The sequence below is a fragment of the Jiella flava genome (assembly GCF_017349315.1).
Lineage (GTDB): Bacteria > Pseudomonadota > Alphaproteobacteria > Rhizobiales > Rhizobiaceae > Jiella > Jiella flava.
The window spans coordinates 341,198-397,887 of the sequence record NZ_JAFMPP010000002.1; the positions used below are offsets into that span (position 1 = coordinate 341,198).

Genomic DNA, 56,690 nt, shown 5'->3' on the forward strand with positions numbered 1-56,690 from the left:
CACGAAATGCAAATAGGTTATGCCGTTTGCCGTCACGACGACAAAGAAGAGCCATGCGGCGATGAGGGCAAGCACCACCGCCGCCAAAATGAATGCAAGTCTTCGCGCGGCCATCGACATGTCTATATCCCAGCCGAAAACGGTCGCCCGGGAAGACGACGGTTTCACAGTGATCTTTTCATCGGAAATAGGACCTCGTTTCGAGAGGTCGAGGACGCTGTTGCATCGGGGGCGTTCGGCGCCGTCTGGTGCGCGCCGAAGCCAAGCTTGATGGACGGCGAGAAAACTCAGCCGCGGTGCCATGATAAGCGCAGAGAGGCCAGTCCAAAGCCGCGGCGTCGGACATCGCGGGTCAGGCTTTGGATTGGCATCGCCAGCTTAACACTCGGCGCCGGCACGGGCGCGGAACGCAGCAGCGAAATCGCTTCTGCGTCGCCGGCCATCGCCGCTTCGAGCACACATTCGGCGTCGTCCACCGACCGGTTGCAGGATGCAAGCCGGGCTTTCAAAGCGTCGACAAGGGCGTCGTCGGAAAGATCGGCCCGGCCGATCATCGCGCCGCAGTTGGTTTCGTTTCGTACGGAGCGATCGCTTGGGAGGGTCGTCATATCGTACCTATTTATTTGTCCACTGATAGAGCCATGTCTCACTTACAATGCGTTGCAACATAGAAAGTTTCACACGAAGTTCGACGGGTTCAGAGTCTTCACGTTCGATTTCGATCGACAGTCGCCATCCACCGCCCGGAAGCCGCGACAGGCTGGAATTGATCAGCCGAGCATTCTTGGGAATGTCGATCTGGGGATCGATTTCGGCATCCGCCGGCAGGTTATGAATCGCTCCGCCTTCGAAATTGATCGCGAAACGCCGGCTCTTGGGACTTTCGCTGGCCTGAGCGGCGTTGCCTCCGACCCCGACATAGGTTCCGGAAACACGCGCCAACAGGGTCGGCTTCTCGGTTCTAAGGCCCCAGTCCATCCGATAACGATATTCCAGCTTGCCGCCGGCCTTCGGTTTGTCGGCCGGCACCCAGAACGCGGCGATGTTGTCGTTGGCTTCTGAATCCGTCGGAATTTCGACCAACTCGATGGTCCCGTTGCCCCAGTCGCCCTGGGGCTCGATCATCAGCGAGGGGCGCAGATCGTAGCGCGCTTCGGTGTCCTGATAGTGGGTGAAGTCGCGATCGCGCTGCAAAAGGCCGAAAGCTTTCGGGCTGGTCTCTTGGAAATAGGACAATGCCAGCGTCTTCGGGTTTTTCAACGGCCTCCACATCTCCTCGCCGGAGGCGCGGATGATGAACAGTCCGTCGCTGTCATGCACCTCTGGGCGAAAGTCGTCGTGATCGCTGTGGTCGTTCTCGCCGAAGGTGTACATCGACGTTAGGGGCGCGATGCCGAGACGGCTGATCTCGGCCCGCGGGAACAGCCGGCAGGTCACGTCGATCGTCGTCGTGTGGCCGGGGGTGATGATGAACTCGTAGGCGCCTGTCAGACTCTGGCTGTCGAGTTCCGCCATCAGTCGGATCGAGGTATCAGCCGGTGTCGGCTGATCGACATAGAAGGCGTTGAAGCGCGGAAACTCTTCCGCTTCCGACGTCGCGGTATTGATCGCCAAGCCGCGGGCCGACAGCCCGTAGCGGGAGCCTGAGCCGAGCGCGCGGAAATAGCTGGCGCCGAGGAAGGTGACGAGCTCGTCGAAATAGTCCGGCCGCTGCAGCGGCGCGTGAATGCGGAATCCCGCAACGCCCGGCAGCTTCAGCGACTGGAATTTGCTCGGATCGAGTGGCGGCCGATACTCAAAATCGGCGGCGTCGAAGACGTGCTGCTGGAATACGCCATCGGTGCCGATGAAGATCGTCGTCGTGTCCTTGAACACCCAGCCCGGATAGAAGGCCTGGAGATGAAACTCCACCGGCTCCGTGCGCCACAACGCCTTTTCCGGGCGATAGCGAATTGCGCGGTGCTGATCGTAGTTCAAATTGGCGACGACGTCCGGCAGGGATGACTCCGGCGCCTTATAGTCTTCCTTCGCCTTGGCCTGCATCCGAGCAGACAGGGCATCAAAGGTGAAGGGCTGCTGCTTGGTGCCAACAGTCTGCGCGGCAGCAGTGTTGGCGTCGGCATTTTGCGGCTGCGCCGGCTGCTTTTGCTGTGCCGCGGCGCGGCCGGTCGACAGGATCGAGGCGGAAAATGCCGCGCTCGCCGCAGCGGCAAGGCCGAGCTTCAGGGTCGTACGTCGGGACTCGTTACACGTTGTTTTCACGGGAGACATCTGATCGGGCGGTCGTGGTTGGAAGGAACGGTATCCACAAATGAGACGTATGGATAGCCGTGTTGCGATGCAGCGAAAAAGATTCCGCTCGCCCAATACCGTCCCATCCCGTTGCAATGCGATATCGCAGATTGCTCATGAATGGAGGATGAACCGATAGCGGGAAATGGTCCGGTAGATTTCTCCTGGTCGAAGAATTGCCGAGGGAAAACTCGGGTGGTTGGGGGAGTCGGGCCAGACTTGCGGCTCGAGGGCAAGGCCCGCATGGGCTTGGATCGGACGACCCGCCGCGTCGCTCTGGGAGCCATCGAGTTTGGCGCCGTCATAGACCTGCAGGCCGGGTTCAGTGGTCGCCAACTCCAGCGCCCAGCCGCTTGCCGATGCTTCGAGCCATGCTGCAGGATGCGGGGCCCCGTGCCGCGTCGAGGCCAGGCAGAAATTATGATCGAGAACCGCAGGGCGGTCCGCAAGGGGGCGAAGCCCGCGAAAATCGAATGGCGTCTGTGCAACCGGTGCAAGGGTGCCGGTGGGGATCAGGCTGTCGTCGACGGGCAGATAATCGTCGGCGGCAACGCTTAAGCGATGGCCGAGCGCATCGCCCGCTCCGTCGAGATTGAAATACAAATGGGCGGTCAGATTGGCGAGGGTCGGCGCGTCGGTTATCGCCTCGTAGACGATCTCGAACTCTTCGCCGGAAAGGATCTTGAATCGCGCCGTGGCGTCGAGCGCGCCCGGATAGCCTTCCTCGCCCGCCGGAGAGTGCAAGGTGAGGACGACGTCGCGATCGGTCCGGGATGACAGCGACCAGACCCGATGCGAAAAGCCGCGGGGACCGCCATGCAGGTGGTTCAGACCGTCGTTGACCGGCAGGCTGTAGGTCTCGCCGTCCACGGTGAATCGGCCGCGTGCGATGCGATTGGCGAAGCGCCCGACACTGGCGCCGATATAACCGGTGTTGGACAGGCCGTAATCGTTGGCGGCGAGGCCGAGGATCATGGAATGCGACGCGCCGCGGGGCGAGAGTGTTTTCACCGACGCGCCCATCGCGGCAATTTCGACGGTCATCCCGTCGTGATCGATCGCAAAAATCGTGTCGTCGCCCAAGATCCGTTCCCTGGCGGGTGCCTGCGTCGCCGCGTTGATCGCGCGTCGAGGCTGAATTTTAAGGCGAGGTCGATGAATTCCGAGTCTTTTCCGCCGATTCTCTGCAATTCTTTTGAAGGCTCAGCGAAATCGATCGGGGATGTCGGGCGCTCGCGTTACGGCAATCAGGTGGTCGGGCACAGGCGAAGCGTCACGCAAACTTATCGCAAGCGGCGCAGGCGCTGGATCAGGATATCCTCGGCGCGATCGAGGGAGGTGTCGAGCAGGGCGATTTCCTCGCTGCTCAGGGCCGCGGTCAGATCCGCCTCCAGCTTGCTCCAGACTTCGCGGATCTTTTGCTGGGTTTCAAGGCCCTGTGGCGTCAGATGCACCATCGTGCGGCGTGCGTCGCGGGCATTGGACGACCGGGAGACGAGGCCGCGCTCGATCAGCCGGTCGAGCATCTTCGACACGGTCGAGGGGCGCACGGCCAACAGATCGGCCAAGGCCGAAACATTGACCGGATTTTCGATCTCCAGCCTGTCGATCAGCTGATCCTGACCGGGATGAAGATCGATCTCGGCGAGGAGGATCGTCAGGAACGCCCGCGTCGACTTCGCGATGGAGAGCAGCGAGGGGACGATCACGGGAGGGGATTTGGAGAGCATTCTTTCATTGTCCACGACCATATGGGTGAAAGCGGAGTCTGGCTTATGGAGCGATCGAGCGGTTCTCATCATTTAAATGCTTTACTAAACGCGCCGGACAGACCGATTGTCGGCGTCTGATTCTTGGAAAAATTCCAATTTTCTCTGGCATTCATGCTGTCGAGGTGGGTGGCAATCCCCATTCGGACGGTGCGACGAATCGCCCAGCACTTCGATTGTCATCACAGTAATCCTTTTCGGTCTGCACCTAAAAATAGTTAATATTTATATATGCTCGTATAAAATGCAGGAGGCAAGAAATTGACGGATGTCAGAGTGATCTGCGCCATCGGCCGTAGCGGCCAACTCGGTCTTCAGGGCGGGATGCCCTGGGAGGGGCGCCAGGAACGGGCGTTCATCGAGGACGTCGAGCGATTTTTCGAGATCACCCGCGGCCATGTGCTGATCGCCGGACCGAAGACCGTCGCGTCGTTTCCCGACTTTGCCCATGACGAACGCACCATTGTCACCATTCGGTCGAAGGAGCGCCCTGAAGACGTGCTGTCGCGGTTTCCCGGCCGCGTCGTCTATATCGGCGGCGGCCCGGCGGTCTGGGATGTCTATGCCCGCTATGTCCGGCATTGGGACATCAATACGCTGCCTTATGACGGGGAGGCCGACACCTGGTTCAACCCGGCCTGGCTGCTCGCCGGCGGGGCCGTGACCCGGCGCTGAAGCGAAGGCGTCTCAGACAGCCGAAGCGTGCGCGGGAAGCGCCGCGCCGCGCCGCAGCCCGGCAGATGCACGCCGTCGAGGGCAACGGTGGACGCGACGAGGCGGAAGCTGGTGGTGACGAAAAGCGACCGTCCGGCGATTGTCTCCATGCGTCGATTGCGTGCTTTGCGATCTTGAGCCTGGGACGGCCCGCCTGATCGAGGATCGAGCGGCGGGTGATGTCGGCATGGACGCGATCTGTCCGGATCGCATCAGCCGCGGCGGTCATGAAAATCTTTCGCCAGGGCCAGAAAGTTGGCGATCATCCGGTCACCAGCCTCGGTCAGGATCGACTCGGGGTGGAACTGGACCCCGAAGGTCGGGTGATGGCGGTGGGAGAGCGCCATGATCTCCCCCTCCGGCGAGCGGGCATCGACCGACAGGGTGTCTCGCATCGTGGCGGTTTCCTCGACGATGAGCGAGTGATAGCGCCCGACCATCGTGTGGTTCGAAATGTCTTCGAACAACAGTTTGCCGGCGTGGTGGAGCGGCGAGGCGCGGCCATGCATCGGCCGGATCGCGCGGGTGACATGGCCGCCGAACACCGCGCCGATCACCTGATGGCCGAGGCAGACGCCGAGGATTGGAACTTGACCGGATAGGGCTTTGACGAGGGCGATCGAGATCCCCGCATCGATCGGAGCGCAGGGGCCCGGGGAGATGACGATCGCATCGGGCGGCTCCGCGGCGATGGTGGCGACCGTGACTGCGTCGTTTCGGATGACGGTTGTTTCGGCGCCGAGCCGGACGAAATAGCGGGCAACGTTGAAGACGAAGCTGTCATAGTTGTCGATGACGCAAACCTTCACGGGCGGTCTCTCCCGTCATCGGCGCCGAAGGCCGCGAAGACGCGCGTGGCCTTGGTGAAGGTCTCCTCGTATTCGGCGGTCGGATCGGACAGCACGGTGATGCCGCCACCGGCCGAAAGCCGCGCTTGGCCGTCCTCAAAGACGACGGTGCGGATCGCGATGTTGAGATCCATCGCGCCATCGAAGCCGACATAGCCGAGCGAGCCGCAATAGGGACCGCGCGCGGTGTTTTCGATTTCGGTGATGATGTCCATCGCCCGGATTTTGGGCGCGCCGGTGATCGAGCCGCCGGGAAAGGCGGCGGCAATCAAATCGGTCGCGTCGTGGCCGGCGGCGAGCTGGCCGGTGACGACCGAGGTGAGATGGTGGACCGCCGCATAGGATTCGAGACCGCACAGCACCGGCACGTCGACGCTCTCGGCCTCGCACACCCGGGCGATGTCGTTGCGCAGGAGGTCGACGATCATCACATTCTCGGCCCGATCCTTCTTTGAGGCGAGAAGCTCGGCGGCAAGCCGGGCGTCCTCGGCCGCGTCGGCTGATCGCTTGGCGGTGCCCTTGATCGGCCGGGCCTCGACGCGCCGATCGGCAAGGCGGAGAAAGCGCTCGGGCGAGGACGAGGCGATCTGCAGGTCGCCGAAGTCGAAAAATGCGCCGAAGGGGGCCGCATTGGTCTGCCGCAGACGCAGATAGAGCGCGAAAGGGTCGAAAGCCTTGGGGAGCGCCGAGCGAAACGTCTGGGCGATGTTGGCCTGAAAGATGTCGCCGTCGAGAATGTATTCGCGCACCCGTTCGATCCCAGCGCAATAGGCCGGCGCGAAAAAGTTCGAGTGCCAGTCGAACCGGCGGGCGAGCGGTTCGGCCGGCGCAGATGTGCCGGCTGGCGCCGCCAAGGCTGCGGCGAAGTCGCCGAGGCGCGCCTCGGCCCGTTTGCCGCGCGCCATCTCGCTCGTCTCTGGATGGCCGGTCGAAATCAGGATCGCGCGAGCCTCGGCCAGGTCGAAGGCAAGAATCGTGTCGTAGAGGCCAAGGCGGATCGTTGGCTTGGTCGGATCGAGATCGGCCGGTTTGGCGAGGACTTCGAGATGATGGGCAAAATCATAACTGATCATTCCCATCGCGCCGCCCTGAAACGGTGGTAGCTCAGGCGCGGTCGGCGTGCGATAGCGGGCAAGCAACGCCTTCAGTGCCGCCAGCGGCGGTTCGGAAAGGCGCTGACCGTCGAGCTTGGCGCTCTCGGCGTCGACGGTGAAGACGGCGAAGGGCGCCACGCCGATATAGGCGTAACGGCCAAGGGTCGGATGCGCCATGGCGCTATCCAGAAAGGCGAGTTGGCCGAGCGGTCGCAGCCGTTCGGCGGCGACTTCAGGAGGCAGGAATGGAATCTCGCGGGTCCGCATGGGGTTGAATTGCACAGGATTTTTCGCAGGCGTCAAACTTGGCCGCGGCGCGATCTTGTGTCGCCCCGCGATGGCAGGGGCAATGCCAGTTCGCGCCACCGGGCGTCCTGGCCGCAACACATCTGGCTGCAACACATCTGATTGATCGCATTTGGCTTTGGTCGGCACTGATGCAGATGGTTCACGCAGGGACTGTGCCTTGATCCGGGAGCGGCCGATGCGTTTGATGTTTCTTGCCCCTTGTATTCTCAGTCTGGCGGGGTTCGCCGCCTGTACCGGGCCGGCGCCCTATCCCAATGGCTCTCCATTTCAGGGTGGGACGATTTCGCCCAATCGCTATACGCCGGGTAGCCCGCGTTTTTGCCGGGAATATGCGCGACAGACAGCCGCCAATTCCTACGAGAACCGTGTCGATCGCGGCGAGGATGGCTTTGGGGCGCGGGTTTTGAAGCAGCAGTTTTCCGCGCGTGCCGGTGACCGGGCTTATCGCCGCTGCATGGCGGGGCGCCGCTGAGGCGGAACGTCGATCGCGAACGACCGCTGCGGCCATGCGCGAGGCGGGCGGTGTGCTCAACTGGCCCTGACCGGGGTTGGACAGAGGGCCATATCAGGCCGTATGAGGCTCGCCAGTGCAGTGCCGCGATGCCTGGCGGCAGCGGCCTCGACCCCTCGCGCCGACATGCTGCCGCCAAGCATCGTTATCTGCAAGTTGGCAGAGCTACGGAGCCTTAAGCGTGAACGCAGAGCAGTCGCATCGCCTGGTCGCGATCGGGGAATGCATGGTCGAACTCGCCAATGCCGGCGAGGGTCTTTATCGTCAGGGTTTTGCCGGCGACACCTTTAACACACTGTGGCACTTTGCTCGCCATGCGCCCGCCGGCTGGCAGGCCGCCTATCTGACGGGGCTCGGGACGGACCGGATCTCCGAAGAGATGATGGCGTTCTTCAAACAGGCGGGGATTGGCACCGATACGGTGCGCCGTATCCCGGGCGCGGCGCCGGGGCTTTATATGATCCACCTGAAAGACGGTGAGCGCTCCTTCTCCTATTGGCGGGACATGGCGGCCGCCAAGCAGCTCGCCGCCGACGAGGCGCACCTCGCCGAAACCTTCGCAATCGGCGATGCGTTCTATTTCTCCGGCATCACCTTGGCGATTCTTTCACCGGCCGATCGCGTCCGCCTGCTTTCTCATCTCGCAAGGGCCAGGGCCAAGGGGCAGATGGTCGCCTTCGATCCGAATGTCCGCCCGCGTCTGTGGCCGGATCTCGACACGGCCAAAGCCGCCGTCGAGGCGGCGGCGCAAGTCTCGACGCTCTGCCTGCCGAGCTTTGAAGACGAGCAGAACACCTTTGGCGACGAGAGCCGTGCGGCAACGGCCGAGCGCTATCGCCGCCTCGGCGTCGATGAGGTGGTGGTCAAGGACGGCGGTGGCGCGGCCCTCGTCGTCTCCGCCGATGGGGAAGACGACGTCCCGTCGATCGCCCCGCAAGCGTTGGTCGACACCACCGGCGCCGGCGACAGCTTCAACGCCGCCTATCTCGCCGCCCGCCTCGGCGGCGCCAGCCCGGCCGAAGCAACGCGCGCCGGCCATCGTCTGGCCTGCCACGTCGTCAGCGGTCATGGCGCGCTGGTGGCGTGAGGCTATCGCTCAGCAGCCGCCCACCGCAGCGCATCGATGAAATGCCGAAAGCTTTGCGAGCAGTTTCGGTGTTCATAAAGATGGGGTCCGATGGATTGTGCCGCGGCGATCTTGCCGCGGTGCCCGACCCATTTGTCGAATTCTTGCTTGGCGTTGGTCAAGCGATCGGGCTCGGCATATTTCCGTTTGGCGCTGTATCTCGAGGCCTGCGTCTCGTCGAGAAGCCCAGATTCTGAAAGCGCCATTGGGTCGCCGAGATACCAGGACTCCAACTCCTGCATGACAATCCGAATTTTTGTGCGGTCGTGAAGATCGGCGTCGATCCGATCGAAAAGTCTCCGCTTCAGGGCGTGGCAGTCGCCGCCGTCATTGTCGCGCGTGACCACGAACCGCGCATCGGCCGGATTGCGCCATGCCTTGATTTTGCGCGCGAAGCTCCGCTCCAGATCAGCTTTGCCCTCATAGGCCACGAAGATCAGGTGTTCGGACAATCCCAGTCGATGGGCGACCGCTACGGCAAGATAGAAGGCGGATTGTTCTTCGAGAAAAACAATTCCGCGTGTCATTTGCCGAACACCTGGCTCAGCAGGTTTTGTCGCCACAGCTCACCAGGCTTGTCTCCAGCGTCGACAAGAGACTTGAGATTCTCGTCGTCAAACGCCCGGTGCACCTGCGTGAAGCCTCCGGCTTTTTGAAGCACGTAGATGCTTTTCAAGTCGACGGCGTTGAGGAAGTCAGGCGAGTGGGTCGACACGAAAACCTGTCCGCCCCGTTTCGAATAGCCTTCGAACTCCTCGGACAGCTCCTGTAGCAGTTCCGGATAAAGCTGGTTTTCAGGCTCTTCGACGCAGAGTAGCGGATGCGGTGAGGGGTCGTACAGGAGCACGAGATAGGCAAACATCTTGATCGTGCCATCGGACACGAACCGGGCGACGAAGGGGTCGGTGAACGAGCCGTCCTGAAAGCGAAGAACCACGCGGCCGTCATCCATCTGCCGCGATTCGACCTGCTCGATGCCTGGAACGCGATCGCGCATGATGCCGAGAATGCGGTCAAGGATCGGCTTGTTCTGCTCAAACAGATATTGCGTCACCAGCGCCAGGTTGTCGCCTTCGGCCGAGAGGTGCTCCGCATAGCCGGCGTCGCGGGTTGCCCGCGCGGCTTGCACATGAAAGTCGGACACATGCCAATTTTCGATCAGGCTACGAAAGGTGCTTGCTGCCTCGAAGCGTTGAAACTGGCCGAGACCTTTGATGGCAAGGATGTCGGGTGAGTCGAGTTTCTGTTCCTCGCGTCGCTCGGCTTGCTCCGAACCGATTTCCACCTCGTTTGTGATAGCAGAGCCTGCGCCGTTCTCGAAGTGAATGAACTCGAACGGCTTGCCGCCACCATAACGGGTATATTTTAGAATTTCCTTTGCAACGACCGGGACGCCATTTTCCTCGCCGATGGCGACCGAGTAGGTGACGGTCCGATCGCCGATGCCCTCGAGCGGCATGCGCAGCGTCAATTCGATCAGAATTTCTTCGTTGCGACGGCCTCGGCTGACTACCTCGCGAAAGCCGCCCCGCTTTTGCAAAGCGGGGCGGACGTTCTCTTTGAGACAGTCACGTAAAAAGCCGAAGACATCGAACAATGTCGATTTTCCGACGCCGTTTTTGCCGACGAAGACCGCATAAGGCTCGACGTCCTTGAGGGTGACGTCTTGGAAAGCCTTGAAGTTTTTGAGCCTTATGCGGACGATACGCATCCCTACACCACGGCTTCGCGTTTGCCGAATTCGCGGATGTCGACAAAGCGGCCGGCGATGGCCGCGGCGGCCGCCATGGCGGGGGAGACGAGGTGGGTGCGGCCCTTGGAGCCCTGCCGGCCCTCGAAGTTGCGGTTCGAGGTCGAGGCGCAGCGCTCATAGGGGGCGAGCCGGTCTTCGTTCATGCCGAGGCACATCGAGCAGCCGGCCTCACGCCAGTCGAAACCGGCGGCCTTGAAGATTTGATCGAGACCTTCGGCCTCGGCCTGAAGCTTCACCAGGCCCGAACCTGGCACCACCATTGCCGACACGCCCTCAGCGACCTTTTGGCCCTCGATGATCTTGGCCGCGGCCCGCAGATCCTCGATCCGGCCGTTGGTGCAGGAGCCGAGGAAGACGCGGTCGATGCTGATGTCGGTCATCTTGGTGCCCGGCGTCAGACCCATATAATCCAACGCCCGCTGCTTCGACTTGCGGGTGTTCTCGTCAGCGATGTCGGTCGGATCGGGCACCACGCCGTCGATCGAGACGACATCCTCGGGCGAGGAGCCCCAGGTGACGATCGGCGGCAGGTTGCGGGCGTCGAGCTTGACCACCTTGTCGTAATGGGCGCCGGGATCGGAGGCGAGCGTTTTCCAATAGGCGACGGCGCGTTCGAACTCTTCGCCCTTCGGCGCGCGGGGCTTGTCCTCGATATAGGCGAAGGTGGTTTCGTCCGGGGCGATCAGGCCGGCGCGGGCGCCGCCCTCGATCGACATGTTGCAGATGGTCATGCGGCCTTCCATCGACAGCTGGCGGATGGCTTCGCCAGCATATTCGATGACATAGCCGGTGCCACCGGCCGTGCCGATCTCGCCGATGATGGCGAGGATGATGTCCTTGGCGGTCACGCCCTCGGGAATCGGCCCGTCCACCTCGACCAGCATGTTCTTGCCCTTCGACTGGATCAGCGTCTGGGTGGCGAGCACATGCTCGACCTCCGACGTGCCGATGCCGTGGGCAAGGGCGCCGAACGCCCCATGGGTGGAGGTGTGGCTGTCGCCGCAGACGATCGTCATGCCGGGCAGGGTAAAGCCCTGTTCCGGACCGATGATGTGCACAATGCCCTGGCGATTGTCGGCAGCGTCGAAATATTCGATGCCGAAATCGGCGGCGTTCTTGGCGAGCGCCTCGACCTGGATGCGGCTTTCCTCGTTTTTGATGCCGTTCACCCGGTCGGCCGAGGTCGGGACGTTGTGGTCGACGACGGCCAGCGTGCGCTTGGGCTGATGCACCCTGCGGCCGGCGATCCGCAGGCCTTCGAAAGCCTGCGGGCTGGTCACCTCATGGACGAGATGGCGGTCGATATAGATCAGCGACGAGCCGCCCTCCTGGGTCTCGATCAGATGGGCGTCCCAGATCTTGTCGTACAGGGTGCGTGGTGCTTGGCTTGCGTTGCTCATGAAGCCTTCTTTCGAAACGGCCGCTCGTTTGCGTGAACGAGTGCCTCTCGCAGACGATAATGGGAAGCGTAATATTCCGGCGTGGCGGACGCGCGGCCATTTTGCAGCGCGGGTCTATCGACCCCCGGCGACCGTGATGCGGTAGAAGAAGCGACCGGGCAGACGCGCGTGGTCGGAGAGCTTGGCAAAGCTCTCGCTGGTCGGCAGCCTGAGGCGCAAGCGGGCGCGCCGCCAAATTTTAAAAGACCCGGTCATCGCGGACGAAAATAGCAACTCGCCTCCGCCGTGACAATCGAAGCATTCCAGATGGCCCATGCGGTTCGATGCGGCGCCATCCTGCGGGCTGTCGGGCCCGAGAAAAGCCGGTCATTCGACGACGCGCGGTTCGATCGAACGTGTGTTTGCGATACAAATCGCGAGCGTGTGTCCTATATCGAGAGAAATCCAACCAACCCTCCAGTGAGCCCTGCCCGGACAGATGAAACGTGCCCCCGCGATCGATCCGAAGACCCATGCGCTGTTTCTCGACTTCGACGGCACGTTGGTCGAACTCGTCGACGATCCCAGCGCCGTGGCGTTGGCCGCCGACCGGATCGAGCGGCTGCGTGAGATCAAGGAACGGCTCTCCGGAGCCCTGGCAATTGTCAGCGGTCGCAGGATCGCCGACCTCGACCGGTTCCTGGCGCCGTTGGACTTTGCCGCGGCTGGCGTGCACGGCCTGGAGCGCCGTCGCCGCCCTGGCGGCGCGATCGAATCGCTCATGACGTCCGAGGCGCTCGACCCGGTGCGGAACGCCTTGGCACCGACCCTGGAAGAGAACCGGCGCCTGGCGCTGGAAGACAAGGGCACGGCCCTGGTGCTGCACTATCGCACCGCGCCGGACCTTTCCGAGGTTGCCAAACGCGTGATGTCTGATGCAGCCAAGGGGCGCGACGATCTCGTCGTCATGGCGGGCGACAACATTGTCGAGGTGCATCCGTCGGGCATGGATAAGGGCCGGGCGCTTGAAGATTTCATGGCCGAACCGCCCTTTGCGGGCCGCATTCCGGTCTATCTCGGCGACGACACCACCGACGAGTTCGCCTTGCGAAAGGTGAGCGAGAGCGGCGGCATCGCGATCAAAGTCGGCGTTAAGGAAAGCATTGCACCGTATCGGCTCGCCGACGTGGCAGATGTCCATCACTGGCTCGACGTCTGCGGGATATAACAAAAAGGGTCGGCTGGTCCGAGGCGGCCGACAGGACGGGCAGAAAGGGAGATTATGGCTGAGGGGCATCGCCGGCTGGTGGCCGTGTCGAATCGCGTCGGTCCGCTGAACGACGAAGGCAAGGCGGGCGGTTTGGCCGTCGGCTTGTCTGATGCGCTGAAACGGCGGGGCGGCTTGTGGTTCGGCTGGAGCGGCAACACCTCGTCCAAAGGCACGTTCAGTGAAGCGACGACGGAGGTTGAGGGCAACGTCGCCATGGCGACGATCGATATGAGCGAGGAGGAGCTACAGGGCTTCTACTACGGCTATGCCAACCGCTCGCTCTGGCCACTCTTGCACTACCGGCTCGATCTCGCCGAATTCGATCGTCAGTCGGACCGGATCTACCGCTCGGTCAATCAGCGGTTCGCGGCGCGGCTGGCGCCGATGCTGGATGACAGCGACCTCGTCTGGATGCACGACTACCACTTTTTCTACATGGGCTCGGAGCTGCGCCAATGCGGCTTCAAGGGCAAGATCGGCTTCTTCCTGCACATTCCGTTCTGCTCGCCGGAAATCTTCACCGCGCTGCCCTCAAGCCACGACATCGTGCGGGCGATGCTCGCTTACGACGTCATCGGCTTCCAGACCGATACCGACCGGCGCAACTTCGCCAATTTCTGCGTCCGCGAGCTGAATGGTCAGAAGCTGCCCGGTCATCGTCTGCAGGTCGGCGATCGCATCATCGTCGCCGACACCTTTCCGATCGGCATCGACGCGCCGGGTTACGCCCGCTTCGCCGTCTCGCCCGAGGCCGGCGAGCATGAGGAGATGGTGCGCGAGATCGCCGGCGATCGGCTGCAGATCATTGGCGTCGACCGCATGGATTATTCCAAAGGGTTGGTGGAGCGGTTTCGCGGCTTCGAGCGGTTACTCGAGGAATATCCGGAAAATCGTGGCACTGTGCAGTTTCTTCAGGTCGCGCCGCTGTCGCGGTCGGAACTCGGCGCCTATGTCGAGCTGAGGCGGGAGCTGGAGGAACTGGCCGGGCATATCAACGGCCGCTTCGCTACCCTCGACTGGACGCCGCTGCAGATCATGACCCGGGGTTTCACCCGCCGGGCTTTGGCGGGGATCTATCGCGCCGCACGGGCCTGCCTGGTGACACCGCTGCGCGACGGCATGAATCTCGTGGCTAAGGAATACATCGCGGCGCAGGATTCGGACGATCCGGGCGTGCTCATTCTTTCCCGCTTTGCCGGGGCCAAAGCCGAGCTGCCGGATGCGCTGATCGTCAATCCCTATTCGACCGACGATGTCGCGCGCGCCATCCAGCGGGCTCTGACCATGCCGCTCGATGAGCGCCGCCGGCGCTGGGAGACGATGCGCGACGCGGTCTTCCACGGCACGGCCGCCCATTGGTGCGACAGCTTCCTCGACCGGCTGGAGCGCTCGGGTCGCGACGAGGACGGGCCGGCTGGCGAGGCGCTGGCGGAAGCCCACCCCTCTTGAATTCGACCTGGCAACATCGCTCCAAGGGCGCCGTTCTCAAGCCATTTTCGCCGGCGTGCGATCGCGCTGTCTGATCGCCACGACGAGTGCCGTAAGGCCGAGGGCGAGAACGCCGGCCGAGGCGGCGAGCGGTCGCGTGTAGTCGGCTGCGGCGCCGACCATGTGGCCGGCCGCGATCGGCCCGAGCATCTGGCCGAGGCCGAAGCCTGCGGTCAGGACGGCAAAGCCCCGGCCGGCGAGGCCATGGCGCCCGAGCGGCATGGTCAGCATGGTGATGGCGATGAAGGTGCCGCCGAACAGGACGGCGCCGGCGAGCGCGGCGACTGGCGACGTGCTGACCACCGGCAGCATCACCCCGACGATCTGCGCGCCATAGGCGGTGGTGAGCGCGGCGGCAAAGCCGATCCGCTCGGCAGCTTTCGACCAGACGAGGCAGCTCGGCAGGATGGCAAGGCCAGTGACGATCCAGACCCAGTCGCCGAGCCCCTCGACGCCGGAGCGGGCCTTGATAAGCGCGACGATGAAGGTCGCAAAGACCGAATAGCCAAGTCCTTGGCAGGTGTAGCTGGCGAAGAGCGGCCAAAAGGCGAGGGGGCGCGGGATGCGCCGCCGCGGATCGGCGGGACGCCGCGACGTCGGCAACGGGCGCTCGCGCACGAAGACAAGGGCGAGCGGCATCAGGATCGCGGTGAGGATGCCGACCAGCACCCAGAGCGCGGAGGAATTCATCGTCCCGATCAGGGCGTGAACGATAAGGCCGGAAAAGGCGATTCCGGCGCCGACACCGCCGAACACCCAGGCAAGCCGGCTTTCCTCGCCGATTCGGGCGAGTTGCTCGGCGACGATGCCAGCCGCGGCGATCATCGCAAAGGCGCTGGCCATGCCGGAGAGAAGGCGCAGGATCAGCCAGAGCGTCAGATCCGAGGTCAGGCCCATGGCGATGGTGGTGACGACGCTGGCCAAAAGCCCGCCCCGGAAGGCCAGCCGCCGGGCAAGGCCTCGCGAAGTCAGCGCGGCGAGCATCGAGCCGGTGAAATAACCGGCGAAATTGGCGCCGGCGATCAGCCCGGCAATGTCCGGGGTAAAGCCGTACTGGTGCTGCATCAGCGGCAGGAGCGGCGTGTAGAGAAACCGGCCGACACCCATGACGATGGCGAGGGTCAGGCAGCCTCCGAAGAGAAGCTTGGCGATGGGGGGCATGAACCGGATGTGCTTTCGCGCAGTGGCGGTGATCGCGGGATGGCCGCGAATCGATCGTCTACTCTGTGTCGCATGTCGCGCTACGTCATGCCAGGATCAACAGCTCACGCAATGAATGAACGCAGCGGCACTGCCAAACGCAAAACGCGCTTGGTCTGGGCCTCAACACGATGAGGAACCATGCGACTCGACGACCTCGACATGACGGCTCGGATCGACGACCACGCCTATGACCGCGCCATGGCGAAGCTTTTGACGCGCTTCGAGGCGATCCATCAAGCCTATCTGCATCACGGTTCGCAAGGCGTCGTGGTATTCGAGGGCTGGGACGCGGCCGGCAAGGGCGGCGCCATCCGGCGGATGTCCTCGGTGATGGATCCGCGTGGCCTCAAAGTCTGGCCGATCGGCGCGCCAAGCGAGGCGGACAGATCGCGGCACTATCTCGCGCGGTTTTTCGAGCGGCTGCCGCAGGACAAGGAGATCGCAGTATTCGACCGCTCCTGGTATGGTCGGGTGCTGGTCGAGCGGGTCGAAGGGTTCACCGAGGAGAAGGACTGGCGCCGGGCCTATGGCGAGATCGACGCGTTCGAGAAGATGCTGGCCGATGCCGGCACCCGGATCGCCAAGGTGTTTCTCTATATCGATCCGGACGAGCAGCTGAAGCGCTTCGAGAAGCGGCTGGCCGATCCGCTGAAGCGCTGGAAGCTGACCTATGAGGATTTCCGCAACCGGGAAAAATGGGATCAGTATGTCGCGGCCGTGAACGACATGCTGGCGCGGACCGACACGGCACATGCGCCCTGGCACGTGGTGCCGGCCAATCAGAAGAAATACGCTCGGGTCAGCGCGCTCAGCCATGTCGCGGATCGGCTGTCGGAAGGGATCGACCTCACGCCGCCACCGCCGGAGCCGGGGCTCGAAGAGCGCTTCCGGGAGGAGATGGCAAAGGGCTGATCAGGCCGCGGCGAGCGGCAGGCGGATCACCTGCTCAAGCCCGCCCTCGGGGCGGTTGGTGATCGCGATCGTGCCGCCGGTCTGGGTGACGATTTCCTTGGCGATCGCCATGCCGAGCCCGGCGCCGGGCTTCAGCTTCCGCCGGCCGGGATCGACACGGAAAAACGGCTCGAAGGCCCGCTCGATCAGCGCTTCGGGAATGCCGGGTCCGTTGTCGGTGATGATCAGCTCGGCGCTGTCCATCACGCGGGCCAGCGTCACCCGGGCGCCGCCGCCATGGACGGCGGCGTTTTCGACGAGATTGCGCAGCGCCCGTTTCAATGCGAGGGGCCGGGCCAAGACGCTGACCGCCGGAAACGCGGCGGCGGACACCCCGACCGGATGGCCGATCTCACCCAGTTCCTCGACGATTTCCGTCATCAAGAGATCCAGCCGCGTGGCCTCCTGGCTGCTCGGCTCGACCTCTTCACGCACCAGGCGGATCGCGCTGTCGGCGATCCGATCCAGTTCGTCGAGATCCTTCAGCCAGGTCTCGCGCTCGTCGTCGGGCAGAAATTCGGCGCGAAGCCGCATGCGGGTCATCGGCGTGCGCAGGTCGTGGCCGGCAGCGGCGACGAGGCGCATCCGGCTTTCGATGGCGGTTCGCACGCGTGCGGTCAGCCGATTGAGCGCCGACGCCGTGACCCGAACCTCCGCGGGGCCGTCCTCGGGAATATGGGCGGGCAGCCCATCCGGGCCGACAGTCGAGACCGCCTCGTTGAGGATGACCAGCGGGCGGGTCATCTTGGTCGCAGCAAAGATCGACACGGCAGCGGCGCCGAGGGCGAGGACTGCAAGATACGTGACAAAGCCGGGGAGATTGCGCGGCGGAAATCCCGGATAGGGCAGATAGGCCCAGCGGCCGGGGCGGATCTCAAAAGCGAGCTGGCGGGTGCGGGAATTTGGATCGCCGACGATCCTGACATCCTGATCAATCCCTCGCGCAGCCAGCGCATCGCGGATCCCCCGGCTGTCGTGCACGAAGATTCCCGGCTCGCGCTCAGGTGTCCCGGCGATCTTGATGTTGTAACGCTCCGCCGCCGCCGGGTCGAACTTCAGAACGGCGGTGACGATCCGGACCTCCTCGGCGAAGGTCATGCGAAAGCTGTCACGATCGGGGGTGTCGAGAACGGTGATCGAGACCAGCGCCGCGACGGCGACCACCCCGAGCACCGAGACGAGGAGCAACAGCGCCAGGCGAAACCGGAGCGATCTCACGCGCTGGCCTCGCCCTGGCGTTCGACGCGGGCGGCGAACTGATAACCGCCATTGCGCACTGTCTTGAACAGCCGGAACACGCCATTGTCGTTGAGTTTGCGACGCAAGCGGCTCATCGTCACATCGATCGAGCGATCATAGGGATCGGCGGTTCGTCCGTGCAGAAGGTCCATCAGGACGTCGCGCGAGAGGACGCGGCCCGGACGCTCCAGAAAGATCATCAGCAGGTCGAACTCACCGCCGGTCAGCACCACCTCCTGCCCCGCGGGATCGGTCAGATTGCGCCGTTCCGGAACCGCGACGAAGCCTTCGAAGGCAAAGATCATCGCCTCGCTGTCGTCGCGGACCGGGCTGGCATTGCCTCGCCGTAGCACCGCGCGGATGCGCGCGGCGAGTTCGCGCGGATTGAACGGCTTGCCAAGATAATCGTCCGCACCGAGTTCGAGACCGATGATCCGATCGACGTCCTCCTTCAGAGCGGTCAGAAGGATCACCGCGACGTCGGGGCGCTCGTCCTTGATCTCACGGCAGATATCGAGGCCCGAGCCGTCCGGCAACATGACGTCGAGCACGACGAGATCGACGCGGAAGTCGGCGAGGCGTTGCTGGCACTGTCGCCGATTGGCGGCGAGCTGGCAGCGAAAGCCCTGGCCGTCGAGATATTTGCCGAGCAGCCGGCAGATTTCGGGATCGTCGTCGACGACAAGAATGTTCGGTGTGGTCATCGCAGCTCGTTCCAGATGCGTGTTCGATCTCGCATGACATGCAGTTCAAGGTTGGATTTGCGCCGTCTCGCCGGTTTGCGCGAGAGCGAAATTGTAACGGCGTATTGCCACTCCCTGTCTCGTTACAGGCCGTAACAAATCGGCGGCTTCTTGGCGACGTTCGGCAATCTTTGGCCGCATGTTGGCAACACGCGTCTCCTATCTCTCCACCATCACTCGAACGAGAGGAGATCGGTGATGAAACCGAACCGAGATTTCGACGGAAACGCCAAGAAGCAGGGCCGCTGTGGCCGCAACGCCAAGATGACGACCGGCGCGCTGCTGGCCGCCGCACTGCTCGGCACCAGCGCCTTCGCTCAGGCGCCTGCCCAGGCGCCGAAGGGCCCGCAGGCCGACAGCCATCGGGGCCCGATGCGCATGGCCGAACGTTTCGACCGCGACGGCCGGGACGGCTGGGGCGGTCCGCGCGATCATCGCGGCCCCCATCATCGCGGTCCTCGTCATGGTGGACCGCGCGGGATGATGTCGCCGGCCAAGCTCGCCGTCGCGTTGTCGGCGCTGGAGACCGGCATCGGCATCCAGCCGGACCAGATGGCACCCTGGCGCAAGTTCACCGGCTCGCTTTTGGCCTTCGCCGAAGCGATGCAGCCGCCGCGCGGCCCGCATGGCAAGGGGCCGGGGCCGAAAGGGCCTGGCGCTCAGGGTGAGCTGCCGGCCGCCGCTCCCGACCAGGGGGACCAGGCCGGGCCGGCGGGCCAGCCGGGCGCGGCGGATGAAAGCGCCGCTGAGGCAGGGCAGAAGGGGCTGTTTGCCTTCAAGATGCTCGACCACTTCGCCGACCGCGCAATCAACGCCGGGGAAAAGGCCAAGGCGCTGAAAGCCTCGCTCGCCGATCTCGAAACAACGCTGACGCCTGAGCAGATTCAGACCGCTCGCGGTCTCGTCCGCTCGATGATGGGCGACATGCGCCATGATGCGCGTCGGGATGATCGCGGCCCGCGCTGGGGCCATGGCCCGCATCGGCCGGGACCGCGTGGTGACATGCGCATGGGTCCGCGCGGAGATGGCCCGCAGCACCACGCGCCGGACGCCGACCCGATGGACGCGCCGCAGCAGGGCTGACCCGCCGCGTCGCCGTCACAAAAGTCGCGGCGGAGTCACTGCCCCTGACATCGCCGTGAAGCTCCGGGATCGACGACCGCCGTTGTTGGCCTCAGAGCTTGAGCCGCCGAGACACACCCGTCTCGGCGGCTTTTCAGGTTTTCAGGGATCTCTCAGGCATTTTCGAAGCGATGGACCGAGTGGACGCGGAAGGGGGCCCCTCGCTCGGCTTCGGTGAAGATCGCCAGCTGATCAATCATCAGCGGCTCACCATCGAACGGTTTGAACGTCGCTTTGAGATCCGGCCGCAAGCGCTTCGCTTCGCTGTCTGAAAGGCCGTTCGATAAGGTCATGTGAAAGCGGAACTCGTCGAAGACGTAAGGGTAGCCCCATTCCGTCAGATAATCGCCCTGACGCTGGCTGAGGGTCTCCGGCCGGCGCTTGGCGATCTCCTCGTCGTTGAGCGGCGCGCGGAAGGGATTGAACGCCCGAACGGCCGCGCCCGCCATCGTTTGCAGCGGGGCTGACGGCTCCGCCGGAACGAGGGCGACGAATTTGCCGAGCTGGGCGGGTACCGAGGCGATGATCGAAAACGGCGCCTGCGCCGCGCAGAACTCCGCCAGCCGGGCGTCGACCGTCTCGAGTTCGACGCCGCCCGCAAGTCGGAACGGCGCGACGATGGTCGCGTGGAAGCCATAGCGGGCCGGCGAGGTCACGAGCGGGTCGCGGGTCTTGTCCGGCGCGCGGGTCGGCTCGCCGTCAAACGGATTGCGGCCGAGCCAATGGGCGGCCGTCTTGGCCAGAACAGATCCGGCCGGCGGAGTGAAATAGATCGCCGCGCGCATGTCGTTCGTCCTTCAGGCTGTGGTGCCGGTTCATGGCCGGCACGGGCGGTTGTTAGCCGCCCGGTTGCTTGGAAATGCGTCGCGCTGTTGTCGGATCGCAGCACGGATCGTATTCATCGGACTTCGAGGCGGAACTTTGGGCCGGCCATAGTAACGCCCTCATGTCGGTCTGCAGGCATCACCGTCCAGAGGATTTCCGACTTTGGCCACTCGCCAAACCATTCGCCCATGACGATCATGTGACATCGCCGGCACAGGCGACGCGCGAAGTTTTCGGCGCCAGCAACGTCGTTTGACAGGCCCTTGCGCGGTTGCGCATAGCTCGATTCATGCAACCGATCGAAAACGCGACCTCCGTCATGCGGCACTGGTTTCGAGAGCTGCGGTTCGCCCGCCTGCCGCAGCTCGTCATGATGGCGATGGTGGCGCTCGCCCTCTCCGCCTGTCAGACGGCCGAGCTGTCGCCGAGCGGCCTCGGCCTCACCGCGTTGCCAAGCGACAGCACGGCCGAGATCCGCGGCCATTCGATGCTGGTGATGGACTATCAGAGCGGCCGCATTCTTGACGCGGAAAACCCGGACGCGCTGCGCTACCCCGCCTCGCTGACCAAGATGATGACGCTGTATCTGCTGTTTTCGGCGGTGGAGGCGGGCAAGCTGTCTCCGGACAGTGAGTTGACGGTCAGCGCCACGGCGGCGGCCGAGCCGCCGTCGAAACTCGGCTTTACCCCCGGCGAGACGATCTCGGTGCGCGACGCCGCCCAGGCGGTGGCGACGAAATCGGCCAATGACGTCGCGGTCGTGATCGCCGAAAATCTCGGTGGCACCGAGGAGAATTTCGCCGCGATCATGACGGCGACGGCCCGCAAGCTCGGCATGACCCGCACCCGCTTCGTCAACGCCACCGGCCTGCCGGATCCGCGTCAGATCTCCACCGCTCGCGATCTTGCGACGCTGGCCCGGGCGTTGATGCTGCGGTTTCCACGCAACATGCCGATTTTCCAGGTGCAGCAGTTCGCCTTCAAGGGAAAGATCTTCCACGCGACAAACAAGCTGCTCGGCAAGGTGCCGGGCGTCGACGGGCTGAAGACCGGCTATATCCGCGATTCCGGTTTCCACCTCGTCGCCACCGCGATGCGTGGCGGCCGGCGGATCATCGTCGTCGTCATGGGCGGGCGCACTGGCGCCGAGCGCAATGCCGAAGTCACGGCATTGATCGACAAATATCTCTGATATCTCGCACGGGGAGGGAGGTTCTGTGCCGCCCCGCTCGGATGGCGAGCGTGTGTGTCCGGGCGGTTTGGCTCGTCAGTCTCGTCCTTCTGCCGCCCAGTATCAGCCGAAAGACTTCGTATCAGCCGGGAGACTTCGCGGGACAAAATCGCGGCGACGGCGCCGTTCGCCCCAACGACCGGTCTTAAAACTCGCCCTCGTAGAACACGCCGACTTCGCCGCCGCCGGTCGAGGTGACCGCGCCCTTGGCCTTGACCCCGCCGCCGAGCTTCAGCTCCAGTGAAACCCGGCCGGTGGAATCGACGCCGACATAGGTGTTGTCGTTGATATATTTGCCGACGCCGACCGCCGTCTTGCCGTCCGACGTGGTGGTGATGTCGAGCGCATCGACGCCGAGCTGGGAGCGCAGATTGTCGAGGAGGCCGGTCGAGCCGCCGACGCCGGCGAGCGTTGCGGCCGCTTCGGCGAGCTGGGCGATCTGTAGCGGCGAAAGATTCGACGTGCCCTGGCCGAAGATCAGCCGCGCCAGCACCTCGTCCTGCGGCAGGACGGGGCTGGACGAGAAGTTGACCGACGGATTGCCGGCCGGACCGGTGATGGTGACGTAGACCGTGGTCTCGTCGACGGTCGATTTGGCTTCGAGATCGAGGGTCGGGATCAGGTCGCCGGTGAAGCTCAAGCGACCGCGTTCGAATTGCAGGGTCTTGGCGAGGATCTGGAACCGCCCGCGCACCAGGTCGAAGCCGCCGACAATCGACAGGTTTGACGCAGGACCGGTGATCCGCAGCGAGCCGCCGAGTTCAAGATCGAGGCCGCGGCCGCGCACGAACACCCGGTTCGGCGCATTGGCGGTGATGTCGAGGTTGATGCCGGAGCCGCTGGAACCGCGAGACGTCTTGGGGAACAGTTCGCGCTGCTGCTTGAGGACGGCCGCGTTGGCGTGGCGGTGGGTGATGTCGATCCGCGCGAGCGAGGTCGGCAGATTGTCCGGGACGATGATGTCGATTTCTTTGGCGTCGATCGTGCCGGCAAGCGTCGGCGTCGCGACGAGCGGACCGGTCAACGTCAGATCGGCCGATAGCCGGGCGGCGATCACCTCGCCGTCATTGTAGCGGGCGCGATCGGCGCGGATGGTCAGATTGGCCGGATATTGGCCGGTGAGGCCGACCGTGCCGCCGATGGTGACGGTTCCGCCCGAGGAAATCCGGCCGGTGAAGGTCTGGATCGTCGCGCTGTCGCCGTTGAGGACGATCGTCGTGGTGATGTCGTTCAGCGCGACGTTGAAGCCGGTGTCGACGAAGCGGGCACCGGCGACGCTGATCGTGCCGTTGACGTTGGGCTGGCTCGCCGGGCCGCTGATGCGGGCGTTGATCCGCGCCGTTCCCTGCGCTGAGCGGCCGCCCTCGGCGAGGATCGCATTGGCGAGCGACAGCGGCGCCGTGCCGTTGGCGGTAAGGTCGAGGCTCGGCGTTCCGGTCAGGCCGACGGCGCCGGTGACATTCAGCGCGATGCCGCTACCGGTCAGTCGGGTGTCGGTGGTGACGCGGTTGCCGCCATATCGCCCCTTGGTGGTGACAGCGAGGGCCCCGACGCCGGCGCTGCGGGTTTGCTGGATCGAGACGCCGTTGGCGTTGATGTCATAGGAGACCTGCGGATTGGTCGGCGCGCCGGTGGCCTTGACGGTGCCGTTGATCGTGCCCTGCGGGGCAAGGCCGCCCGCCGCGGCGCTGGCGATCGAGGCCGGCAGATTGCGGATCTCGGCGGTGAGGTTGAGGTTGTTTTGGCTGGCGCCGCCAGTGACGCGGATGGTGCCGCCGCCGACCCGCAGCAGCGCCTGCTTCAGATCGAGATTGCCGCCCTGATAGCTGCCGGTGAGGTCGGCGTTGATCGCCGGCGCGCCGGCCGCGCGGCTCTTGGCGACGGAGACGTTGGAGGCCTTGAGGTCGAAGCTCGCATTCGGACTGGAGGCGGAGCCGGAGGCCTTGGCCGTGCCCGTAATCATGCCCTGGGCGCCGAGGCCCTTGACGAATCCGTTGGCGATGCCGACCGGCAGCTGGTTGATGGCGACGGCGATGTCGAGAGTCTGGCCGACGCTGCCCTTGGCCTTCAGCGATCCCTTGCCGACAGTGAGGTCGGCCTTGGCGAGCTGCAGCGTGCCGCTGCGATAGGAGCCGGCGGCGTCGAGACTGAGGGGGGGCGTGCCGGAACTGGCGATCTCGTTGGTGGTGATCCCGCGGCCGGTCACGGTGAAGTCGGCCGAGGGATCTGACAGTGAGCCGGTGGCCTTGGCGGTGCCGGAGATCGTGCCCTTGGCGCCGAGGCCTTGAACAAAGCCGTTGGCAAGGCCCGCCGGAATGGCGTTGGCGGTGACGTCGATGTCGAGGGTCTTGCCAATGGTGCCGCTGGCGTTCAGCGAGCCGTTGCCGACGGTGAGATTGGCTTTGGCGATCGTCGCGGTGCCGTTGGCGTAGGAGCCGGCGGCATCGAGGCTCAGCGGCGCGACGCCGGACTTGGCGACGGCGTCGGTGGTGATGCCGGAGCCCGAGACCTGGAAGGTGGCGTTCGGATCGGACAGCGATCCCGTCGCTTTGCCGGTGCCGGAGATCGTGCCTTGGGCGCCGAGGCCTTTGACGAAGCCGTTGGCGAGACCGACGGGCAGGGCGTTGAGCGTCAGGTCGAGATCGAGGTTCTTGCCGACCGTGCCGGTCGCCGCCAGCGATCCATCGCCGACATCAAGGCGCGCCTTCGAAAGCGTCAGCGTCTCGTCGGCATAGCGGCCCGCGGCGTCGACGCTGAGGGCTGGCACGCCGCCCTTGGCGATCGCCGGCGTGGTCAAGCCGGAGCCCTTAAGGTCGAAGCTGGCATTGGGGTTCTGCAGCGTGCCGGTGGCCCTGGCGGTGCCGGAGATCGTGCCTTGGGCGCCGAGGCCATCGACAAAGCCGTTGACCAGGCCGACCGGCAACCGGTTGAGGGTCGCATCGACGTCGAGGGTCTTGCCGATCTTGCCGGCAACGGTCAGCGAGCCGTCGCCGACGTTGACGGTGCCGGTCTGAATGGTCGCCGTCTGATCAGCGTATCGGCCGGCGAGCCGCAGTTCGAGCGGCTTGACGCCGGACTTGGCGATTTCCTTGGTGGTGATCCCGCTGCCGCGAATGTCGAAGGTGGCATTGGGGTTTTCGAGCGTGCCGGCGGCCTTGGCCGTGCCGGAAACGACGCCGCTTGCCGCGAGATTCGGCACGAAGCCGTTGACGAGGCCGACGGGCAGGTTGTCGGCGCGCGCAGTCACATCGAGCGTGTCGCCGATGGTGCCTGAAGCGGTGAGTGAGCCGGACCCGACAGCGATGTCGGCCTTGGCGAGCGTCAAGGTGCCGTTGTCGTAGGCACCGTTGGCGTCGAGGGACAACGGGTCGATGCCGGCGGCGGCGATCGCCTTGGCGGTGATGTCGCGGCCGGTGACGCTGAAGGTCGCCGACGGTGCGCTGCGCGTGCCGGTAACGCTCGCCTGGCCGGACAAGGTGCCGGACGCGTCGAGGCCGGCGACGAAGGCGTTGGCGACGGCAACCGGGGCCTGCGACAGGTCGAGCTTGAGGTCGAGCTTTTCGCCCACCGAGCCGGTCGCCGTCAGCGAGCCGTCGCCGAGATTCAGGCGGGCGGTCCGCAGTTGCAGGGTGCCGTTGTCGTAGCTGCCCGACACGGTGCCGTCGACCGGCGGCGTCGGCTGGCTGGTGCCGCGGGTGGCGACGAGCGACTGGGTGCGGAAGTCGAAGCTGGCTTTCGGCGATTGCGACGGGCCGCTGACCTGCGCCGTGCCGTCGATGGTGCCGGCGAGGGCGAGATTCGGCACGAAGGGATTGGCGACCGCAGCCGGGACATTCTTGAGATTGGCCGACAGATCGAGCGTCTCGCCGGCCGTACCGGAGGCGGTGAGCGCCCCGTCGCCGATCGAAAGATTCAGGCCCGAGAGCGAGGTCAGCCCGTTGGCGATGCGCACCTCGGCCGGGCTTGTCAGCGTGACGGCCGCCTTGGGAATGTCGGCGGTCAGGGTTTGCAGCGCGATCAGCGTCTCGTTCGGCTTGAAGGTGCCGCTGCCGGTCAGGGCAACCGGCACGCCATTGGCGCGGGCCGAGACCTTCACCCCGGTGCTGTCGTCCTCACGCGAAAGAGCGATGGTCAGATTCTCGACATCGATGCCGCTGGCGCCGATCGACAAAGCGCGAATCTGGCCCTCGGGCTTCGGCAAGCCGAGATAGTCGTAGAGCGCCAGATCGATCCTGGCGCCGACCAGCGTGGTGCCGGAAACGCTGATGCTGTCGCCGGAAAGCTGCGGCTTGGCGACCGGCGTGCCGTCCGCGGTCACGTCGAAGCCGATGGTGCCGGCGACGTCGCCGCTCGCCGTCACGCCGCCGAGAGCGGCGAGGCCTGCGAGATCGTCGAGCTTCACGTCGAGCGTGCCGATCGGCAGGAAATTCTCGTTCAGCACCAGATCGCCGGTGATGCGGTTGCTGCCCTGGCGAATGACGAGGCCGGAGAGCCTGCGCTGGCCGCCGGCCTCGGTGGTCAACTGGCCCTTGCCCTCCAGCGGCTGGCCGTCGATGACGCCGGAGATGTCGACCATCGCCTTGGGCGAGCTCGGATCGAAGGTGCCCGTCGCCTTGACTTGCAGCTTGGCCAGTTCCCGGCCGTTGATCGATAGTCCGTTGCCATCAACCGTCAGATTGACGTCCGGCTTGGCGACCGGGCCGTCGGCGGTGAGCTGAAAGGTCGCCGCGCCCGACAGCGACTGGCTGACGCTGCCGGTATTGGCGATGCGGCCGGAGATGTCGGCCGAGACAGTCTCGTTACTGAGGCCCGCCGAGCCGCTGATCGACAGATTGTCGCCATCGACCTTGAGGTCCTTGGCGGCGAGTCCGCCATCCGCCGCCCTCGCGACATTGCCGGACACCGCGAGCTGCTCGCCGGCCAGCGGCACCAGCCCGGCGGAGAGAGCGACCGTCTTGAAGTTCGACTGCAGATTCAGATCGAAGGTCGCGAAATTGAGCGCGGCCGAGCCGTTGACCTTCAGATTGGCGGTGTCGGTGGTAAGCGTCGCCGGATCGAGTTTCAGACCGTTGGCATCGAGCGCGCCCTGGCCCTCGATCTTGACCGGCCCGTCGAGGAAGCGCTTGGCGACACCCTCCGGCGCCTTGGCCGAGGCGGCGCTCGCCGACAGGGTGAACGGGCCGGTGAGCTGGGTGAGATTGAAGCCCTGGCTCTTGACCTCGGCGCCGACATTGTCTGCCCCGTATTCGCCGTAAAGAACGCCGGGCAGATTGGCGTTGACCGCCAGATTGGCATTGGCCAGCGTGCCTTTCAGTGCCGCCTGCAGGCTGGAGACCGAAATGTCGATCGGCGTTTGTTTGGTCCCGAAGGAGAGTGCAATCGGCCCGCCGCCCGGTGCGGCCAGCTGCAGCTTGAGATCGTTGCCCGGGCCGGCCGGATCGACGGTGCCGGAAGCTGTGAGACGCAGCGCCTGCGACGACAGCTCGGCCTGCTCGATCTGGTAGATGCCGTCGTCGCGAATGGCGAGGGTGGCGTCGAGATTGGCGCCCCCCGCGACATAGCGCTGATAGGCGGCGGGGACGAAGCGCTCGGCGGCGACGTTCAGTGAGAGCGCGGTGCGATAGGCGGCATTCTGCCGGTCGACACGGGCGGTGAGCGTCGCGGCCTGCTGGTTGTCGACCGATAGCGCGCCATTGGCCATGAAGCCCGACAGCGGGCCGGAGCCGTTGACCGTCAGCTCGACCGGCGGGGCTCCGGGAATGCCGAGGAGGGTGGCAACGAGGCCGCCCTGGGGCTCGCTGGCATTGACCTTCACCGTCAGGCGGTTGTCGCCGGGGGCAAAGCCGAAATCGAAGGCGATGCGACCTGGACGGTCGAGCCGCTCGACGGTGGCCTGGGCGCTGAAATTCGTCGGATCAGCCTTGAGGGTCAGGCTGGCATCGGCCCGCAACCGGGCTCTGGTGCCGGCGATCGATTCGCCGAGGATGAATTCGTTGATCGCGAGTTTTTTGATCTCGGCGGTGATCGAAGGCAGCGCGAAGCCGCCGCCGCTGCTGCTTGTGCTGGCCGGCTGGCCTGTCGGCAGGCGTTCGAGGACGATTTTGCCGGCGGTCAGATTGTCGATCGAGACGTTGGAGCGCACCAGCGACAACGGTGACCAGTCCATGGCGAGGTCGTTTGCCGTCAGGAATACGCCCTTGGGATCGGAGACCGTGACCTTCTGGATTCGGACCGCACCGTTGAAGGCACCCGACAGCCCCTCGATCTTCACTTTCATCGTGTCGGTGGAGATCAGCTTCTCGATCTGATTGGCGACGAATTCCTGCGCATCGGCCGGCTGGCTGGTGGGCACCAGGGCGGCGATCGCGAGAAACAGCGTCAGAGCGAGGGCGGCAAGACGGTCGCGCATCATCAAAAAGCCTGTCCGATCCCAGCATAGATCTGGTAGCTCGCGTCCCTCGGACCGGGATCGAGCGGGATGCCGACGTCGATGCGGATCGGTCCGAAGCCGGTCAGATAGCGGGCGCCGACGCCGGCGCCGAGCTTGAAGGTGGAAAAATCCGGGACGAGCTTGTCGGAGACCGTGCCGAAGTCGAGGAACGGCACGATCTGGATCTTGTCGGTGATGCCGATGCGGGCCTCGATCGAGCCGTCGAACAGCGACAGACCGCCGGTGGGCGTGTCGGTGAAGTCGGAATTGAAGCCCGAGCCGGCCGGCACACTCGACGGGAAATACGGGCCGATCGACTGGAACTCGTAACCGCGCACCGAGCCGCCGCCGCCGGTATAGAAACGGCGGTCGTTGGGGATGTCGAGGAGATCGGCGCCGAAGATGGTGCCGTAGCCGAGCCGGCCGGCGAGAACCAGGCGGTTCGATTCGCTCAGCGACAGATAGGCCCGGCCGTCGAGCTGCGTCTTGACGAAGGGCGTAGAGGTGTTGAAGCCGTAGGACGGTTCGGCCAGCGCCTGGAAATAGAAGCCCTCGGTCGGGTTCAACTCGTTGTCACGATTGTCGAAGGTGTAGGTGATCGGCACCGAGCCGATCAGATATTTTCGCTCGCCGAGATAATCGGTGATTTTCTCGTATTCGCCGCGGATATCGGCTCGGACCGTCTGATATTTGTCGATATCGTATTCGACGCCGCTCGTTGCCGCATAGCTCTCGCGGTCATAGGCGAGAGGCTGTTCGCGCTTGATCTCGAGCGAGCCGATATAGACCGAATCCGGCCCCAGCACGCCCGGCTTCTTGAAGACCAGCGAACTCGAATAGTCGATGCCGCTGGTCGGCCGCGGGGTGTTCGACAGGGCGGTGGCGCCGATGCGCGAGATCGCCGCATCGAAGCGGATCGATTCGGCCCGGCCGAACAGGTTGCGATAGCCGACATAGCCGTTCACGCCGGCGCCGTCGGTGTTGGAATAGGTGGCGCCGGCGCCATAGAAGCCGAATTTGCGCTCGCTGACCTCGACCTGCACCGGCAGACTTCCGTCCGCCGCCTGGGCCTTGGCTTCCTTCACGGTGATCGACGAGAAGACGCCGAGCTTCAACAGGCGGTCGCGGGCGGCCTTGAGATCGTCGGGCGAGAAAACCTCGCCGGCCTTGATGCCGGTCATATAGGCGATGAAGCCCGGATCGACGTCCTTGGCGCCGTCGATCCAGACATCGCCGAAGGGCACGCGCGGGCCGGGATCGAGAGCGACATTGTAATCCAGCCGATCGACCTTGGCGTCGGCGATGATGTCGCGATGGGTCACGGCGACGAAGGGACGCCCGTCCGACCGCAGCGCGTTGAACATCTTGCCTTCGGCTTCGAGCACCGTGGCCGAGCCGGCTTCACCGCCGGGCTTCAGGCCGTATTCGGCCGGATCGACGGGCAGGCCGCCGGTGGCGACGGCGATCTGGCCGAGGGTGTATTTCGGCCCCGGGCGCACGCGGATGGTCACCGGGACCGGGCGGTTGGTGAAGGTCGCGTCCGGCTTCAGCGTGGTGATGTCGCGCCCCTCGATGAAAATCGAGACGAGGCCGTCGTAACGGGCCTGTTCGAACAAGGCCGCGACCAGGCGCTTGCGATCGGTCTTGGCCTTGGACAACAGGCCGAGCGAACCGGAGACCGGCTTGTTTTCATCGCTGATCAGGCTGGAGGCGTCTTTGAGCGTGCTTTCCAGCGACGTGTCGCCGTCGGGCGTCGGCTCGACGGTGATCTGCACCGAGTAGTTCAGTGGATCGATTACATCGACATTGGCGTCCGCACTTTCGAAGAACTTCATGCCGAAGATCTCGAAGGCGCTCGCATTTGACGGAAGTGAAATCGCCAGGGCAATCGACAACGAGATCGCAGACAGGCGGCCAAATTCGAGCAAGCTGAGTATCCCCTGAATCAGCGACCATGCCAAAAGGAGGAACCGCCGCCCATCATGGTGCGGCGGGCCGAGACGCCCTCAAGACACCGAAGTACCCCCCTTCAGGTGATCGTCAGGATGGCCGGAAATCGTGAAATAACAACTAGCTTGGCCCACCAAACGCCATCACAGGCGGGTCGAATCGATCGATTGGGCGGGCCCTGTGCCAATGGAACAACAGGCGGCTGGCGTGATTTGGGGCCTTGTGTCGCAGGTGGTCGGGGTTGAGCGATTTCGGCTGGACACGTGGCCGCTCTGCAATGCCGCGGCCGGATGTCTTCAGCGATATCCGCGCCGTCGCCAGCCGTGGCCGGTGAAGACGCCCGGCGGTGCGGGGATCGGCGGCACATTGACGAGCCGACTGGCGATGGCCACTTGGCCCCACAGCGCGCGCTTCCATAGAATGATTCTGAAAAGCGCTTGAAGCGGCGGCCGTGAAGGGGCAATCTCGCGGCGGATCTGCCCGAGCGGCCGCTTCGCAAAGCGGCGGGCTGTTGGAACGGCAGAACGATAACGGCAGAACGATGATGGCGGATAAGACCGGCCGATCGCGCCGGCGAGATTGGGAGGAGCGGATGACCGACGTTACGATGACGGTGAATGGACGGGAGGTGAAGGGGGCGGTCGAGGACCGGACGCTGCTCGTGCATTTTTTGCGCGAAAATCTCGGCCTGACCGGCACCCATGTCGGCTGCGACACGTCGCAATGCGGCGCCTGCGTCATCCATGTCGACGGCAAGGCGGTGAAGTCCTGCACGATGCTCGCGGTCCAGGCTTCCGGCTCGGCGGTCACGACGATCGAGGGAATTGCCGACGGCAGTGAACTGCATCCGGTGCAGGCGGCGTTCCGCGAGCATCACGGCCTGCAGTGTGGCTATTGCACACCCGGCATGATCATGACCGCCGTCGATATGATCGAGCGGCACGGCTCGGCGCTCAACGAGGCGACCGTCCGGGAGGAGCTGGACGGCAACATCTGCCGCTGCACGGGCTACCACAATATCGTCAAGGCGATCCTGGCGGCCGCCAACGCGGCGCCGGCGACGATCGCCGCCGAGTGATCTGACGCTTGGTCGTACGGATGAGGCCGCGCGACCGACAGCATCGGCCCGAAAATCGGAATCGATTTTCGGTCAGCACGATGCGTCAATTCAGAGAGTGAGAGCGTCCTGTCTGCGTTCGAAAGGACGCAGGGCGCTCTGAAAAGCCGCCGCATGTCTTTTCGATCGATCGCGCCGCATGCCCGCGGATGCCGGCGCCAAGCGACAAACTGGGAGGTTTGACTATGGGCGTTGAAGGTATTGGCGCAAAGGTTTTGCGCAAGGAGGATCGCCGCTTCATCACCGGGCGAGGCCGCTATGTCGACGACATGAGCGTGCCGGGCATGAAGTTCGCGGCGTTCGTGCGCTCGCCGCACGCGCATGCCAAGATCACCGGCATCGACACCGGCGCCGCAGACGCGATGCCGGGCGTGATCGCCATCCTCAACGGCAAGCAGCTGCAGGGCGACGGCATCGGCAATCTGATCTGCGGCTGGGCGGTCAGTTCCAAGGACGGCACACCGATGAAGATGGGCGCCTGGCCGGCGCTCGCCAGCGACATCGTGCGCCATGTCGGGCAGGCGGTCGCCGTTGTCGTCGCCGAGACCCGCGCCCAGGCGCGCGACGCTGCCGACGCGGTGATGGTCGACTACGAGGAGCTTGCCGTCGTGACCAAGGCTGTCGACGCGCTGAAGGATGGCGCGCCGCAGCTTCACCCCGAGGCGCCGGGCAATCTGATCTTCGACTGGGAGCTCGGCGACAAGGCCGCCACCGACGAGGCCTTTTCGAAGGCCGCCAAGGTGACCAAGCTGCACATTCACAACAACCGCCTGTCGCCGAACCCGATGGAGCCGCGCGCCGCGCTCGGCCATTACGATCCGGCTGAGGATCACTACACCTGCTGGACGACCTCTCAGAACCCGCATGTCGCGCGGCTGGTGATGAGCGCCTTCTACAATGTCGCACCGGAGCACAAGCTACGGGTGATCGCGCCGGATGTCGGCGGCGGCTTCGGCTCGAAGATCTACATCTATCCGGAAGAGATCGTTTGCCTGTGGGCCTCCAAGCGCGCCGGGGTTCCGGTCAAATGGACGTCCGATCGGACCGAGGCCTTCCTCACCGACGCCCATGGCCGTGACCATGAGACTGATGTCGAACTGGCGCTGGACGCCGATAACAAAATCCTCGGCCTGCGCGTCGACACGGTCGCCAATCTCGGCGCCTACATGTCGCTGTTCTCGTCGTCGGTGCCGACCTACCTCTACGCCACGCTGCTCTCCGGCCAGTACGACATCGCGGCGATCCATGCCAATGTGAAGGCGGTCTATACCAACACCGTGCCGGTCGACGCCTATCGTGGCGCCGGGCGGCCGGAGGCGACCTATGTCATCGAGCGGACGATGGAAACGGCGGCCCGCGAACTCGGCATTTCACCGGCCGAGTTCCGGCGCAAGAACTTCATTCGCTCGTTCCCGCACCAGACGCCGGTGATCATGGCCTATGACGCCGGCGACTTCGAAGCGACGCTGGAAGCCGGCACGAAGGCGGCCGATCTCGCCGGCTTCGAGGGCCGACGTGCGGAGGCGAAGGCACGGGGCAAACTGCGCGGCCTCGGGATGAGCTGCTACATCGAGGCCTGCGGCATCGCGCCGTCGAAGGCGGTCGGCTCGCTCGGTGCTGGTGTCGGTTTATGGGAATCGGCCGAGGTCCGGGTGAACCCGGTCGGCACGATCGAGATCCTCACCGGTTCGCATAGCCACGGCCAGGGGCATGAGACGACCTTCGCGCAGCTTGTCGCCGAGCGCTTCGGTCTGCCGGTCGACAATGTCCAGGTCGTCCACGGCGATACCGACAAGGTGCAGTTCGGCATGGGCACCTATGGCTCGCGTTCCGGCGCGGTCGGCATGTCGGCGATCGTCAAGGCGCTCGACAAGGTCGAGGCCAAGGCCAAGAAGATCGCCGCCCATGTGCTCGAGGCCGATGAGGGCGACATCGTCATCGAGAATGGCGAGGTCAAGGTTGCCGGCACCGACAAGAAGCTTGGCTGGCACGAAGTCTGCCTGGGCGCCTACACCGCTCACAATCTGCCGGACGGCATGGAGCCGGGCCTGAAGGAGGGGGCCTTCTACGACCCCACCAACTTCACCTTCCCGGCCGGCTGCTACATCTGCGAGGTCGAGGTCGATCCGGACACCGGCGTCACCGAGATCATCCAGTTCGTCGCGGCGGACGATTTCGGCCGGGTCATCAACCCGATGATCGTCGAGGGTCAGGTTCATGGTGGTCTTGCTCAGGGCATCGGTCAGGCGATCCTCGAAGGTGTTCACTACGATGATGCCGGCCAGCTCATCACCGCGTCCTATATGGACTATGCGATGCCGCGCGCCTGGGATCTGCCGATGTTCAAGGTCTCGACCACCGAGACGCTCTGTCCTGGCAATCCGCTCGGTATGAAGGGTTGCGGCGAGGCCGGCGCGATCGGCTCGCCGCCGGCGGTGATCAATGCCATCACCGACGCGATCGGCAACAACGAGCTGACCATGCCGGCGACGCCGGAGAAGGTCTGGAAGGCCCTCAACGCGGTCCAATAAGGCCGGCGCTCGCCAATCCCGGTCGCGGCCGCCCGCCGCGACCGTTTGCGCCGGTGCGCAACGCCCGGCACCATACATTCGACGAAGGCGCGCCGCGCGGCTGGATTTTCAAGCGCTGGCCCGGCGATCCAAGGAGACAAGAGATGTACCAGACCACCTATCACCGCCCGACGTCCCTTGAGGAGGCGGCCAGTCTCGCCGCCGAAGCGAGCGACGACGGCAAATACCTCTCGGGGGGCATGACGCTGATCCCGACCATGAAACAGCGGCTCGCCGCGCCGGAGGCCTTGATCGACCTGCGCCACGTCGCCGAGCTGAAAGGCATGTCCGTCGACGGCAAGACGATCCGCATCGGCGGCGGCACCACCCATGCCGAAATCGCCGCGAGCAGCGAGATCAAGAGCGTCTGCCCCGGTTTTGCAGCGCTGGCCGGCCTGATCGGCGACCCGGCGGTGCGGCATATGGGAACGATCGGCGGCTCGGTGGCAAATTTCGATCCCGCCGCCGACTATCCGGCCGCGCTGCTGGCGCTCGGCGGGACGATTCACACCAACACCCGCGAATTTTCCGCCGACGACTTCTTCAAGGGACTGTTCGAAACGGCCCTCGATGAGGGCGAGATCGTCACCGCCGTGTCCTTCGAGGCGCCGGACCAATGCGCCTATGAGAAGTTCCGCAATCCGGCATCGCGCTATGCGATGTGCGGCGTCTTCGTCGCCAAGCGTGGCAGCGACGTCAAGGTCGGCGTCACCGGTGCCGGCTCGGACGGGGCGTTTCGCTGGAGCGACGGCGAACAGGCGCTTTCGGGCCATTTCGCGCCAGATGCGGTTGATGGTCTGTCGGTACCGGATGGCGACATGCTGTCCGATATTCACGGCTCCTCAGCCTACCGCGCCAATCTGGTCAAGGTCGTGACCAAGCGGGCGGTGAAAAAGGCGCTCGGCCACTGAGCCTCGCTGTCCCGTCGAGGCGGTCTTGATTCGCAGCAGCCATTTCCGCTGCTGCCGATCACAAAAAAGCAGGCGGCACGTGCCGCCGGCTTGTTCGTTGAGGATGTTTCGTCTGCCGAGAAGCGATTGAGGGCCGGCCGGCGTCAGGCTGAAATTTTACGGAGTTTAGAGATCGCAGCGGTGGCGATAGCCGTCATAGCCGACGAAGGTGTCCGTGTCCGGATCGTAGCTGCGATAGGTCTCCGCGCAGACGGTGACATGGTCACCATAATAGACGCGGCGCGGGGCGGGCTCATCGTAGACATGTTCCACCCGATAGACGCGCTCGACTCGTTCCGGCCGATAATAGACCGGCGGTGGGGGCGGCGGCGCATCGTAATCATCGGATGCCACCGCGCTGCCGATCAGCGCGCCGACGGCCAGACCGCCGATGCCAGCGGCGATCGCGGCGCCGCTGTCGTGGTGATGGTGGCGGTGATGCCAATAGGGATCGGCGCTGGCGCTGAGCGTGCTGGCACCGATGAGGCTGGTCGCCAGAACGGCGGATGCCGCAGTCGCGACAATGAACTTTTGCATATCGGTCTCCGGTCGATACCGGGCGAGCGGCTTTCCTGATCTGCGGAGGATTTGGCCGCGATTGCCCGATTGTCCCTTCTGCGATCAGACAAACGGTCGGTCCGTTGATCTGCGTCGCATGACAAACCGATAACAGGAGCTATGGTTGCCTTATGAGGTATGAATTTTTGGAAAGGTTGATGGATCGAGGGGCTGTCGCGGAGGCCTGGTGGGACACGCAAGCTCATGGAAACGGTGGCGTTTCGCATCGATCGTCACCCGGACATACCGCATGAAAACACCGGCACGAAGATGCCGGCGTTTGTCGTCGATCAATCTGCCGCGCGGTCAAAGCCGGCAGCGGTGGCGGTAGCCATCATACCCCAGGAACGTGTCGGTGCGCCGATCATACGAGCGATACCGCGCCTCGCAGCGTGCCACGTGCCGGCCGTGGTAGACCCGGCCGGGACGCACGCGATAAAGCGGCACCGGACCGTAATCGCGCGGGGCGAGCGCGCCACCGATCAGGGCGCCAACCGCCAGCCCCGCGATCCCGGCCCCCAGCGCTGCGCCATTGTCGTGGCGCCGATAGTGACGCCACCGATAGTCGTCGCGATGATACCGATCCCAGCGGTCGTGATCGTGATGCCTGCGCCAATAGCGATATCGGTCGCGGTCGCCGATGGTGAAGATCGTGTCGCCTCGGTGAATGAAGCTTTGGGCATTGGCGGACACGGCCGTTGCGCCGAATCCGCTCGTCACGACGAGTGCGGCCGCCAAGGCCGTGCTGATCCATGTTTTCATAACAATTTCCTAACCCTATGACCGAAAACGCGAAATTGCGGCGGTGCGTTTTCGGAACTTTTGCATCCCTCAAGGGAAGAAACGGTCGAAACGGCCGAACAGTTCATCTTCATGACGAATTTCTGATCAGCCCAGGCAAAAGGCTTCGAACGCCGTCTTTCAGGCTTCGGACAGCCCGATCGTGAGGGACCTGTCCTGCCCCTGTGGCGATCGGGCGCGGGGCAATGTCTAGACGGAACGTTTCAGGAACATTATAGCTCGATCATGCCGACACTCGACCTGCGCCAGAAGCTCGCCATCCTGTCCGACGCCGCCAAATATGACGCGTCCTGCGCATCGTCCGGCGCGGCGGGGCGTAATTCCGTGAAATCCAAGGGGATCGGTTCGACCGAAGGGTCGGGCATCTGCCACGCTTATGCGCCGGATGGGCGCTGCATCTCGCTGCTCAAAATCCTGCTCACCAATTTCTGCATTTATGACTGCGCCTACTGCGTCAACCGCTCGTCGTCGAACGTGCAGCGGGCGCGCTTTTCGGTGGACGAGGTCGTGGCGCTGACCATGAACTTTTATCGCCGCAACTATATCGAGGGGCTGTTTCTTTCGTCGGGCATCATCAAGAACTCCGACTACACGATGGAGGCGATGGTCCGGATCGCCAAAAAGCTGCGGCTGGAGGAGAACTTTTCCGGCTACATCCATTTGAAGACGATCCCGGACGCATCGCCGGCATTGTTAGAAGACGCCGGGCTCTTCGCCGATCGCCTGTCGGTGAATATCGAACTGCCGACCGATCTGACGCTCTCGGCGCTGGCACCGGAAAAGGACGCCCGCGACATCCGCCGCTCCATGGGGCATCTGCGGGCGAAGATCGAAGAGCATCGGGGCGAAAAGCGCGACCGCTTAAAGCCCAAGCGCTTTTCCGCGGGTGGACAGTCGACTCAGATGATCGTCGGGGCGGATCTGTCGAGTGACGATGACGTCCTCACCCGCTCGGAAAATCTTTACGGCAACTATCGCCTCAGCCGGGTCTATTATTCCGCCTTTTCGCCGATCCCCGACGCCTCGTCCAAGCTGCCGCTCGCCAAGCCGCCCTTGATGCGCGAGCACCGGCTCTATCAGGCCGACTGGCTGATGCGGTTTTACGGCTTTCAGCGGGCGGAGATCGTCGCGGGCGGCGAGGGCGGGATGCTGGACCTTACCGTCGATCCGAAGCTTGCCTGGGCGCTGAAGAATCGGGCGCGTTTTCCGGTCGACGTCAATCGCGCCGATCGCGAGATGCTGTTGCGCGTGCCGGGGCTTGGCACCCGGGCTGTCAAGCGTATCCTCTCCACCCGCCGGCACCGGACCTTGCGGCTCGACGACGTCGCCCGGCTCTGTCAATCGATCGATAAAGTCCGGCCCTTTGTCACCGCCTTGGACTGGTCGCCGGGCGGGCTGACTGACGAGGACGGCCTGCGCGACCGGTTCGTGCCGCGGGCCAAGCGCGCGGCAAGCCAGCTGGAATTGTTTTAGAGGCGGCGCAGAGCGTTGCCCGTTGGAGACCGGACGCTGCCCAGGCTGTCGAGCCGAAGAGATCTATTCCCAGGAGCCCGTCATGTCTGACGCGCTGCTTTTCGACATGCCGATCACGTTGCGCGAATTGTTTCCTGATCTCGAGGTGGTCGGGTCGGCGACGTGCGAAAACGACGTTCATATCGAACAGATCCGTCAGTCGCGGTCGAACGCGGCGACGTCCGGTAGCGATTTGTCGCGAGGCGGATCGAAATCAAAATTCGCTTCTGGCGGCAAATCGGCAAACATCGGGGGCGCCGAAGGCTTGCGCTCTTGAAGTCGCTCATAGTCGTCGTAACGCATCAGGACATGGGTTGGCCGTCCTGCTTCGGTCACGACGACAGGCGTGTCATCTGCAGTCTTCTTGGCGGCTGATGTGTGCGTGCTGAACTCCCGCACGGAAATGCGCCGCTGGTTATGGTCCACGATGTCGACCCATGCGGCTTCGTCGGACCGAAAATGCGCCGCCCAACCGGATTGTTCAATTGACAGGTCTCAGGGCCTCGGGAGCATTTTCGCATGTACAACGCGGTGCTGGCCTTTCCGGCAGACTTCGACGGTTGGCGCGAGGCGGCGCGGCGGGCCTTGGCGCTTGGCACCCGGCCGGAGGATTTGAGCTTCACTGTCGGCGAAGCGGCGCCGGGGCTTTTCGCCGAGCCGCTGCCCGATCAGGTGCCGGACGATGCGGCGCAGCCGACGGTGCCGCGGGCGTTTCCCGATCTCGCGCGCAAGATGGTGTGCCATGCCGACGAGGATCGTTTCAGCCTCGCCTATCGGCTGTTGTGGCGGCTATCAGGCGAGCGCCGGCTGCTGGAGATCGCCTCCGATCCGGACATCCTTCGTGCCACGCAGATGGTAAAGGCGGTGCATCGCGACAGCCACAAAATGAAGGCCTTCGTGCGGTTTCGCGAGATCGAGGACAGCGCGCTCGGCCGTCATTCGGTCGCCTGGTTCGAGCCGTTCCACCACACCGTCGAACTGACCGCGCCGTTTTTTGCCCGGCGCTTTGCCGGCATGATCTGGACGATCCTGACGCCGGAGCGCAGCGCCCATTGGGACGGCGAAGCGCTGTCGTTCCTGCCCGGCGCGACCCGCGACATGGCACCCGGCGACGACGACATGGAGGCGCTGTGGCTGACCTATTACGCCTCGATCTTCAATCCGGCGCGGCTGAAGGTGAAGGCGATGACCGCCGAGATGCCGAAGAAATATTGGGCGAACATGCCCGAAACGGCGCTGGTCAAACCGCTGATCGCCGGCGCCAAGGCGGCTGAGCGTCGCATGCTCGAAACCGCGCCGACCCTTCCGAGTTTTCGCCATGCGAAACAGGAGGAGCGGCGCGCCATGAGCTTGCCACGCGACGAGATGCCGATCGGCCGTGACGAAGCGGCCCTGCCGCAGACGATCGCCGAGGCGCGCGAGGCGGCAGAAGAGTGCCGGGCCTGTCCGCTGTGGGAGCCGGCGACGCAGACGGTGTTCGGCAAGGGGCCGGACGATGCGCCGGTGATCTTTGTCGGCGAGCAGCCGGGCGATCAGGAGGATATCGCCGGCGAGCCGTTTATCGGACCGGCCGGAAAGGTTTTCGATCAGGCATTGGCTGCGGCGGGGATCGACCGGCGCCAAGCTTACGTCACCAATGCCGTCAAACATTTCAAATTCGAGCCGCGGGGCAAGCGCCGCATCCATGCCAAGCCGACTATGGGGGAGGTCAAAATCTGCCGCTGGTGGCTCAATCAGGAGCGCAGGCTGGTGCGGCCGAAGCTGATCGTGGCGCTCGGCGCGACGGCTGCCGCCGCAGTGCTCGGCAAGACGGTGACGATCAAGGCGACGCGCTCGACGTTGATTGATGTCGACGCCGACACGCGGCTTCTCGTCACCGTTCACCCGTCCTACATTCTGCGCTTGCCCGACGCCGCCGCCAAGGCGCGGGAGACCGAGGCGTTCGAGGCCGATATGGCGCTTGTGCTGCGGACCGTGCCGGAACTGGCGGTGGGCGGCTGACGGGGCGAGCCGGCTCTGGCCGTTCGGCCGTCAAGGCTGCCACGGATTGATGAGGGCGACGCCGCAGTTTTGGAAGTCTTTGACGTTCCGCGTGGCGAGCACGGCACGATGGGCGAGGGCGATGGCGGCGATCTGGCAGTCTGATTGCGTCATTGGGCGGCCGATCCGACGGCAAGCGCTCGCAATGGTTGCGTAGTGACGCGCGGCCTCACGATCGAAGCTGAGAGTCCTGTCGCCAATTGCCAGCTCGATGGCGCGTTCGATCGCCATCCTCAGGGCGGCCTTGCGCCGACCTTCGGGAAGAATTTCGACACCGAGACGCAGTTCGGCCTCCGTGACGGCGGTAATGTAAAAGTTCGACCTCGGTTGCGCCGAGAGCCAGGCTGCTGCGACGGGGTCTGGCTGAGGTTTGATGATCTCGGAGATGACGTTCGTATCGAGAACGATCATGGCGCGTCATTTGAAACGGGGCGGGTTCCGCATGGGTTCACGGGGCGGGATATCCAATGCGACGCCCCCCAGATGCTCGAAATGTTTGCGAATGGCGTCAACGAGATTTTCCGTCCCGCCATTGATCTTTTTCCCGCTTTCCTCAGCGGATTCAGGCGGTGGTATGTGAGGCTCGCCCGAGGCTTCCCGCAGCATCACCGCCGCCTCGGCCTCGACCGAGCGGCCATGCTGGGCGGCGCGTTCGCGGATGTGACGGGTAAGTTCCTCGTCGAGATCGTGGATCGTCAGGCTGGTCATCGGGCATCTCCCTGCAGCGGTGATCAGATCGTAGCCGGGATGGCGCGATTGATCCAGCGGGCGGCGGCCGCCGTATTGCTTATGGTCCCGGGCCATGCTGGAGCGCGGTGCTTCAGGCGCCGTCCGCTTGAGCCCTTGGAAATGATCAGCTAAGCCGCTCGCGAGAGATTGACATGTGACGAAGAGACGATCGCGCGCCTTGCCCGGTTGCGCCTTGGCTTTGTCGGACGCTTTGGTGAATGGATATGGCTCAGAAAAAGCCGAAACGGGTGACGGCGCGGGTGCCGCGCGGCTTCGTCGACCGCGACGCCGCGGATCTGCGGGCGCAGGACGCGATGCTGGCGACGATCCGGCGGGTCTACGAGACCTACGGGTTCGAGCCGGTCGAGACGCCGATTTTCGAATATACCGATGCGCTCGGCAAGTTTTTGCCGGATAGCGACCGGCCGAACGAGGGCGTCTTCTCGATCGAGGACGACGACGAGCAGTGGATGTCGCTCCGCTACGACCTCACCGCGCCGCTCGCCCGCTATGTGGCGGAAAATTTCGAGACCCTGCCCAAACCCTATCGCAGCTATCGGGCGGGCTACGTCTTCCGCAACGAAAAGCCGGGGCCAGGGCGCTTTCGCCAGTTCATGCAGTTCGACGCCGATATCGTCGGCGCGCCGAACGTCTCGGCCGACGCCGAGATGGCGATGATGATGGCCGACACGATGGAAGCGCTGGGCATCGAGCGCGGGCAGTATGTCATTCGGGTGAACAACCGGAAGGTGCTCGACGGGGTGCTGGAAGCGATCGGCCTCGGCGGCGAAGAGAATGCCGGACGGCGGCTGACGGTGCTGCGGGCGATCGACAAGCTGGACAAATTCTCCACCGCAGAGGTCAGGCTTCTGCTCGGCGAGGGTCGAAGAGACGAAAGCGGAGACTTCACGCCGGGTGCGGGACTTAACGAACGCGCTATTCAGCAAATCGTTGACGATTATATCGCTGCGGCGATGTCTGAATTTGTGGATGGGACGAACAACCACGCAATTCGACAGCTGAAGGCCTCAGCTTTTGGCACAAATCCAAAATTTCACGAAGGTGTCGAAGACTTAGCGTCGATTGCCGATTTTGTCGGATCAGCCGGTTACGGCCCAGACCGCGTCAAGATCGATCCCTCCGTCGTCCGCGGTCTCGAATACTACACCGGACCGGTCTTCGAAGCCGAACTCCTCTTCGACGTGACCAACGAGAAGGGCGAGGTCGTCCGCTTCGGCTCCGTCGGCGGCGGCGGGCGCTATGACGGGCTGGTCTCGCGCTTCATGAGCCAGCCGGTGCCGGCGACGGGCTTTTCGATCGGCGTGTCGCGGCTGATGACGGCGCTCAAAAATCTCGGCCGGCTCAAGACGTCGGAGCGCACCGGTCCGGTGGTCGTCACCGTGATGGACCGCGACCGCATGGCCGATTATCAGGCGATGGCGACGCTGTTGCGTAACGCCCTCAATGACGATCCCTCCTTGCCGCCTGTGCCGGTCGAGGTGTTCCAGGGCAATCCCAAACAGTTCGGCAAGCAGCTGCAATATGCCGATCGGCGCAATGCCCCGGTCGTCGTCATCCAGGGCGGCGACGAAAAGGCCGCCGGCAAGGTCCAGGTGAAGGATCTGGCCCTCGGCAAGGAACTCTCCGCCACCATCACCGACAACGCCGAATGGCGCGAGGCGCGGGCCGGCCAGGAACTCGTCGACGAGGCCGAGCTGGTTGAAGCGGTTAAGCGCATCCTCGCCCGCCCGCTGAGCGAGAAGGGTTGACGGCGTGCAAGCTGGCAACGACACCATCGGCCCGGCGCTCGACGCGCTGTTTGCAACGCGGGGCGCCTTTGCGGCCGAGCCGCCGATTATCCTGCCCGCCGAGCCCTATCTCGACACGGCCGGCGAAGCCTTGCGCCGGCGCATCTTCCTGACAAGGGGCGAGGGCGGCGAGACCTTGTGCCTGCGCCCGGACTTTACCATACCCGTCTGTATTCGGCATATAGAAGAGGCGGCGGAGCTGCCCAAGCGCTATTGCTATCGCGGCCTGGTGTTTCGCCAGCGCGCCGATGGCCCGGCGGAGTTCGTCCAGGCCGGAATCGAGGATCTCGGCGAGGACCACCGCGCCGAGGCCGATGCGCGGGCGCTCGCCGATGCGCTGGCGGCGCTTCAGACAGCCGGTCTCGACCCGGCTGGCCTCAACGTCATTCTCGGCGATCAGGGGCTGTTCGAGGCGGTCTTGCGGGCGCTTGGTCTGCCCCAGGGCTGGCAGCGCCGGCTGATCCGCACCTTTGGCCATGACGACCAGTTGAAAGCGGTGCTCGACGCTTTGGCGAAGGGGCCGGAAGACACGCTCGAGGGCATCGAGCCACAGCTCGTCGAACTGGCGCGCGACCGCGAGGAGGGCGCCCTGACGCGGCTCATACGTTCGCGTATGGAGGAGGCTGGCCTGCCGCCTCATTCCGGCCGCTCGCCGGGCGAGATCGCCGCGCGGCTGATCGAAAAGGTTGCGGTGGCTGAAGCCCGGCTCGGCGAAGGCGCGCTGAAACTGCTTGAAGCGTTTCTGGCGATCGACTGCTCGTTGGACGCGGCGGCGGATCGGCTCGCCGAGCTGATGGGCGGCGCCGGTCTCGATCTCGGCCGGGCAATGACCGTGTTCGAGACCCGCAATCTCGCGCTGCAGGCGGCCAATGTCGATTTGGCTGCCCTGAACTATCGTGCCGCCTTTGGCAGGCCGATCGATTATTACACCGGCCTCGTCTTCGAGGTGCGCCAGCCGGGCGGCAGCGATGCGCTGGCCGGTGGCGGGCGCTACGATCGCCTGATGACGATGCTCGGCGCGACCCAGCCGATCCCCGCGGTCGGCTTCGCGCTGTGGCTCGACCGGGTCGCGGCCGATCTCGAAACCCGTGGAGGCGCGGCATGAGCCTCACCCTCGCCATTCCCTCCAAGGGCCGGCTGATGGAAAAATCGCTGGCGGCGCTGAAGTCCGCCGGGATCGACGTGATCGCCGGCGAGACGCGCTCCTATCGCACGTCGGTCTCCGGCTTCGACGGACTGGACGTGCTGCTTCTGTCGGCGTCGGAGATCGCTCGCCAGCTGCGTGACGGGGCAATCGACTTCGGCGTCACCGGTGAGGACCTGATCCGCGAGAGCATGCCGGACGCGGACGGCCAAGTCGATTTTGTCGCCAGGCTCAGCTTTGGCCACGCCGATGTCGTCGTCGCCGTCCCTGAGGCCTGGGTGGATGTGGCGACGATGGATGATCTCGGAGATATCGCCGGCTCGTTCCGCGCCCGTCACGGCCGGCGCTTGCGCATCGCGACGAAATATTGGCGCCTGACTCAGGGCTTCTTCACCCGGCTGCACGGCATCCAGAGCTATCGCATCGTCGAAAGTCTCGGCGCGACAGAGGGCGCGCCGGCGGCGGGCTCGGCCGACATCATCGTCGACATCACCTCGACCGGCTCGACGCTGACGGCGAACCAGTTGAAAGTGCTCGCCGACGGCACGATCCTGAAGTCCGAAGCCTGCCTCTTGTGCTCCAAAACCCGGCCACGCGAGGCCGGCGACAGAGCGCTCGCCGAAGATCTGGCGCGGCGTTTTCGCGGCTGAAACGCTCGGTTACAACTCGTAATACGCGCGAGGCGGCGTGATCGCTTCGCGAGCTTTATATCCGTTCTCGATAGCAGGGCTCTGATCGATGGAGCCAAGAAACTCTCGAGGACAGGACGATGGAAAAACCGAAAGACAGCGGCTTTGCGCTCAATCGCCGGCAGGCGCTGACGGCGATCGCGGTGACCGCCAGCGGGGCGATGATCCCGCGCGCTGCCTTCGCGGTCGAGCAGAGCAATGCCGCGATGCTCGTCGGGGCGACTGTCTGCCGGCTGCTGCCGGATGTGACGGAAGGTCCCTATTACGTCGACGACAAGCTGGTGCGGGCCGACATCACCGAGGGGCGGCCTGGCGTGCCGGTCCTGCTGCGGCTGCAGGTGGTGGATGCGACCTGCCAGCCCCTGGCGAAGGCGCGCGTCGACGTCTGGCACTGCGACGCCACCGGCCTTTACTCGAACTATGGCGGGCAGGGCGACGACCACGATCATCCGGTCTCGACCAAAGGCGAGACGTTCTTGCGTGGCACACAAATGAGCGATGCGAACGGCTTGGTGAATTTCACCACGATCTATCCCGGTTGGTATCGCAGTCGCACCACGCATATTCATTTCAAAGTGTTTCTGAGCGCAACGAATGTTCTCACCGGGCAGATTTTCTTTCCCTATGCGCTCAGCCAGTTCATTTACGACAAGGTGCCACCCTATTCGATGCGCAAGGCGGTACGCGACACGCTGAACGCCAGCGACGGCATCGCTCGAGAGGCCGGCGCTGCGTCGCATGCGGCGATCACCGAGCAGGGCACGCGGTATCTCGCGGCACTCATCGTCGGCGTCGATCCGGCTGCCAAATCCAATAGCGCCGAGGGATTCAACGGTCCGCCGATGGGCGAGGGCAAAAGCGGTCCGCCGCCGGGCGGCTTTGGTGGTCCGGATGGTCCGGGTGGCGCTGGTGGCCCACCGCCGGAGCGCGGCGATCCGAAGGCCTCGCTCGTTCCCGGCGTCGCCGGCATTATCGTGTCCGAATAAAGCGGTCGCGGCGCGTCGTCGCCGCAATGCTTCGTTACAAATAGCCGTGACCTACCGCAAGGTTCGCTTCACGTTTGTGTGTGTAGCTGGTGTCGACATCTGACATTCACCCAGCATGACGAAGGAACCGCCATGTCACTGACCATCGGATCGAGTCCCTCGGCGACGCCCCTCATCTCGAGCGACAGCTCCAGTGGCGATGATGCTTCGGCGATCGCGGCAAAGCTGGCGGCGGCACAACAGGCACTCGCCGAAGCCGAGCAGTCGGGCGATGCCGACGAGACGGCGACGCAGGAGGCGGCGGTCGCCAAATACACCGCGCAATTGGCGGCGGCCCAGCAAAGCGCCGCCAGCACATCGACCTCCACGACCCAGCAGAGCGCCAATGCGCCGGCAAATGGTGCGTCCGGCACCGACGAGGCGCAAAATCCCTACAAGGTGACGGCGCGGGTCGATACGACGGCGATCAGCGCCGCCAAGGAGGCCAGCCAGAGCGATGACGTCGCGGGGAATGGCACGGCGGCCAAGGCCGAGCAGACGGCCAAAGCCGAGCAGGAATATCAGGCCAACATGCCTCAGTCGGGCGCCGCGCAAAGCGAGGCTGCTCAGGCCTGATCATGGGCCTGACACAAGGCTGCCGCGCGACCACCGACCCTCGGTCGTTCGGGGCCGACTTACTTCGGTGCGATCATCGTCGATGGATCGACGATGCGGTCGTAGTCGTCGGCCGAGACAAGGCCCGAGGCGATCGCCTCGTCGCGGAGCGTCGTGCCTTTCTTGTGAGCGGTCTTGGCGATGTTGGCGGCGTTGTCGTAGCCGATCGTCGGGGCGAGGGCCGTCACCAGCATCAGCGACTGCTGCATCAGCGCGTTGATCCGCTCCTCATTCGCCTCGATGCCGTCGACGCAATGCTCGGCAAAACTCTCCATGCCGTCGGCAAGCAGCCGGATCGAGGAGAGGACGGCGTTGGCGATCACCGGCTTGAAGACGTTGAGCTCGAAATGGCCCTGCGAGGCGGCGACGGTCACCGTGGTCTCGTGGCCCATGATCTCGGTCGCGACCATGGTCAGCGCCTCGCACTGGGTCGGGTTGACCTTGCCGGGCATGATCGAGGAGCCTGGCTCGTTGGCCGGCAGGTTCAATTCGCCAAGCCCCGAGCGCGGGCCCGAACCGAGGAAGCGGATATCGTTGGCGATCTTCATCAGATCGGCGGCGAGCGTGTTCAAGGCGCCGTGGAAGAAGGTCAACGCGCCGTGCGAGGCCAGCGCCTCGAACTTGTTCTCGGCGGTGCGGAAAGGATGGCCGGTGAGCGTGGCGATTTCGGCGGCGATCGCCGTGTCGAAGCCGACCGGGGCGTTGAGGCCGGTGCCGACGGCGGTCCCGCCCTGGGCGAGCGCCAAGACGCCGTCGAGCGCCTGGTCGATGCGCGTCTCGGCAAGCTGGAGCGCCATCGCATAGCCGGAAAATTCCTGGCCGAGCGTGACCGGGGTCGCGTCCTGGGTATGGGTACGGCCGATCTTGATAATGCCCTCGAAGGCTTTGGCTTTCTTGTCGAGCGAGGCGTGGAGGGTTTGAAGCGCCGGCAAAAGCCGCGCCTTCGCCTCGACCACGGTCGCGACATGCATCGCCGTCGGGAAGACGTCGTTCGACGACTGGCTCATATTGACGTGGTCGTTCGGATGAACCGGCGTCTTCGAACCAATCTCGCCGCCGAGCATTTCGATCGCCCGGTTGGAGATCACCTCGTTGACGTTCATGTTGGACTGGGTGCCCGAGCCGGTCTGATAGACGACCAGCGGGAAGTGATCGTCGAGCTTGCCGGCGATGATCTCGTCAGCGGCCTTTTCGATCGCGTCGCGCAGATCGGTGGGCAGTTTGCCTTTTTCCGCATTGACCCGCGCCGCCGCCTTCTTGACGGTGGCCAGCGCCCGGATCAGCGGCAGCGGCTGGCGCTCGGTGCCGATTTTGAAATTGTTGCGCGAGCGCTCGGTCTGCGCCCCCCAATAGCGGTCGTTTGCGACTTCGATCGCGCCGATGGAATCGGTTTCTGTTCGTGTCGTCACGCTGAGCCCTTCCTCTGGACGGTCTGGTTGGAATGCCAATAGCGGCGCAAGGCGCGGATCGGAAGAGCGACGCGGCGCTAAAATCGCGTCAAGAGGATTGCTCGGCGGATGGATGAAGATCCCGCTGCGTCCGATTGCCTCTGCTGCGGCGACCTTGCCGATTTGTAACGCTGCCCAATCTCTCCTGTCAGGCAGATGTTTCAGGTTTTCGGAGGACAGGACATGAGGACCATGGTGAGGAGCGGCGCCGTGCTGGCAATGGTCGCGGCGCTGGCGATCTCGACGGGCTGCAGCCGCACCCAGCGCACCTTGGCGGGCGCGGGAATCGGCGGCGCCAGCGGCGCGGTGATCGGCAATGCGGTGGCGGGCACGGGCGGCGCGATTGTCGGCGGTGTCGGCGGTGCGGTCGCCGGCGGTTATATCGGCCGGCACTACTGAGCAGCGGGAAGCGGACGGGTCCGGCGATCCTTCGGCTTTCCGCCGCCATAAATTCTGGTGAGATGCTCTGATCGGGGTTGTGGCCGCTGAGATCGATCCAAGACAAATGAGAGGGGGTGGGCGATCAAACGCCCGCCCCCTCTTTTTTGTTTATCGGATCTGGTCGGATCAGCCGGAGGTCAGCGGCGAGATCGAGATTTCGACCCGGCGATTTTGAGCGCGGCCCGCTTCCGTCGCATTGGTGGCGACCGGCCGGGTTTCACCGAAGCCCTGGGTGTTGAGGCGCCGCGGATCGATGCCCTGGCTGGCCAGATACTGGCTGACCGAGCTGGCGCGATCCTGCGAAAGCCGCAAATTGTAATCGGCCGAGCCGGTGCTGTCGGTGAAACCGTCGACGTCGACGATCGACTTGTCGAACTCCTTCAGAACCAAGGCGACGGAGTTCAGCGTCGGATAGAAACCGGAGAGGATCGACGCCTGATCGGTCGGGAAGGTGATGTTCGATGGCATGTTCAGGATGATGCGGTCGCCGACGCGGGTGACCGAAACGCCGGTGCCGCGCAGCTGCTGGCGCAGCTTGGCTTCCTGATTGTCCATATAAAGACCGATGCCGCCGCCCGACAGCGCGCCGATGCCGGCCCCGATCAGCGCGGCCTTGCCGGCATTGTGGCCGGTGGCGCGGCCAACCACATAGCCGCCGAGCGCGCCGATACCGGCGCCGATGCCGGCCCCGCCGAGCGTGTTGGAGATCTTCTCCTCACCGGTATAGGGATCGGTGGTGCAGCCGGCGACAGCGGCGGTAAGCGCAAGCGCGAGGGCAAGTTTTCTCATCAGGTTCTGACCAGCCTATCGAGTGGGCGGGCGTCGCCGCCGGCGCCGTTGGTTTCTTTAGCGCCCCGATACCGGTCACACTTGGCTGGAATAGGGCTGTCGCGGACCGTGGGCGATTTTGCACAACTTGTTGCAAATTGGCCGCATCTGCCTGGAGCGACGGGCGCCGACGCTCACAGCAGCCGGGGACGGAGCTGGCTTACCTCCCAGTCGTTCAGGAATTCGAGCTGCCGGCCGAGCCACTCCGCCGTGAAATTTTCGCTGCCCCATTCCGCAGTCTTGTCGGCGAAATTGCCGATGAGCCAGAGATGGCGGATGGCGACAAAGATCGCGATCGCCGCTTCGTCGATCGCCGCGACCGGCCGGGCCGAGCGATAGCCGGCATCGAAGGCGCGCCAGATCGCGTGGCGGCGCCGGCCGAACGAGACCTGCGCCCACAGATGGACCGCGAGATCGTAGGCGAGATAGCCAAAACCGCCGTCGTCAAAATCAAAGAGCACGGCTTGGCCGGCGAGCGGTCCGGTCTCGGGAAGCCGGGCATTAAGGCCGTGGCAATCGCCATGGCAGCGGATGCGGGTCAGGCGATCGTCCAACGCTGCGACGCGGTCGGCGAGCCGCGCGGCGATGGCCTCCGCGCTCTCCGGCAGCGACGGCCCGACGCCAAGCACGGTTTCGACCGTGCGCCGAATGGCGGCGACCGGGCCGTGGAGAAGCTGGTCGAGATCAAGGCGGTGGCGTCCCTCCGCCGCCTTCGGATAGGCGGCGCTCGCCGCATGCAGGCGCGCAAGGGCAACGCCTTGAAGGTGGGCATCGGCGGCTGAATCAAGATTTGGGACACGGCCGTCGACATGCCGGAAGAGGACGAGCGGACGGCTGCCTTGCGGCAACTCGGCCGTGGCGAACAGCGCGCCGTTCTGTCCGGCGAACGGCGCAGCGACTGGAACGCCTTCGGCGTCGAGATAGGCGATGAAGGCCGTCTCGGCGGCAACATCCGCTTCCCCTCGCAGCCGCCTGCCGGACACTCGCGCGACGAAGCGTTCTTCGTCACGCGTGCGAATTTCGTAGCAATCGTTGAAGCCGCGATTGAGGAGGCTGCAGCGCGCAATCGGCCCGATCGGATAGTGGGCCTCGACGAGGGCCGCCACGGCTTGCGGTGTCGGTGTGGCGTAAAGGACGGGCAGAGGATTTGTCATCAACGTTCGCCGGGTCTTCGGGCGTTGGCCTCCTCCTGGAGCCACCATACCGCCGCGTTGTTGGCCATTCGTCCCGTTTCGCCGGCCAGCGCATCGTGCTCAGCTCACCACCGCCGGTGCACATAGTTTTTCTGCTTGTGGCGCGTTTGGCGAGCGGTTCTCCGGGTGCCGGCGTCGGCTGCCGCCAGCGCCTCGCGCGGGCTGACCGCCTGGCCGCGGATCAATTCGGCGAGCGCCACCGTGTCGAGATCGTCGTCGAGCGTCGTCAATCCCCCAAACATCCGCCATCCGCGCGGCGCGACGTTTCGGCAGCCACCGGCGAAATGGTCAGAGGAAGAGGCGGCATCCGGAGGCGGACAGTCCGCCTCCGGATTTCGATCAGGTCAGGCGGCGCGGCGCTGCTTGAGAAGGCCGCGATTGACCAACAGCTCGGCGATCTGAACCGTGTTCAGCGCCGCGCCCTTGCGCAGATTGTCGGAGACGACCCAGATGTTGAGGCCGTTGTCGATGGTCTGATCCTCGCGGATGCGCGAGATGTAGGTCGCATCCTCGCCGGCCGACTCGTAAGGCGTGACGTAGCCGCCGTCCTCATGCTTGTCGATGACCAGGCAGCCCGGCGCCTCGCGCAGGATATCGCGGGCCTCGTCGGCGGTGATCGGCTTTTCGAACTCGATATTCACCGCTTCCGAATGGCCGATGAAGACCGGCACGCGCACGGCGGTGCAGGTGACCTTGATCTTCGGATCGAGCATCTTCTTGGTCTCGGCCATCACCTTCCATTCTTCCTTGGTCGAGCCGTCTTCCATGAAAACGTCGATATGGGGAATGACGTTGAAGGCGATGCGCTTGGTGAACTTCTTCTTCTCCACCGGATCGGCGACGAAGACCGCGCGCGACTGCTCGAAGAGCTCGTCCATGCCTTCCTTGCCGGCACCGGAGACCGACTGATAGGTGGCCACCACCACACGTTTGATCTTGGCATGATCGTGCAGCGGCTTCAGCGCGACGACGAGCTGGGCGGTCGAGCAGTTCGGATTGGCGATAATGTTCTTCTTGGCAAAGCCGGTGACGGCGTCGGCATTGACCTCCGGCACGATCAGCGGAACGTCCTGATCGTAGCGCCAGGCCGAGGAGTTATCGATGACGACGCAGCCCTGGGCACCGATCTTCGGCGACCATACCTTCGAGACCTCGCCGCCGGCGCTCATCAAGGCGATGTCGACGTCGGAGAAATCATAGCCTTCGAGTGCCTTCACCTTGAGTGTCTTGTCGCCGTAGGAGACTTCTTGGCCGACCGATCGGCGGGAGGCGAGTGCCACTACTTCATCGGCGGGAAAACCGCGTTCTTCAAGGATCGTCAGCATTTCGCGACCGACATTGCCGGTGGCGCCGACGACGGCAACCTTGTAACCCATGGGGATTCGACCTTCTCTCGCTCTCCCCTGACTTTCGATCAAGCACGCTCGTCCTCCGCCCCGGGGGAGACAAGCGGGGCGAGGGGTCAGCTAATCGACGTTTTCGTGGGCACGGAGCGTACGGTCATGTCGAGCGATATGCGTTGGATCGGCAGACTTGTCAATTACCGGATTTTCGGCATTGAAAGCCGTCGGGTTTGCATCGCTTCGGACGTGATGGAGGCGGGCCCTGTGCCGCCCCGCAATCAAGGACATCACGATGTCGCATTTCGCCATCCTGCTCGCCGGCCGCATGGTGCCGACGCCGGCCCTGCGGCAGCGGCTCGCCGGAGCGCGGGTGATCGCCGCCGATGCCGGTATCCGCCACGCCGTCGCTCTTGGCTTGGTTCCCGAGTTGTGGGTCGGCGACTTCGATTCCGCTCCCCATGTGCCGGACGCCTTTTCCGGTATCGAGCGAACGACTTTTGGCCGCGACAAGGATCAGACCGACGGCGAACTTGCCATCGAGGCGGCGGTCGCCCGTGGGGCAAGCCGGCTGACCCTCGTCGGCGCCCTTGGCGGACCGCGCAGCGACCACGCTTTTGCCCATTTCATCCTGGCGCTGCGCTATGCCGGAACGGGTCTGGCAGTCGCACTTCACGACGGCATTGAAGACGCCTATCCGTTGGACACCGAGCCCCTTCGCGCCGATCTTTTGCCCGGGACGCAGTTCTCCGTGCTGAAATTCTCCGATGTCGAGGGGCTGACCATCGAAGGCGCCAAGTGGCCGCTAAATGACGTCGCGCTGCCCTTCACCTCGATCCTCACCCAGTCGAATGAGGCCGCCGGGCCGATTACGGTGCGTCTCGCCAAGGGCGCGGCCATTCTGCTTGCCCAGGCCGATTCCTCGGTGCGGTGAGCAGCTCGCGCAGCGATTTTGCCGATACCTTTGGTTTGTCGGTTCGGCCCGAATCGAAATCTTGCAAAAACACCACATATTGGGGTGGTGCGTTCGACCGGACGCAGACCGAACGCTCCGCCTCGTCGGTTGGGCGCGCCGTCTCTTCGCAGAAATCGATGTCGCTTTTCAAAACGCTGCGTCAGGAAACGGATCCCTGGCAATCGCCTGCGATCCGAAGCGAAAATGCCGAGATCCGGCCTTGGCCTGGGGGGGGGAGTTGACTATGGTCGCTCGCGCGTGGTCCCGTAGCTCAGCAGGATAGAGCATCAGATTCCTAATCTGAGGGTCACAGGTTCGAATCCTGTCGGGATCACCAATTATTTCAGAGGCTTAGCCCTGAATTTCTTCGCTTCCATGTCGCATCCATGTTGCAGTGAGTTCCCTTGATTTTCAGGGGTTTCCTGCGAGACTCGGCAGCTCCACGCGACATGGGAGGGCTCGGGATGGGGCTTATTATCGAAACGACGGACGCGATGTGCATCTTTTCCAGCGTCGCGGTCCACGCAGCTTCCGGCAAAGGATTCGTGAATTTCAGCGTGACGCTCAATTCGGAGAGCGAACCCGAACCGGTCGCCAGCTTCACCGTTCTCGCTGGCGATGAAGGCGATGGCATCGACGGGATGGTGTTTCGCTCGCACGATACGTTGGCGCAGTCTTTCGAGATGATGGCGAAAGTGCTCCGTCGAATGGGCGAATCCTACAAGAGGTAGGCTGCCACCGACGGTCGCTCAGTGCACCCGCTGGTCAGCCTGTCAGCAACACGTGCTCGGCGAGGATGCCGCCCTCCAGACGCTCGGTCTTGGGGTGATCGAGGAGTGTGTGTGTCGCTTTACTATGCAAATCAACTGTGGATTTTAGAGACATGGGGCATCGGATAAGTGCGAGACCCTGGCGCTCTACAAGACATGGGATCTCGTCTTCCCGACCGGCGCTGGTAACGTCGAAGGCCTGAAGAACATCGCGACCCGTGGGCTTCACCCGACGATGATCCGGGCCGGCGTGGCGGTGGACACGGCCGAGCGCGACAAGAAGGGCAGGGCGATCCTCGCCGCGAAATACACCGGCATGCACAGCCTCCGGCACTTCTACGCGTCCTGGCTGATCAACCGGAAGGAGGATGGAGGACTCGGCCTGCCGCCGAAGGTCGTTCAGGAGCGCATGGGCCACAGCACCATCACGATGACGATGGACGTCTATGGGCACCTGTTCCCGCGCGGTGATGATGCCGACGAGCTGGCTGCTGCTGAGGCAGCGCTTCTGACCTGATTCTCGTCCACGTGTCGCAATCAATGCAAGTCAGTGCTATCTGAGTGCTACCGATGGATAAGCTGCGAACATAGGGAGGCAGTGATGTACGATGCTCGTTTCATTGCCAATTGGTTTGTGAGCAGAGCCGCCAGCGAAGGCAAGCGTCTCACCATTATGCAGCTTCTGAAGCTGGTTTATATTGCCCATGGTTGGCATCTTGAGATGCGGAAGGCACCGCTGGTCCTCAACAAGATTGAGGCGTGGAAGTACGGTCCTGTGATACCGGATGTCTACGCGGCCTATCGAAATCAGGGCGTGGAGATAACAGCGCCTCTGTCTCTTCCCAGTGGGCAGATTGAGCCCTCGGATCGGCATTTGCTAGAACAGATTTACCAGATCTACGGATCAATGGGCGCAGTCCAGCTTTCGAATCTCACTCATGAACCAGGCGGTCCGTGGGATACCGCAACCCGCCAGCGAGGTTGGTTTGCACCGATCCCGAATGATCTCATTCGGGCACACTACGAGTCTAAACGAGCTGCGGCGAAGAATGTCTGATGTGCCGCCGCAACTCCCTGTAGATGCTCCGCCGTCAGATATCGCCAAAGAGCTCGAGCGGCGCATCGCAGTGCTGGAGACAGCGCGGGATGCGCACAAGCTCTCTCAAGAGGCTCAAGAACGAGATCTCATTATAAAGGAGATCAGGCAACGCGTGATTGTCCGTTGGTCTGCGCTCACATTCGCAGTTTTTGTTGTGGTTTTTCTTGGAATTCTTTTAGTTTCGGCGTCAAGCTGGTTCACGTACTGGAAATTCCTTACTGCCCCGAGTTCGTTAGTAATGGTTTTGTTTGTCGCTCCGATCGCATCGATAACAGCGATAACTATCACAATACTGATCGGTGCTTACCGTCGAAAAGGGGAGGATATGGATGGATCTCCAGTGGCCAATTTGGCGGCTGAAGCGTTTAAGGCGACCGGTGGTCCATCGACTTAATGCAACATGTCTGCGACATGGCATCATTTTATTTATATAAAGCAATGGCCCGCGCTTCATTCCTAATCTGAGGGTCACAGGTTCGAATCCTGTCGGGATCACCAGTGAAATCAATTATCGTCGACGCCGATCGCAGGAATGTTTGACATCGTTTGGGACGTCTCACGGTCTCACGCAGTCTCTGGGCGTTGCATCCGCGAACCCGTTTTTCATTCGGCCACGGCACCGGGCCGCGCGCCGATTGCGGTCTCGGCCATGGCGGGTTTGGCGCGCCGGTTGGCCTTCTTCTCGCGGGCGAATTTTTGCGCTTGGGTCGTCGCGGCCGTGCGTTCCGTTCGATGGCGGCGCAGGTTCCCATGATCCGCTTTGGCGGGCCCAGCCGGGCCCAGCCGTGGGCGACGAACAGCATCGCGTTCAGGCGGCCTTGCCGTCGACGATGACGTGATCGAAATCGCGCGAGCACTTCTCGATGCGGGCCTCGATGCGATAGACCTCGCGCAGCATGTCCGCGGTGATCACCTCGGCGCAGGGACCGCAGGCGCGCAGCCGTCCGTCAACGATGACGATCGCCTTGTCGGCGAAGCGCAGCGCTTGATTGAGGTCGTGGATGGCGATCATCACCAGCATGCCGCGCCGGCGCGCCTCATTCTGCATGAGCTGCAGAACCTCGACCTGCCGGTAGATGTCGAGGGCGCTGGTTGGCTCGTCCATCAGCATGATGTCGGGCGCGCGCACCAAGGTCTGGGCGATGGCGACAAGCTGGCGCTGGCCGCCGGAAAGCGCGTCGAGAGGGCGCTGCCCGATATCGGCGATGTTGAGCGCTGCCAAGACGGCGTCGATCTCGATCAGCTCGGCCTCGTCGACCGTCCAGGACTGCCCCTGCTTGCGGGCGAGCAGGACCGATTCATAGACCGTGAGGACCGCATTCGCGCCGGTATCCTGCGGCATATATGCGATCGCCTTGCCTGCCTTGTCCGTGCCGTCGAGGTGAACCTCTCCCGGTCCGGGTATCAGGCCGGCGATGCGCTTGAACAGCGTCGATTTGCCGGCGGCGTTCGGGCCGATCACCGCCACGATTTCACCGCCCGCAAGCCTGGGAGTGGTGACCGCCGTCAGGGTCTGGCGACGCCCATGGCGGGCCCCGACGTCTTCAAGCCTCAGCGTCACCATGCCCGCCTCATATTGGAAAGGATGAGCGAGAAGAAGAAGGGCACGCCCACCAGTGCCGTGATGATGCCGATCGGAAAGACCACGCCCGGAATCAGCGACTTGGAGACGATCGAGGTCAGAGACAGCAACAGCGCCCCGCAGAGTGCCGCAGCGGGCAGAAAGAATCGCTGATCTTCGCCGACAATGATGCGCGCCATATGCGGGCCGACAAGCCCGACAAAGCCGATCGTGCCAACGAAGCTGACGGGCACCGCGGCAAGCAGCGACACAACCAGCATGGTCTCGAGACGGATGCGCCGGACTTTGACCCCGAAGCTTGCCGCCTTTTCGTCGCCCAGCCGCATCGCCGTCAGCGCCCAGGCGTTGCGGGCAAAGAGCGGCAACGACAGTATCAAGACGGCGAGCGTGATCCCGATCTTCGGCCAGGTTGCCTTGCCGAGGCTCCCCATCGTCCAGAACACCACGGTCTGGAGCGCTTGTTGGGACGCCAGAAACTCGATGAAGGCCAAGAGAGCGTTGAACGTGAAGACCAGGGCGATGCCGAGCAGTACCACGGTCTGGACGCTCGTTCCCCGCGCCTGGGCGAAGAAGTGAATGACGACGGTGGCGATCAGCGCCGTCATGAACGCATAGGCTGGCACCGCATAGTCTGGCGGTATCGGCAGAAATGGCACACTGGCGACGATCGCCAGCGCGGCGCCAAAGCTCGCCGCGGCGGAAATGCCGAGGGTGAAGGGGCTGGCGAGCGGGTTGGCGAGGATCGTCTGCATTTCTGCGCCGGCGGTCGATAGGCAGGCCCCGACCACGATTGCCATGATGGCGACCGGCATGCGGATGCTCCAAACGACCGTCCTGACCACCGGCGAGACACCGCTCGGATCGAACAGCGCCACTGCGACCTGATCGAGGCCGTATCGGGCTGGGCCCCATGCTAAGTCGACACAGAGGGACAGGCAGAGCGCCAGCGCCAATCCCATTAAAATCAGCAATTTGCGACGAGCAAGGGCGCGGTATTGACCGCGCCCCGCCACCGCTACCTCTGCGCTCTCAGCGGCGCTAAGGTGAGCCATCAGCCCTGTCCTTCTTCCGCTCAGCCCTTGGGCCTAATCGACAGCCAATAGCCTGGCTGATAAGGCAGGGGCAGGAACTTCTTGGAGAAGTCGGCGAAGGTGGCATCCGGGTCGAGATCCTTGAACAGGTCCGGATGGAACCACTTGGCCAACTGCTGGATGGCGACGAACTGGTAA

At 64.1% G+C, this 56,690-nt stretch carries 52 protein-coding genes, 1 tRNA gene and 1 pseudogene (2 of these 54 running past the window's edge); 25 read left to right on the top strand and 29 right to left on the bottom strand.

The annotated features are described in order from the left end of the window. The 5 genes from mdoH to J1C48_RS04225 form a co-directional block, all read right to left on the bottom strand. A protein-coding gene (gene mdoH, locus J1C48_RS04205) for a glucans biosynthesis glucosyltransferase MdoH (protein ID WP_231081565.1) crosses the window boundary here: on the bottom strand, positions 1–120 show its beginning. It extends 1,680 nt beyond the left edge of the window; 120 of the gene's 1,800 nt are visible here — the first part of the coding sequence; its start codon is at positions 118–120; its stop codon lies beyond the left edge, outside the window. A 167-nt stretch (positions 121–287) separates the two neighbouring features. Beyond that, positions 288–554, bottom strand: coding sequence for a hypothetical protein (locus tag J1C48_RS04210; protein WP_207256462.1), 267 nt, complete (start codon positions 552–554; stop codon positions 288–290). A 61-nt stretch (positions 555–615) separates the two neighbouring features. Further along, positions 616–2,262: an OpgD/OpgG family glucan biosynthesis protein gene (locus tag J1C48_RS04215; protein WP_231081566.1), complete on the bottom strand. Its 1,647-nt coding sequence runs from the start codon at positions 2,260–2,262 to the stop codon at positions 616–618. A 144-nt stretch (positions 2,263–2,406) separates the two neighbouring features. Continuing rightward, complete coding sequence (locus J1C48_RS04220) at positions 2,407–3,375, bottom strand: aldose epimerase family protein (RefSeq protein ID WP_207256464.1); 969 nt, start codon at positions 3,373–3,375, stop codon at positions 2,407–2,409. A gap of 200 nt (positions 3,376–3,575) precedes the next feature. Further along, positions 3,576–4,022: a MarR family winged helix-turn-helix transcriptional regulator gene (locus tag J1C48_RS04225; protein WP_231081567.1), complete on the bottom strand. Its 447-nt coding sequence runs from the start codon at positions 4,020–4,022 to the stop codon at positions 3,576–3,578. A gap of 300 nt (positions 4,023–4,322) precedes the next feature. On the opposite strand from J1C48_RS04225, the gene J1C48_RS04230 reads away from it, so the two are divergent. Further along, positions 4,323–4,736, top strand: coding sequence for a dihydrofolate reductase (locus J1C48_RS04230; RefSeq protein ID WP_207256465.1), 414 nt, complete (start codon positions 4,323–4,325; stop codon positions 4,734–4,736). Positions 4,737–4,987: 251 nt separating this feature from the next. On the opposite strand, the gene J1C48_RS04235 is transcribed toward J1C48_RS04230, so the two are convergent. Beyond that, positions 4,988–5,584: a glutamine amidotransferase-related protein gene (locus J1C48_RS04235; RefSeq protein WP_207256466.1), complete on the bottom strand. Its 597-nt coding sequence runs from the start codon at positions 5,582–5,584 to the stop codon at positions 4,988–4,990. Continuing rightward, positions 5,581–6,984, bottom strand: a complete 1,404-nt coding sequence (pabB, locus tag J1C48_RS04240; protein ID WP_207256634.1) for an aminodeoxychorismate synthase component I — start codon at positions 6,982–6,984, stop codon at positions 5,581–5,583. Before pabB ends, J1C48_RS04235 begins: the two co-directional genes overlap by 4 nt. A 217-nt stretch (positions 6,985–7,201) precedes the next feature. On the opposite strand from pabB, the gene J1C48_RS04245 reads away from it, so the two are divergent. Further along, on the top strand, positions 7,202–7,498 hold the full coding sequence (locus J1C48_RS04245) for a hypothetical protein (protein WP_207256467.1): 297 nt from the start codon (positions 7,202–7,204) through the stop codon (positions 7,496–7,498). A gap of 220 nt (positions 7,499–7,718) precedes the next feature. Then, entirely contained in the window at positions 7,719–8,624 is a 906-nt protein-coding gene (locus J1C48_RS04250) for a sugar kinase (protein WP_343217680.1), read from the top strand. A gap of 2 nt (positions 8,625–8,626) precedes the next feature. On the opposite strand, the gene J1C48_RS04255 is transcribed toward J1C48_RS04250, so the two are convergent. Genes J1C48_RS04255 through leuC form a run of 3 tightly spaced genes read right to left on the bottom strand, consistent with a single transcriptional unit; the run spans position 8,627 to position 11,816 of the window. Continuing rightward, positions 8,627–9,190, bottom strand: coding sequence for a DUF4276 family protein (locus J1C48_RS04255; RefSeq protein ID WP_207256468.1), 564 nt, complete (start codon positions 9,188–9,190; stop codon positions 8,627–8,629). Beyond that, on the bottom strand, positions 9,187–10,374 hold the full coding sequence (locus J1C48_RS04260) for an AAA family ATPase (RefSeq protein WP_207256469.1): 1,188 nt from the start codon (positions 10,372–10,374) through the stop codon (positions 9,187–9,189). Before J1C48_RS04260 ends, J1C48_RS04255 begins: the two co-directional genes overlap by 4 nt. Positions 10,375–10,376: 2 nt before the next feature. Beyond that, complete coding sequence (gene leuC / locus J1C48_RS04265; RefSeq protein ID WP_207256470.1) at positions 10,377–11,816, bottom strand: 3-isopropylmalate dehydratase large subunit; 1,440 nt, start codon at positions 11,814–11,816, stop codon at positions 10,377–10,379. Positions 11,817–12,294: 478 nt separating this feature from the next. On the opposite strand from leuC, the gene otsB reads away from it, so the two are divergent. Both otsB and J1C48_RS04275 read left to right on the top strand, forming a co-directional pair. Continuing rightward, complete coding sequence (gene otsB / locus J1C48_RS04270; RefSeq protein WP_207256471.1) at positions 12,295–13,023, top strand: trehalose-phosphatase; 729 nt, start codon at positions 12,295–12,297, stop codon at positions 13,021–13,023. Positions 13,024–13,077: 54 nt separating this feature from the next. After that, positions 13,078–14,514 (top strand): alpha,alpha-trehalose-phosphate synthase (UDP-forming), encoded by a 1,437-nt coding sequence (locus J1C48_RS04275; RefSeq protein WP_207256472.1) that lies wholly within the window; start codon positions 13,078–13,080, stop codon positions 14,512–14,514. A 36-nt stretch (positions 14,515–14,550) separates the two neighbouring features. On the opposite strand, the gene J1C48_RS04280 is transcribed toward J1C48_RS04275, so the two are convergent. Further along, positions 14,551–15,714: a YbfB/YjiJ family MFS transporter gene (locus J1C48_RS04280; RefSeq protein ID WP_207256473.1), complete on the bottom strand. Its 1,164-nt coding sequence runs from the start codon at positions 15,712–15,714 to the stop codon at positions 14,551–14,553. A 180-nt stretch (positions 15,715–15,894) separates the two neighbouring features. Between J1C48_RS04280 and J1C48_RS04285 the strand changes: the two genes are divergently transcribed. After that, positions 15,895–16,668: a polyphosphate kinase 2 family protein gene (locus tag J1C48_RS04285; RefSeq protein WP_207256474.1), complete on the top strand. Its 774-nt coding sequence runs from the start codon at positions 15,895–15,897 to the stop codon at positions 16,666–16,668. On the opposite strand, the gene J1C48_RS04290 is transcribed toward J1C48_RS04285, so the two are convergent. Both J1C48_RS04290 and J1C48_RS04295 read right to left on the bottom strand, forming a co-directional pair. Further along, a complete protein-coding gene (locus J1C48_RS04290) occupies positions 16,669–17,925 on the bottom strand; it encodes an ATP-binding protein (protein WP_207256475.1) in 1,257 nt (418 codons plus the stop codon). Beyond that, positions 17,922–18,650 (bottom strand): response regulator, encoded by a 729-nt coding sequence (locus tag J1C48_RS04295; RefSeq protein WP_207256476.1) that lies wholly within the window; start codon positions 18,648–18,650, stop codon positions 17,922–17,924. Before J1C48_RS04295 ends, J1C48_RS04290 begins: the two co-directional genes overlap by 4 nt. Before the next feature lie 237 nt (positions 18,651–18,887). Here J1C48_RS04295 and J1C48_RS04300 point away from each other — a divergent pair, with 237 nt between their 5' ends. Next, on the top strand, positions 18,888–19,772 hold the full coding sequence (locus J1C48_RS04300) for a hypothetical protein (protein WP_207256477.1): 885 nt from the start codon (positions 18,888–18,890) through the stop codon (positions 19,770–19,772). 152 nt (positions 19,773–19,924) lie between these two features. Here J1C48_RS04300 and J1C48_RS04305 read toward each other — a convergent pair whose 3' ends face one another. After that, entirely contained in the window at positions 19,925–20,596 is a 672-nt protein-coding gene (locus tag J1C48_RS04305; protein WP_207256478.1) for a DUF1045 domain-containing protein, read from the bottom strand. Positions 20,597–20,925: 329 nt separating this feature from the next. Between J1C48_RS04305 and J1C48_RS04310 the strand changes: the two genes are divergently transcribed. Further along, positions 20,926–21,828, top strand: coding sequence for a D-alanyl-D-alanine carboxypeptidase family protein (locus tag J1C48_RS04310; RefSeq protein ID WP_231081569.1), 903 nt, complete (start codon positions 20,926–20,928; stop codon positions 21,826–21,828). Positions 21,829–22,012: 184 nt separating this feature from the next. Here J1C48_RS04310 and J1C48_RS04315 read toward each other — a convergent pair whose 3' ends face one another. Both J1C48_RS04315 and J1C48_RS04320 read right to left on the bottom strand, forming a co-directional pair. Next, positions 22,013–28,279 (bottom strand): translocation/assembly module TamB domain-containing protein, encoded by a 6,267-nt coding sequence (locus J1C48_RS04315; RefSeq protein ID WP_207256479.1) that lies wholly within the window; start codon positions 28,277–28,279, stop codon positions 22,013–22,015. Beyond that, entirely contained in the window at positions 28,279–30,225 is a 1,947-nt protein-coding gene (locus J1C48_RS04320; RefSeq protein WP_231081570.1) for an autotransporter assembly complex protein TamA, read from the bottom strand. The genes J1C48_RS04315 and J1C48_RS04320 overlap by 1 nt, the downstream gene beginning before the upstream one ends. A 614-nt stretch (positions 30,226–30,839) precedes the next feature. Between J1C48_RS04320 and J1C48_RS04325 the strand changes: the two genes are divergently transcribed. From J1C48_RS04325 to J1C48_RS04335, 3 genes are all read left to right on the top strand, one after another. Continuing rightward, entirely contained in the window at positions 30,840–31,325 is a 486-nt protein-coding gene (locus J1C48_RS04325; protein WP_207256480.1) for a (2Fe-2S)-binding protein, read from the top strand. 224 nt (positions 31,326–31,549) lie between these two features. Continuing rightward, positions 31,550–33,895 (top strand): xanthine dehydrogenase family protein molybdopterin-binding subunit, encoded by a 2,346-nt coding sequence (locus J1C48_RS04330; protein ID WP_207256481.1) that lies wholly within the window; start codon positions 31,550–31,552, stop codon positions 33,893–33,895. 143 nt (positions 33,896–34,038) lie between these two features. Continuing rightward, entirely contained in the window at positions 34,039–34,845 is an 807-nt protein-coding gene (locus tag J1C48_RS04335; RefSeq protein WP_207256482.1) for an FAD binding domain-containing protein, read from the top strand. A gap of 165 nt (positions 34,846–35,010) precedes the next feature. Here the strand turns inward: J1C48_RS04335 and J1C48_RS04340 are convergent, their stop codons facing one another. Further along, positions 35,011–35,421 carry a BA14K family protein gene (locus J1C48_RS04340; protein ID WP_207256483.1) on the bottom strand — a complete coding sequence of 137 codons (411 nt, stop codon included), beginning with the start codon at positions 35,419–35,421 and terminating at the stop codon, positions 35,011–35,013. A 327-nt stretch (positions 35,422–35,748) separates the two neighbouring features. Further along, entirely contained in the window at positions 35,749–36,180 is a 432-nt protein-coding gene (locus J1C48_RS04345; protein ID WP_231081571.1) for a BA14K family protein, read from the bottom strand. A 288-nt stretch (positions 36,181–36,468) separates the two neighbouring features. Between J1C48_RS04345 and J1C48_RS04350 the strand changes: the two genes are divergently transcribed. Beyond that, the gene (locus tag J1C48_RS04350; RefSeq protein ID WP_207256485.1) at positions 36,469–37,716 is read left to right on the top strand and encodes a putative DNA modification/repair radical SAM protein; all 1,248 of its coding nucleotides are present in this window, start codon (positions 36,469–36,471) and stop codon (positions 37,714–37,716) included. A gap of 195 nt (positions 37,717–37,911) precedes the next feature. Here the strand turns inward: J1C48_RS04350 and J1C48_RS04355 are convergent, their stop codons facing one another. Further along, positions 37,912–38,181, bottom strand: coding sequence for a type II toxin-antitoxin system prevent-host-death family antitoxin (locus tag J1C48_RS04355; RefSeq protein ID WP_207256486.1), 270 nt, complete (start codon positions 38,179–38,181; stop codon positions 37,912–37,914). A gap of 93 nt (positions 38,182–38,274) precedes the next feature. Here J1C48_RS04355 and J1C48_RS04360 point away from each other — a divergent pair, with 93 nt between their 5' ends. After that, a complete protein-coding gene (locus J1C48_RS04360; RefSeq protein WP_207256487.1) occupies positions 38,275–39,756 on the top strand; it encodes a UdgX family uracil-DNA binding protein in 1,482 nt (493 codons plus the stop codon). Between the two features lie 30 nt (positions 39,757–39,786). On the opposite strand, the gene J1C48_RS04365 is transcribed toward J1C48_RS04360, so the two are convergent. Both J1C48_RS04365 and J1C48_RS04370 read right to left on the bottom strand, forming a co-directional pair. After that, complete coding sequence (locus J1C48_RS04365) at positions 39,787–40,206, bottom strand: type II toxin-antitoxin system VapC family toxin (protein ID WP_207256488.1); 420 nt, start codon at positions 40,204–40,206, stop codon at positions 39,787–39,789. 6 nt (positions 40,207–40,212) lie between these two features. Beyond that, the gene (locus J1C48_RS04370) at positions 40,213–40,503 is read right to left on the bottom strand and encodes a FitA-like ribbon-helix-helix domain-containing protein (RefSeq protein WP_207256489.1); all 291 of its coding nucleotides are present in this window, start codon (positions 40,501–40,503) and stop codon (positions 40,213–40,215) included. 239 nt (positions 40,504–40,742) lie between these two features. Between J1C48_RS04370 and hisS the strand changes: the two genes are divergently transcribed. From hisS to J1C48_RS04395, 5 genes are all read left to right on the top strand, one after another. Beyond that, positions 40,743–42,293: a histidine--tRNA ligase gene (gene hisS / locus J1C48_RS04375; protein WP_207256490.1), complete on the top strand. Its 1,551-nt coding sequence runs from the start codon at positions 40,743–40,745 to the stop codon at positions 42,291–42,293. Positions 42,294–42,297: 4 nt separating this feature from the next. Further along, positions 42,298–43,437 (top strand): ATP phosphoribosyltransferase regulatory subunit, encoded by a 1,140-nt coding sequence (locus tag J1C48_RS04380; RefSeq protein ID WP_207256491.1) that lies wholly within the window; start codon positions 42,298–42,300, stop codon positions 43,435–43,437. Next, positions 43,434–44,126, top strand: a complete 693-nt coding sequence (gene hisG, locus J1C48_RS04385; protein ID WP_207256492.1) for an ATP phosphoribosyltransferase — start codon at positions 43,434–43,436, stop codon at positions 44,124–44,126. Before J1C48_RS04380 ends, hisG begins: the two co-directional genes overlap by 4 nt. Positions 44,127–44,245: 119 nt before the next feature. Then, positions 44,246–45,151: an intradiol ring-cleavage dioxygenase gene (locus J1C48_RS04390; protein ID WP_207256493.1), complete on the top strand. Its 906-nt coding sequence runs from the start codon at positions 44,246–44,248 to the stop codon at positions 45,149–45,151. A gap of 132 nt (positions 45,152–45,283) precedes the next feature. Beyond that, positions 45,284–45,766, top strand: coding sequence for a hypothetical protein (locus J1C48_RS04395; protein WP_207256494.1), 483 nt, complete (start codon positions 45,284–45,286; stop codon positions 45,764–45,766). Between the two features lie 59 nt (positions 45,767–45,825). Here the strand turns inward: J1C48_RS04395 and fumC are convergent, their stop codons facing one another. After that, entirely contained in the window at positions 45,826–47,214 is a 1,389-nt protein-coding gene (gene fumC / locus J1C48_RS04400; RefSeq protein ID WP_207256495.1) for a class II fumarate hydratase, read from the bottom strand. A gap of 222 nt (positions 47,215–47,436) precedes the next feature. On the opposite strand from fumC, the gene J1C48_RS04405 reads away from it, so the two are divergent. Then, complete coding sequence (locus J1C48_RS04405) at positions 47,437–47,652, top strand: hypothetical protein (RefSeq protein WP_207256496.1); 216 nt, start codon at positions 47,437–47,439, stop codon at positions 47,650–47,652. 168 nt (positions 47,653–47,820) lie between these two features. Here the strand turns inward: J1C48_RS04405 and J1C48_RS04410 are convergent, their stop codons facing one another. The 4 genes from J1C48_RS04410 to J1C48_RS04425 form a co-directional block, all read right to left on the bottom strand. Continuing rightward, positions 47,821–48,486: a YiaD family glycine zipper/OmpA-like lipoprotein gene (locus tag J1C48_RS04410; protein ID WP_207256641.1), complete on the bottom strand. Its 666-nt coding sequence runs from the start codon at positions 48,484–48,486 to the stop codon at positions 47,821–47,823. A gap of 170 nt (positions 48,487–48,656) precedes the next feature. After that, a complete protein-coding gene (locus J1C48_RS04415; RefSeq protein WP_207256497.1) occupies positions 48,657–49,676 on the bottom strand; it encodes a phosphotransferase enzyme family protein in 1,020 nt (339 codons plus the stop codon). 104 nt (positions 49,677–49,780) lie between these two features. Beyond that, the gene (locus tag J1C48_RS04420) at positions 49,781–49,945 is read right to left on the bottom strand and encodes a hypothetical protein (protein WP_207256498.1); all 165 of its coding nucleotides are present in this window, start codon (positions 49,943–49,945) and stop codon (positions 49,781–49,783) included. A 114-nt stretch (positions 49,946–50,059) separates the two neighbouring features. Then, the gene (locus J1C48_RS04425; RefSeq protein WP_207256499.1) at positions 50,060–51,091 is read right to left on the bottom strand and encodes an aspartate-semialdehyde dehydrogenase; all 1,032 of its coding nucleotides are present in this window, start codon (positions 51,089–51,091) and stop codon (positions 50,060–50,062) included. A gap of 259 nt (positions 51,092–51,350) precedes the next feature. On the opposite strand from J1C48_RS04425, the gene J1C48_RS04430 reads away from it, so the two are divergent. The 6 genes and pseudogenes from J1C48_RS04430 (at position 51,351) to J1C48_RS04455 (ending at position 54,273) form a co-directional block, all read left to right on the top strand. After that, positions 51,351–51,989: a thiamine diphosphokinase gene (locus tag J1C48_RS04430; RefSeq protein WP_207256500.1), complete on the top strand. Its 639-nt coding sequence runs from the start codon at positions 51,351–51,353 to the stop codon at positions 51,987–51,989. A gap of 281 nt (positions 51,990–52,270) precedes the next feature. After that, positions 52,271–52,347, top strand: a tRNA-Arg gene (locus J1C48_RS04435). 112 nt (positions 52,348–52,459) lie between these two features. Continuing rightward, positions 52,460–52,741: a hypothetical protein gene (locus tag J1C48_RS04440; RefSeq protein ID WP_207256501.1), complete on the top strand. Its 282-nt coding sequence runs from the start codon at positions 52,460–52,462 to the stop codon at positions 52,739–52,741. A gap of 202 nt (positions 52,742–52,943) precedes the next feature. Continuing rightward, a pseudogene (locus J1C48_RS04445) lies at positions 52,944–53,297 on the top strand (tyrosine-type recombinase/integrase); the annotation flags it as partial. Positions 53,298–53,381: 84 nt separating this feature from the next. Continuing rightward, positions 53,382–53,837, top strand: a complete 456-nt coding sequence (locus J1C48_RS04450) for a Panacea domain-containing protein (protein ID WP_207256503.1) — start codon at positions 53,382–53,384, stop codon at positions 53,835–53,837. Beyond that, the gene (locus tag J1C48_RS04455) at positions 53,830–54,273 is read left to right on the top strand and encodes a hypothetical protein (RefSeq protein WP_207256504.1); all 444 of its coding nucleotides are present in this window, start codon (positions 53,830–53,832) and stop codon (positions 54,271–54,273) included. The genes J1C48_RS04450 and J1C48_RS04455 overlap by 8 nt, the downstream gene beginning before the upstream one ends. Positions 54,274–54,687: 414 nt before the next feature. On the opposite strand, the gene J1C48_RS04460 is transcribed toward J1C48_RS04455, so the two are convergent. The 3 genes in view from J1C48_RS04460 to J1C48_RS04470 are tightly spaced (at most 20 nt apart) and all read right to left on the bottom strand, a layout consistent with a single transcriptional unit that may run on beyond the window. Next, positions 54,688–55,443 carry an ABC transporter ATP-binding protein gene (locus J1C48_RS04460; RefSeq protein ID WP_207256505.1) on the bottom strand — a complete coding sequence of 252 codons (756 nt, stop codon included), beginning with the start codon at positions 55,441–55,443 and terminating at the stop codon, positions 54,688–54,690. After that, on the bottom strand, positions 55,437–56,513 hold the full coding sequence (locus tag J1C48_RS04465) for a FecCD family ABC transporter permease (RefSeq protein WP_207256506.1): 1,077 nt from the start codon (positions 56,511–56,513) through the stop codon (positions 55,437–55,439). The genes J1C48_RS04460 and J1C48_RS04465 overlap by 7 nt, the downstream gene beginning before the upstream one ends. A 20-nt stretch (positions 56,514–56,533) precedes the next feature. Then, positions 56,534–56,690, bottom strand: the end of a protein-coding gene (locus J1C48_RS04470; protein ID WP_207256507.1) for an ABC transporter substrate-binding protein. It continues 977 nt past the right edge of the window; 157 of the gene's 1,134 nt are visible here — the last part of the coding sequence; its start codon lies off the right edge, out of view — the gene reads right to left on this strand; it ends in the stop codon at positions 56,534–56,536.

What these genes read in the sequence shown, in the direction of transcription:
- J1C48_RS04450 (WP_207256503.1), top strand. Translation starts at nt 53,382, where the DNA reads ATGTACGATGCTCGTTTCATTGCCAATTGGTTTGTGAGCAGAGCCGCC.
- J1C48_RS04260 (WP_207256469.1), bottom strand. Translation starts at nt 10,374, where the DNA reads ATGCGTATCGTCCGCATAAGGCTCAAAAACTTCAAGGCTTTCCAAGAC.
- J1C48_RS04305 (WP_207256478.1), bottom strand. Translation starts at nt 20,596, where the DNA reads ATGCGCGCGGCGATCTATTTCACTCCGCCGGCCGGATCTGTTCTGGCC.
- J1C48_RS04210 (WP_207256462.1), bottom strand. Translation starts at nt 554, where the DNA reads ATGATCGGCCGGGCCGATCTTTCCGACGACGCCCTTGTCGACGCTTTG.
- J1C48_RS04360 (WP_207256487.1), top strand. Translation starts at nt 38,275, where the DNA reads ATGTACAACGCGGTGCTGGCCTTTCCGGCAGACTTCGACGGTTGGCGC.
- J1C48_RS04285 (WP_207256474.1), top strand. Translation starts at nt 15,895, where the DNA reads ATGCGACTCGACGACCTCGACATGACGGCTCGGATCGACGACCACGCC.
- J1C48_RS04350 (WP_207256485.1), top strand. Translation starts at nt 36,469, where the DNA reads ATGCCGACACTCGACCTGCGCCAGAAGCTCGCCATCCTGTCCGACGCC.
- J1C48_RS04335 (WP_207256482.1), top strand. Translation starts at nt 34,039, where the DNA reads ATGTACCAGACCACCTATCACCGCCCGACGTCCCTTGAGGAGGCGGCC.
- J1C48_RS04365 (WP_207256488.1), bottom strand. Translation starts at nt 40,206, where the DNA reads ATGATCGTTCTCGATACGAACGTCATCTCCGAGATCATCAAACCTCAG.
- J1C48_RS04455 (WP_207256504.1), top strand. Translation starts at nt 53,830, where the DNA reads ATGTCTGATGTGCCGCCGCAACTCCCTGTAGATGCTCCGCCGTCAGAT.
- J1C48_RS04425 (WP_207256499.1), bottom strand. Translation starts at nt 51,091, where the DNA reads ATGGGTTACAAGGTTGCCGTCGTCGGCGCCACCGGCAATGTCGGTCGC.
- J1C48_RS04295 (WP_207256476.1), bottom strand. Translation starts at nt 18,650, where the DNA reads ATGACCACACCGAACATTCTTGTCGTCGACGACGATCCCGAAATCTGC.
- J1C48_RS04325 (WP_207256480.1), top strand. Translation starts at nt 30,840, where the DNA reads ATGACCGACGTTACGATGACGGTGAATGGACGGGAGGTGAAGGGGGCG.
- J1C48_RS04405 (WP_207256496.1), top strand. Translation starts at nt 47,437, where the DNA reads ATGAGGACCATGGTGAGGAGCGGCGCCGTGCTGGCAATGGTCGCGGCG.
- J1C48_RS04300 (WP_207256477.1), top strand. Translation starts at nt 18,888, where the DNA reads ATGAAACCGAACCGAGATTTCGACGGAAACGCCAAGAAGCAGGGCCGC.
- J1C48_RS04390 (WP_207256493.1), top strand. Translation starts at nt 44,246, where the DNA reads ATGGAAAAACCGAAAGACAGCGGCTTTGCGCTCAATCGCCGGCAGGCG.
- J1C48_RS04255 (WP_207256468.1), bottom strand. Translation starts at nt 9,190, where the DNA reads ATGACACGCGGAATTGTTTTTCTCGAAGAACAATCCGCCTTCTATCTT.
- J1C48_RS04340 (WP_207256483.1), bottom strand. Translation starts at nt 35,421, where the DNA reads ATGCAAAAGTTCATTGTCGCGACTGCGGCATCCGCCGTTCTGGCGACC.
- J1C48_RS04415 (WP_207256497.1), bottom strand. Translation starts at nt 49,676, where the DNA reads ATGACAAATCCTCTGCCCGTCCTTTACGCCACACCGACACCGCAAGCC.
- hisS (WP_207256490.1), top strand. Translation starts at nt 40,743, where the DNA reads ATGGATATGGCTCAGAAAAAGCCGAAACGGGTGACGGCGCGGGTGCCG.
- J1C48_RS04245 (WP_207256467.1), top strand. Translation starts at nt 7,202, where the DNA reads ATGCGTTTGATGTTTCTTGCCCCTTGTATTCTCAGTCTGGCGGGGTTC.
- J1C48_RS04275 (WP_207256472.1), top strand. Translation starts at nt 13,078, where the DNA reads ATGGCTGAGGGGCATCGCCGGCTGGTGGCCGTGTCGAATCGCGTCGGT.
- pabB (WP_207256634.1), bottom strand. Translation starts at nt 6,984, where the DNA reads ATGCGGACCCGCGAGATTCCATTCCTGCCTCCTGAAGTCGCCGCCGAA.
- J1C48_RS04310 (WP_231081569.1), top strand. Translation starts at nt 20,926, where the DNA reads ATGCAACCGATCGAAAACGCGACCTCCGTCATGCGGCACTGGTTTCGA.
- hisG (WP_207256492.1), top strand. Translation starts at nt 43,434, where the DNA reads ATGAGCCTCACCCTCGCCATTCCCTCCAAGGGCCGGCTGATGGAAAAA.
- J1C48_RS04330 (WP_207256481.1), top strand. Translation starts at nt 31,550, where the DNA reads ATGGGCGTTGAAGGTATTGGCGCAAAGGTTTTGCGCAAGGAGGATCGC.
- J1C48_RS04280 (WP_207256473.1), bottom strand. Translation starts at nt 15,714, where the DNA reads ATGCCCCCCATCGCCAAGCTTCTCTTCGGAGGCTGCCTGACCCTCGCC.
- J1C48_RS04440 (WP_207256501.1), top strand. Translation starts at nt 52,460, where the DNA reads ATGGGAGGGCTCGGGATGGGGCTTATTATCGAAACGACGGACGCGATG.
- J1C48_RS04430 (WP_207256500.1), top strand. Translation starts at nt 51,351, where the DNA reads ATGTCGCATTTCGCCATCCTGCTCGCCGGCCGCATGGTGCCGACGCCG.
- otsB (WP_207256471.1), top strand. Translation starts at nt 12,295, where the DNA reads ATGAAACGTGCCCCCGCGATCGATCCGAAGACCCATGCGCTGTTTCTC.
- J1C48_RS04225 (WP_231081567.1), bottom strand. Translation starts at nt 4,022, where the DNA reads ATGCTCTCCAAATCCCCTCCCGTGATCGTCCCCTCGCTGCTCTCCATC.
- J1C48_RS04460 (WP_207256505.1), bottom strand. Translation starts at nt 55,443, where the DNA reads ATGGTGACGCTGAGGCTTGAAGACGTCGGGGCCCGCCATGGGCGTCGC.
- J1C48_RS04315 (WP_207256479.1), bottom strand. Translation starts at nt 28,279, where the DNA reads ATGATGCGCGACCGTCTTGCCGCCCTCGCTCTGACGCTGTTTCTCGCG.
- leuC (WP_207256470.1), bottom strand. Translation starts at nt 11,816, where the DNA reads ATGAGCAACGCAAGCCAAGCACCACGCACCCTGTACGACAAGATCTGG.
- J1C48_RS04370 (WP_207256489.1), bottom strand. Translation starts at nt 40,503, where the DNA reads ATGACCAGCCTGACGATCCACGATCTCGACGAGGAACTTACCCGTCAC.
- J1C48_RS04395 (WP_207256494.1), top strand. Translation starts at nt 45,284, where the DNA reads ATGTCACTGACCATCGGATCGAGTCCCTCGGCGACGCCCCTCATCTCG.
- J1C48_RS04465 (WP_207256506.1), bottom strand. Translation starts at nt 56,513, where the DNA reads ATGGCTCACCTTAGCGCCGCTGAGAGCGCAGAGGTAGCGGTGGCGGGG.